Raw genomic sequence first — 40,416 nt, forward strand, 5'->3', positions numbered from 1 at the left:
AGGTGCGGGCGGGGTCAGGGCTGGTTCGGTGCTCGGCCGGGGCCCTCGGGGCCCTCGGAGGGGCCCCCGCCCTCGGTGCCCTCGGCGGGCCGCCGCGGCGGGCGGCCCCGGCGCGGGATCGGGCGCACCGCGCCGGGCAGCCGGCCCGCGTCCGCGAGCGCCTTGCGCAGCAGGAACTCGATCTGCGCGTTGGCGCTGCGCAGCTCGTCGTTGGCCCAGCGCGCGAGGGCGTCATGGATGGCCGGATCGAGCCGCAGCAGCATCTGCTTGCGCTGCCGCGGCTGTCGACCCTTCGGTCCGCTCTCGTCCGTCACTGGTACAGCGTGCCCGTGTTCAGAACGGGCTGCGGGGAGCGGTCTCCGCAGAGCACCACCATCAGATTGCTGACCATCGCGGCCTTGCGCTCCTCGTCCAGTGCCACGATCTCCTCCTCGGTGATCCGGGCCAGCGCCGCCTCGACCATGCCGACCGCGCCGTCCACGATCTGCCGGCGGGCGGCCACCACCGCGCCCGCCTGCTGGCGCTGGAGCATCGCGGAGGCGATCTCCGGGGCGTAGGCGAGGTGGGTGAAGCGCGATTCGATGATGCGGACTCCGGCCGCCTCGACCCGGGCGTGCAGTTCGATGGCGAGCTTCTCGGTGATCTCCTCGGCGTTGCCGCGCAGCGAGAGGGCGTCTTCGTCATGGGCGTCGTACGGGTACTCGATGGCGATGTGCCGCACCGCGGCCTCGGTCTGGGTGGAGACGAACTCCAGGAAGTCGTCCACCTCGAACATCGCCTGGGCGGTGTCCTCGACCCGCCAGACGACGACCGCGGCGAGCTCGATCGGGTTGCCGTAGGCGTCGTTGACCTTGAGGATCGCGGTCTCGTGGTTGCGCACCCGGGTGGAGATCTTCTCGCGGCTGGTGAGCGGGTTCACCCAGCGCAGCCCGTCGGTGCGGATGGTGCCGCGGTAGCGGCCGAAGAGCTGGACCACTCGCGCCTCACCGGGGGCGATGGTGTTGAGGCCGCACATGGTGAGGATCGCGGCGACGATCACCACGATGCCGGAGACGATCAGCAGAGTGGACCCGGCGCCCTTGTGGTCGGAGGCGACGGCGGCTCCCGCGAAGATCAGGCCGACGCCGCCCGCGAGTCCGGCCAGGCCCCCGAGCAGGGCCAGCCCGCCGCTGACGTTGTGCGCGGGCCGCTCCCGGACCTGCGGCTCCGGAAGGGCCGGTATGTCGGCCTGGTCGGTGATGCCCTCGGTGGAGGTGGCGTCGGACATGGGTGGATCCCCGTTTCCGTTCGGTGCTGCGGGTGCGTTCTTGCGTTCTAGCAAAGTGATAGCATATTACGCGCTCCTCGCAACCCTTGGCGCCCGTAAGCCGTCAGTTCCCTTGGAGTGGGTGCTTTTTGTCACCTTCGGAAAAAGCTAGATCGATGAGCATTTGAGGGTTGTTGCGGTGTTAGCTTCATGAGCTGACCTGGGGGGCTTATGGACTGGAGCGGCGGGAGCGATGGGTAGAGCGGAAGAGCGACGCGCGCGGCAGAAGGGCGCTCGCCGAGCCAAGCGGGCGGCGAAGTCGGGGGGCATACGCCGCTTCTTCACCTGGAAATGGGTGCTCGGCTACGTCCTGGGGTTCTGCGCGTTGCTCGTCGGGGCGTTCTTCGTCCTCTATCTGTGGGTCGATGTTCCGCCTGCCAACGCCGCGGCCAAGGCGGAGGCGAACATCTACAAGTACAGCGACGGCTCGATCATGGCGAAGACGGGCGACGTCAACCGTGAGTCCGTACCGCTGTCCAAGATCCCCAAGAAGGTGCAGCACACCTTTGTCGCCGCCGAGAACAAGGACTTCTTCAGCGACTCCGGCGTCTCGTTCACCGGCACCGCCCGCGGTCTCATCAACACCGCGCTGGGCCGGGGCAAGCAGGGTGGTTCGACCATCACCCAGCAGTACGTCAAGAACTACTACCTGAGCCAGGAACAGACCGTCAGCCGCAAGCTGAAGGAGCTGGTGATCTCGCTCAAGGTCGACCAGCAGAAGTCCAAGGACTACATCCTCGCGGGCTACATCAACACCAGCTACTACGGCCGCGGCGCCTACGGCATCCAGGCCGCCGCCCGCGCGTACTACGACAAGGACGTCGAGGACCTCAGCGTCGAGCAGGGCGCCTATCTCGCGTCGGTGCTCCAGGCGCCCAGCCAGTACGACTGGTCGGCGGCGGGGCCCAAGGGCAAGAAGCTGGTGAAGGCCCGCTGGAACTACGTCCTCGACAACATGGTCGAGAAGGACTGGCTGCCGAAGAGCGAGCGCGAGGGCATGAAGTTCGACGTGCCCATCGAGCCCCGCCCCATCCCCGGACGCGACGGCCAGGCCGGCTACCTCATCGACGCCGCCCAGAAGGAGCTGATCAAGGCTGGGGTCTCGGAGAACGAGATCGAGGCCGGTGGCTGGACGATCACGCTCAACATCGACAAGAAGAAGCAGAAGGCGTTGGAGAAGGCGGTCAGCACCGAGCTGACCGACAAGCTGGACCCGAAGAAGCGCAAGGTTGACGGCTACGCCCAAGTCGGCGCAACGTCGGTGGACCCGGAGACCGGCGGCATCGTGGCGATGTACGGCGGTACGGGCTACACCGACCACTTCTTCAACAATGCCACCCGCGAGGACTATCAGCCCGCCTCCACCTTCAAGCCGCTCATTCTGGCCTCGGCGCTGGAGAACGGCTCCGCCACGCAGGACGGCACCTCGGTCACCGCGAGCACCATCTACGACGGCACCAGCAAGCGGCCGGTCAAGGGCTCGCTCACCGGCTTCGCCCCGCCCAACGAGGACGACAAGTCGTACGGGCCCATCTCCGTCCAGAAGGCGATGAACAACTCCGTCAACTCCGTCTTCGCGCAGATGGCGGTGGACGTGGGCCTGGACAAGGTGAAGAACACCGCCATCGACCTCGGCATGAACAAGGACGCGGGCGGCTTCGATGTGCGCCCCGCGATGTCGCTGGGCGTGATGGGCGCCAGCCCCAAGGAGATGGCCGGGGTCTACGCGACCCTCGACAACCACGGCAAGACGGTCAAACCGGCGATCGTGAAGTCCGCCGAGAAGGGCGATGAGCGGCCCGAGTTGCCCGATCCGGTCAACGGCCAGTCGATCAGCCGCGGCGCCGCCGACTCCGTCACCTCCGTCCTCACCGGAGTGGTCGACGACGGCACCGGGCAGGCGGTGCGGCAGCAGGGCCAGGCGGTCGCGGGCAAGACCGGCACCTCGGACGACAACAAGTCGGCCTGGTTCTCCGGCTACACCCCCGACCTGGTGACCTCCGTCGGCATGTTTGGCGAGGGGAAGAAGAAGCAGGTCTCGCTCAAGGGCACCGCGGGCGGTGGCCGCGTCAACGGCGGTGACTTCCCGGCCCGGATCTGGGCCGCGTACACCCAGACCGCGCTGAACGGTAAGAAGGCCTCGAAGTTCGACCTGGACACCGACATGGGGGCTGCGGTCAAGCCGCCCCCGTCGCCGAGTTCGAGTGACACCTCGGAGTCGCCGTCGTCCAGCCCGTCGGCGAGCGAGTCCACCAGCGAGTCGCCGTCGTCCAGCCCGTCGGCCAGCGAGTCCACAAGCGAGTCGCCGTCGTCCAGCCCGTCGGGGTCGCCGTCCGGCGACACCTCCCCGAGCGCGCCCGACCCGTCGAGCTCGTCCTCGACCGAGGGCGGCTTCCTCCGCAGAGACCAATAGTGACGGCCCGGTGCGGGCGTGCCCCTTGGCACGCCCGCACCGGACCGCATGGCTGGAAGGCCCCGAGGGTCAGAAGTTCGCCTCGATCTGGCTCTTGAGCATCGCGAGGGCGAAGAAGCCGTAGAAGCCGATGGCCAGCAGCATCATGCCCAGCCGCGACCCCCGCAGCCGTACGGCGGCGGGCAGATCGCGGCGGTTGAGCCGGATCAGCAGCGCCGAGTAGACGAGGGTGACGACGGAGGCGGTGCAGGTGGAGATGGTCAGCAGCACGATCGGCTGGTTCACCCCGGACAGCAGGATCGCCGAGCCGATGCCCACCTCGGCCCATACGACCGCGAAATACAGCCGGCCCTCGGTCCAGAAGGCCGACTCTCGCAGGTAGTTGCGCTTGGCGAAGTCGCTGACCACCCGTCCGATGACGTCGAGCAGACCGATCGAGGCGGCCCAGAGCGAGACCGTGGCCACCGCGAAGAACACGATCTTGAGCCAGTCGCCCACCTGCTGCCCCAGCAGATCGCCCTGGATCCGCAGGAAGGTTGGGCTGTTCTCCACGTCGTCGCGTCCGAAGAGGGTTTCGTACGCGAGCATGCTCATCAGCCCGATCGTGACCAGGCAGACCACGAAGAACGACACGATGTGCTCGGTGTTGGCCCGGCGCCACCACACCCGCCAGCGGGCCAGATTCGCCTCGTCCTGCGGAAAGGCGTAGCGGTCGGCGCCCGACGCCTCCGACTGGCCGGTGATGGGGGAGACCAGCTTGGGGACGTGGGCGCCCATGCCGTAGCCCTTGTCCCGGATCCAGTTGCTGAGCACCAGATTGTGCACTCCGCCCGCCCCGGCGGCGCCGATCGCGCTGAGGATCATGGTGAAGGTGATGCCGTCCGGGATCCGGCCGACGCCGGTGACGGTCTTCTCGCCCGCCGTGCTCCAGGTGTGCCAGCCGATGACGGCGACCGCGACGACGGCGAGGAAGAACAGCGTCAGCACGACCTTGACCACCTCGACCTTCTCGATCGTGCGGTAGACCACCGGTGAGACGGTCAGCACCACTCCGAAGCCCACCAGCGAGCCCACGGTGATCCAGGTGACATCGCCGCCGCCGGTCAGATACGTGAGCACCGTCGAGCCGGAGGTGGCCCAGCCCGGCCAGACGTACTGGAACGCGCCGGCCAGGCAGATCAGGATGCCCCACGCCTTGGACCAGCGGGAGAAACCGGCGACCACGGTCTGTCCGGTGGCCAGGGTGTAGCGCTCGATCTCCAGATTGATCACGGTCTGGACGACCAGGGTCACCACCGCGAGCCACAGCAGCCCGAGCCCGCCGATCGAGGTCAGATACGGCCACAGGATGATCTCGCCCGCCGCCATGCCGATCCCGACGGCGACGACCCCCGGGCCGACCATCGTGCGCAGCGGCGGTGGATCGGGCAGATCGAGCAGATCGGGTGGCGCGTCGGCCGGGTGGGACGGGCGCCGGGTGGATGGTGACGGTGTCGACGACGCTGACGACATGGCGGCTCCTCGGGGGACGGCGAGGTCGTTACGGGGACGGGGAAAGGGGGTTGGCGGTGCTCAGGTGCTCAGGTGCTCAGGTGCTCAGGTGCTCAGGTGCTCAAGCCGGTACGGGCGTGCTGGGCGGCCAGGCGCACCGGGGCGTTGGCCGCGCCGTAGCCCTGGTAGCCGTCGATCCGCTGGACGATCTCGAAGAAGACCCGGCCGACGGTGGCCGTGTACAGATGCAGGAACGTGCCGCTGTCGTCCTGGTCGTAGAGCAGGCCGAGCTCGCGCAGGGTGCGATGGAGCCCGGGGTCGAGCTCATGGCGCGCTTCGAGGTCGTCGTAGTAGTTGTCGGGGATGGGCAACAGGGGTGCGCCGAGTTCCCGCAGTCGGCGCGCGGTGGCGAGGATGTCCCGGCTGTGCAGCGCGATGTGCTGCCACAGGGAGCCGGAGGGGCCCGAACCCGGCCGGACCTGGGCCAGGTTGAGCGCGAGGCGCACCGAGCCCTCGGCGTTGGACACGGCCCGGCTGCGCAGCAGCCCGTACGGATCGGCCAGCTCAAGGGACTCATGCGGCCGCAGCCCCAGGACGGCGCGGTAGAACAGCGACGCCTCGTCGAAGTGGTGCCGGGGCTGGGTGAGCGCCACATGGTCGATATGGGTGATACCGGCGGGGGAGGCCGCGTGGGCGCGCGGGGTGAAGTCGCCGGTCCAGCTCGGGTGGTCGGGGTGTTCGGTGCGGCAGAAGAAGAGCTCGGTGGAGTCGGGTGCGGCGACCGCGTCCAGTGGGGCGTCCGCCACGGCCCGGTGGCGGGGCAGGACGGGGGAGAGCAGGGCCCGCGCCCGGCCCGCGGACGCGGCCGGATCGGGGGTCTCCAGGCCGATGGCGGCGAGCGCGGGTTCGGGGTGCCCGGTGGCGGCGTCGAGGCCGGAGTTGAGGACGATCCGGGCTTCGCCCTGCTCCCACAGCTCCACGGGCTTGGAGTGGTGGCGGCCGGTGCGGGCGAAGCCGAGCCCGGTCAGCAGCACGGACAACTCGGCTCCGCCCGAGGCCAGTTCGGCGAAGGCGAAGCCGGTGGGGACGACGGGGGCGGGCAGATCGGTGCGGCCCGCGGCCTCCTCCAGAGCGATCAGCGAGCGCAGCGCGTCCACGGCGGTGCGGGCCGTATCGCCCTGCCGGAAGACGTCGTTGAAGACCTCCAGGGACAGTGGCCCGTCGTAGCCCGCCGCGAGGACGTGCTCCAGCAGCCCCGCCACGTCGAAGCCGCCCTGCCCGGGGAAGCAGCGGTAGTGGCGGCTCCACTGGAGGACGTCCATGGCCATCAGTGGGGCGTCGGCGAGCTGGAGGAAGAAGATCTTCTCGCCGGGGATCTCCTCGATGCCCTTGGGGTCCGAGCCGCGCGAGAGGATGTGGAAGCTGTCCAGGCAGGTGCCGAGCGCGGGGTGGCCGGCCTGCCGGACGATCCGCCAGGCGTGGTCGTAGGTGTTCACATGCCGCCCCCAGGCCAGCGCCTCGTAGGCGATGCGGATGCCGTGGGCGGCGGCCCGTTCGGCGAGCAGCCGGAGCTGTTCGGCGGCGAGGGCGTCGTCGTCGAGGGCGGCGGGGGAGACGCTGGAGCACACCAGCATCAGATCGGCCCCGAGCCGCTCCATGACCGCGAACTTCTTCTCGGCCCGGCGCAGATTGCGGGCCAGCAGGTCCTCGGGGACGGCCTCGAAGTCGCGGAAGGGCTGGAAGAGGTCGATGGCCAGGCCCAGTTCGGCGGCGCGGTCCCGGACCCGCTCGGGGGACAGGGGGCTGGCCAGCAGGTCGTTCTCGAAGATCTCGACCCCGTCGAAACCGGCGGCGGCGATGGCGGTGAGCTTTTCCTCGAGGGTGCCGCTGAGACACACGGTGGCGATGGACTTGCGCATGATCAGCCTCCGGCGGGGAGCTCGAGCAGGTCGGTGAGGTCGGCGAGCATCCGCTCGGCGTCGGGTTCGCGGCCGGTGAAGAGCCGGAAGGCGTCGGCGGCCTGGAAGACGGCCATGCCGCCGCCGTCCAGAGTGCGGCAGCCGGCCGCGCGGGCGGCGGTCAGCAGCGGGGTGACCAGCGGGCGGTAGACCACCTCGGCGACCCACAGCCCGGGCCGCAGCAGCCCGGCGGGCAGCGGCAGCCCGGGGTGGGCGGCCATCCCGGTGGGGGTGGCGTGCACCAGCCCGTCGGCGACCTCGACGGCCGCCGGGAGCCCGCCGTCGGACACGGTACGGACCCGGGTGGCGCCGAACCGTGTCGCCAGCGTCCCGGCGAGCCCGGCGGCCCGCGCCGGATCGGTGTCGGCCAGCGTCAGCCGGTCGGCGCCGACGGTCAGCAGCGCATGGGCGACGGCGGCGCCCGCCCCGCCCGCGCCGAGCAGCACGATCTCGCCGGTGGGCGCGTCGGGCAGACCGCGGGCGAAGGAGCGGGCGAACCCGGACCCGTCGGTGTTGTGGCCGATCGCCCGGCCGTCCTCGCCGAAGACCACCGTGTTGACCGCGCCGAGCAGCGCGGCGTCCTCCGACAGCCCGTCGAGATGCCCGATGACCGTCTGCTTGCAGGGATGGGTGATGTTCAGCCCGTCGAAGCCCAGCCGGGCGGCGGCCCGCACCAACTCGCCGACCCCGTCCGGGCCGAGCCCCAGCGGATCGATGTCGATCGTGCGGTAGAGATACCGCAGCCCGTGGCGGTCGGCCTCGCGCTGGTGCAGGGCGGGGGAGAGCGAGGGGCCCACGCCGGATCCGATCAGCCCCACCAGACAGGACTCCCGGCCCTGCCGCCCCTCCGGTGACTCCCGCGACTGGTGTGCACTGCCCCGCATACGGGTGACCTCCTGCGTTCCCGGCTAATGTACGAACTGGTTCGTTAGTAGCTGGGACAGTAAAACCCCAGGACGCCTTCTTGTGAACCCCCTGCACGTAGAGTGGGCCCAGCATGAGCGATCAGCCGCCGAAGAACAGCCGCCTCCGCGACGCCGTCCGCACCCAGGCCGAGATCCTGGACGTCGCGACCCGGGAATTCGCCGAGCGCGGCTACGCCGGGGCCCGCGTCGACGAGATAGCCGCACTCACCCGCACCACCAAGCGGATGATCTACTACTACTTCGGTGGCAAGGAGCAGCTCTACATCAAGGTCCTGGAGCGCGCCTACACCGGCATCCGCGAGGCCGAACAGGCCGTGGACGTCACCGGTCTGGACCCCGCCGAGGCCATCCGGCACCTGGCCGAGCTGACCTTCGACCACCACACCGCACACGCCGACTTCATCCGGCTGGTGTCGATCGAGAACATCCACCGGGCCGAGCACCTGGTCAAGTCCGAGACGCTGGCCAAGGCCGGTACCCCGGTGATCGACCTGATCTCCGGGATCCTCGCCCGCGGCCGTGAGCAGGGCGTCTTCCGCGACGACACCGACACCGACGCCGTCGACGTCCACATGATGATCAGCTCGTTCGCCGTCTTCCCGGTGGCCAACCAGTACACCTTCGGCACCCTCTTCGGCCGCGACCCCCTGGACCCGGAGCGCCGCGCCCACTACCGCCGGATGCTCGGCGACATGGTCGTGGCCTACCTCAGCGCGAGGTCCTGAACCGTACGGCCCCGCACCGGGCGGCCCGGGACCGTACGCCTCACGACCGTGCGCCTCACGGCATCGCGAGCTCGAACCAGACGACCTTGCCCGTGGACAGCCGGGTCGCGCCCCAGCGCCGCGCCATCCGGTTCACCAGATACAGCCCGCGGCCGCCCTCGTCGGACGGCCGGGCCTGGCGCAGCCGCGGTAGCTGGGGGACGTCGTCCCCGACCTCGCAGCGCAGGACGTCCGTGCGCAGCAGCCGCAGCGTGATCGGCCGCTCGGCGTACCGCACCGCGTTGGTCACCACCTCGCTGACCAGCAGCTCCACCGCGTCCGTCAGATCGTCCAGGTCCCAGCGGGCCAGTGCCCGGCGGGCCAGCCGGCGCGCCTGCCCGGCGGTCTGCGCCTTCGGGTCCAGGAACCAGTAGGCGACATCGCTGGGCGCGATGCCCTCGAAGCGGGCAGCGAGCAGCGCCACGTCGTCGTCGCGGTCGCCGGGGCCGAGCATGTCCAGCACCTCGTCGCACAGCGGCTCCAGCGGCGGCGGGTTGGGGCCGGTGAGCCGGGCGGTGGCGGTCAGCCGCTCCCGCAGCTGCTCGATCCCGGTCCACACATCGCGCATCCGCGATTCGACCAGCCCGTCGGTGTAGAGCATCAGGGTGGCCCCGGCCGGGGCGTCCAGCTCGACCGCCTCGAAGTCGACCCCGCCGACCCCGATCGGCGCCCCCGGCGGCACCCGCAGCACCTCGGCGCGGCCGCCCCGGTGCAGCAGAATGGGCGGTGGATGGCCCGCGTTGGCGACCACGATGCGGTGCGCGACCGGGTCGTAGACCGCGTACAGGCAGGTGGCCATGCGGTCGGTGCCCAGCCGCTGGGCCTGCTCGTCGAGGTGGTGCAGCACCTCCTGCGGCGGCAGATCGAGCCCGGCCAGGGTCTGCGCGGTGGTGCGGAGCTGGCCCATGATCGCGGCGGAGGTCATCGAATGGCCCATCACATCGCCGACCACCAGCGCCACCCGGTTGCCCGGCAGCGGGATCGCGTCGTACCAGTCGCCGCCGACCCGCGCGGTCTCGGCCGCGGGCAGATAGCGGCTGGCCAGCCGGACGCCGGTGGGCTGCGGCAGTGAGTCGGGCAGCATGGTGCGCTGCAGCTCGTCCGCGATGTACACCTCGCGCCCGTACAGCACCGCCTTGTCGACGCCGAGCGCGGTGTGGGTGGCGAGCTGCGCGGCCACCAGCAGATCGTCCGGTTCGAACGGCGGCCGGTCCGGGCGGCGTACGAACACGGCCGCGCCGATCACCCGGCGGCGCCCGCGCAGCGGCGCCAGCACGGTGCGCTGACCGGTCGCCACCGAGGGGCCCTCGCCGAGCAGTTCCGGCAGCGCGGCGCGGGCGGCCTGCGAGTCGCCGAACACCGGCCGCACCCCGCGCAGCACCTCGGCCAGCGGACCGCCCGCCTCCACCTCGCACAGCTCGGCGGCCGGGCCGCCGCCCACGGCGGGCGACAGATCCGGCTGGGAGGGCAGCAGCGACAGCCGGCCGCTGTCGGTGTCCGGGTCCAGCGGGATCCGGTCGGTGCGGCGCAGCCGCAGCACCACCGGGCCGACCGGGCGCTCGTCGCCGACCGGCAGCGGATCGCGCAGATACACCAGGATCGCGTCGGCGAAGGTGGGCACGGTGGCCCGGCACAGGCCCAGCACGATCTCGTCGAGGTCGATGCCGCGGGCGATCCGCCGGGTCGCGGCCCCCACGAACCGCAGCCGGTCGCCGCCCCGGTCCCGCGTGGCGGCCTCGGCGGCGGCGGTGCCGCCCGCGGACGGCACCGTGGGCACTCCGCCCTCCGGCGCGCTGTACGCCACCTCGCCCGCCGCGGCGGCCGCCGCGTGGGTGGTCTCGCCGGCCCGCTCCGGGTGCTCGCCCGCGCCGGCGCCCCGGCGCGCCGCTCCCCGGCCCCGGCCGCCGCTCTGGGCGGCTGGGGGCTGCTCATCGGGGCCGGTGCCGCCGCTCGGCCCTCCGGGCCGGCCCGACGCGCCTCTTGCGGCATTGCGATCCGCGTCCCACACAGGCTCGCCCTCCGGTGTGCCGTGCTCCGGCTGCGCCGGGTGCTCGCTCTCCGCCGTATTCCGGCGCTCCCTGCCTCCGCCACCGCGCGCCGCGGCGGCGCCTCCCCGCCCAGCGGCGCTGTCGGTGCCGGTGGCGCCGCTCCTGCCGCGGCCACGGCGCCCGCGGCCCGTCCGGTCGGCGCCGTCGCCGCGCTCGGGGGCGCCGCCGCGCTCTCTGGCGCGCGGCACGGGCTCCCCTTCGGGGCCCGGGGGTCCGTCATGGGCCGCCGGGCCCGCGGGGCCGGCGCCGACCGGACGGGGCTCGGCAGGACGCGGGCGGCCGCCGCCGGGCTCCTGGCCGGGGGCAGCCGTCTGCCGCACGGCGGTCCGCGGGTCCGGGACCGCGCCGTGCGCGTCGTCGGGCGCGGGCGCGCCCGGGGCGGCGGCAGAGGTGGCCGCCTGCCGCCTGTTGTGGGAGGTGGGGTGCTCCGTCACGCGTGGGTTTCCATCCGTCCGGGGCCGTGCGCCCGCAGGTCGTGGGCGCACCGAGTGTCAGGCACGTCGTCGGCAGTTCAGATAGAGCTGGATCTCGGGTGGTACGTCCGTGCTGGCCGGGGCGTACGCGTGTGAGTCCTCCCCGGCGATCTCGAAGCCCGCTTCGCGTACGACCTGGCGCAGCTCGTCCCGCAGATAACCGGATACCCGGACCGAGTTGCCGAGGAACGGGATGGGGAAGTCGTCGATGTCCGCCTCCACCATGCCCAGCCCCAGCAGCCCCTCGGGTCTGAGCACCGCGTGCAGGGTCCGCAGGGCGTACGGGATCTCCGGGCGGGGCAGCAGCAGCAGCGTGAAGTAGCCGGCGATGCCGTCGAAGGGGCCGAGCTCCCGGGGGCCTCCCGGGCCGTACCGGCCGCCCACCCGCAGGTCGACGATGTCCACCTGGTGGAAGGTGGCCTCCGGCACATTGTCCCGGGCCAGCTTGAGCATCCCCGCGGAGATGTCGATGCCGACCACCTCGTGCCCCGCGTCCACCAGCTGACGGGCCGTGGGCAGGCCCGTACCGCAGCCGACGTCGAGCACCCGGGAGCCGGGCGGCAGCGATTCGGCCAGCCACTGACCGGCCGCGATCTGGCCCTCTTTGTACGGAAAGGCCTCGTCATAGCGGTCGCCGATGGTGTCGAAGGCGTCCGCCTGACCGCTGCGGTCCAGTGCGAGGCGGTCGAAGTCCTCGTAGCCCTCGTAACCGTCCCTGCACGCGTCCTCACCGCTCACGACTCCGCCCCCTCCTGTGACAATACGTCAGATCTTGCGCATCGCCCGTGACTTGCGCCGGCATCTGGTGTCCCGCATGGGCAGTGTTCCGGACGACGATCCTACGTTTGAAACACTGGGACACGACAAGAGGTTCATGACCTCGAGTGTGCCGAGGTGTGCTTCTTGTCCGTACGGCCCCAGTCCGCCGGAAGGGCGGGCACGGACCATGCGGGGTCGGGCCGCCAGTCCTCCCACCCGTCCCGGAACGGCGCTCCCCAGGACTCGATGGCCGCCACGGCCGCCCGGCCCGCGGTCCGGACCCGCTCCGCCTGCTCGGGGCCCATCAGCCCGGCCCGCTGCGCCTGCGCGAACTCGTCCTCGTCCTTCCATTCCCAGCTGTGGTCGGGGTAGACCGCGATGTCCAGGAAGTGGTCCTCGGAGTCCACCCCGCGGGCCCGGCGGACCAGCGGCTCCTCCAGGTTCACGTACCAGTTCTTGAACTGCCAGCCCTGGTCCCAGAACAGCCACACCGACCACGGCTCACCGGGCCGGGCCAGCTTCAGCACCCCGGTGCCGAACCACTGGGACAGCGCGGTGGTCCGCGGCTTGGTGTAACGGGTGGACAGCGGCTCATGGTGCACCGAGGTGCCGTCGGTGAGCTGCGGTTTGACGCAGGCGGTGCCGGGGGCGAGCCAGACGGCGAGCAGCTCGGCGGTGTCCTCGACGACGGTCACGGGACGGCAGATGTGGATGAGCTCGGAGGCGTTGGCCCGATAGCGCCACAGGATATGGTCACCCGGTGCCCACCGGGTGATGTCCGCCGTCCCCGTCGTCTCCGCGATGTCCGCTGTCATGAGCAGATCTTAGGTGCGCCGGGGCCGCGATGCCGTGACCTATGCCGCAACCGGTGGCCAACGCCCGGCTAAGGATGCGTCATGCGCAGCACGTCGAGCGCCTCGTCGAGCTGCTCCACGGTCAGCAGCCCGCGCTCCACATAGCCGGACTCCAGCACCACCGCCCGGATGGTCTTGCGCTCGGCCAGCGACCGCTTGGCCACCTTCGCCGCCTCCTCGTAGCCGAGGTAGCGGTTGAGCGGGGTGACGACGGACGGCGAGGACTCCGCGTACTCCCGGGCCCGCTCGGCGTTGGCGGTGATCCCGTCGATCGTGCGGTCCGCGAGCAGCCGGGAGACATTGGTCAGCAGCCGGATCGACTCCAGCAGATTCTTGGCGATCACCGGAAGCATCACATTGAGCTCGAAGTTCCCGGCCGCCCCGGCCATGGCGACGGTGGTGTCATTGCCGGTGACCTGCGCCGCGACCATCAGCGTGGCCTCGGGGATCACCGGGTTGACCTTGCCCGGCATGATCGAGGAGCCGGGCTGCAGATCGGGCAGCGCGATCTCGGCGAGCCCGGTGCGGGGGCCCGACGCCATCCAGCGCAGATCGTTGGAGATCTTGGTGAGGCCGACCGCGATCGTCCGCAGCTGCCCGGACGTCTCGACCAGCCCGTCCCGCGCGCCCTGCGCCTCGAAGTGATCCCGGGCCTCGGTCAGCGGCAGCCCGGTGGCGCGGGCCAGCTCGGCGATGACGGCGGCGGCGAACCCGGGCGGGGTGTTGATCCCGGTGCCCACCGCCGTACCGCCCAGCGGCAGCTCGGCCAGCCGGGGGAGCGCGGCGCGCAGCCGCTCGATCCCGTACCGCACCTGGGCCGCGTAGCCGCCGAACTCCTGACCAAGGGTCACCGGAGTGGCGTCCATCAGATGGGTGCGCCCCGCCTTGACCACCTCCGCGAACTCGGCCGCCTTGTGCTCCAGCGCCTCCGCCAGATGGGCCAGGGCCGGGATCAGATCGCGGGTGACGGCCGCGGTGGCCGCGATGTGGATCGACGAGGGGAAGACGTCGTTGGAGGACTGGCTGGCGTTGACATGGTCGTTGGGGTGCACCGGGCGGCCCAGGCGCTCGCTCGCCAGGGTGGCCAGCACCTCATTGGTGTTCATATTGGACGAGGTGCCGGAGCCGGTCTGGAAGACGTCCACCGGGAAGTGATCGTCCCAGCGACCCTCGGCGACCTGGGCCGCCACCTGAGCGATCGCCCCCGCGATGTCCTTGTCCACCACGCCCAGATCCGCGTTGACCAGCGCGGCCGCGCCCTTGATCCGGGCCAGCGCCTCGATATGCGCCCGCTCCAGCCGCTGCCCGCTGACGGGAAAGTTCTCCACCGCCCGCTGGGTCTGGGCGCGCCACTTGGCGTGCGCCGGGACCCTGACCTCTCCCATCGAGTCGTGCTCGATGCGGTAGCCCTCCTGGGGGCTGTCGTCGCGGTGGCTCTCGTCGGTCATGGGGACACCTCCGTCCAGCACAGCGTCATCACGCCACCCCGTGTTCCCGCGCCCGCCCGCCCGAACAAGTGAGCCCGGTCACCGTACGGCCTCCGGCGCCCGCGGAGTGTCCACCTCGCCGGTGCGCTTGAGCTTCTGCCACGGCAGCAGGGCGCCGGTCGCCGCGGTGACACAGGAGTGCAGCAGCACCAGATACATCAACTGGCGGTAGGCGATCTGCTGCAGCGGCAGTACGGCCAGTGCCCGGTAGCCCTCCCGGTCCAGCCGGAACGCGTACGCCGCGCCCAGCAGCTGCACCAGCAGCAGCGCGCCCCAGGCCAGCAGCGAGCGCACCGGGTCCAGGAAGATCACCCCGTAGAGGGTGAAGAGGTCGATCAGCGGCGCGCACAGCGGGGTGAGGATCTGGAAGAGCACCACCAGCGGCATCCCCACCCGGCCGAACCGCCCCGAGGGCCCCCGGTCGATCAGCGAGCGGCGGTGCTTCCACAGCGCCTGCATGGTGCCGTAACTCCAGCGGTAGCGCTGCTTCCACAACTGGCCGAGGGAGCTGGGCGCCTCGGTCCAGGCGCGGGCGTGCTCCTGGTAGACCACCTGCCACCCGGCCCGGTGCAGGGCGATGGTGATGTCGGTGTCCTCGGCCAGGGTGTCCGCGCTCATGCCCCCGGCCTCCAGCAGCGCCCGGCGGCGGAAGGCCCCGATCGCGCCGGGGATGGTGGGCATGCAGCGCAGCAGGTCGTACATCCGCCGGTCGAGGTTGAAGCCCATCACATACTCGATGTGCTGCCAGGCGCCGATCAGCTTGCCCCGGTTGCCGACCTTGGCGTTGCCCGCGACCGCGCCCACCCGCGAGTCGGCGAACGGGCGGACCAGCTCACGGATGGTGGTGGGCTCGAAGACGGTGTCGCCGTCCATCATCACGATCAGCTCGTGGCTGGCGTGGGCGATGCCCCGGTTGAGCGCGGCGGGCTTGCCCGCGTTGACCTGACGCAGCACCCGTACGTTGGGCAGCCCCATCGCCTCGGCGATATCGGCCGTGCCGTCGGTGGAGCCGTCGTCCACGACCAGGATCTCGATCGGGTGGGTGGAGGCGGACAGCGACCTCAGGGTGTTGGCGATGCACTCCTTCTCGTTGTACGCGGGCACGATCACGCTCACCGGATCGGTCACCTCCTGCACCCGGCTCCAGCGACGCCGCTCCCGCGAGCGCCGGTGCCACCAGGCGAGGACCACCATCAGCAGCAGCCGCCCGATCACCGAGAAGCCCACCAGCCCCAGCAGCGCCATCAGCGCGGGCAGCGCGCTGTGGGTGAACGCGGCGGCCCAGATCAGCGCCCGGCCCTCCCAGACCGGCAGGGCGTGGGCCGGGTGGTTGGCGCTGTGGGCGCCGAGCGCGCCGGTGACGGTGGTGAAGGAGTAGCCCTTCTTCTGCATCCGCTCGATGTACAGCCCCAGGGCCGTCACGGTCCGCGCGCGGTTGCCGCCCGCGTCGTGGAAGAGCACGGACGCGCCCTTTTTGCCCTCGGGAGTGGCGTTCTGGACGATCTCCTTGACCGGGGGCCGCTGCCAGTCCTCGCTGTCGGTGTCCACGAACGCGCTGATGTAGCCCTTGGACCCGATGTGCTGCTGCACCGGCCAGGTGCGGTCGTCCAGCGCGCGGACCTTGGAGGCGTACGGCGCCCGGAAGAGCGAGCTGGTGATGCCCGCCGCACCGGCCAGGGCGAGTTGGGACTGAGCCAGTTCGCGGTCCATGCGCCCCTTGTCCTGGTACGACAGGTCGACATGGGAGAAGGTGTGCACCCCGACCTCATGGCCCGCGGCCCGCATCCGGCGGACCAGCTCCGGATGGCGGATCACCATCTGGCCCAGCACGAAGAAGGTGCCCCGCACCTTGTGGCGGCGCAGTACGTCGAGGATCTCCGGGGTCCAGCGGGGGTCCGGGCCGTCGTCGAAGGTCAGCGCGATGGTCTTGGACGGAATGGCGTGCTCGGTGGCCTTCCCCTTCCGGTCGAAGGTGATCACCGGCCCGCCCTTGCGCAGCCGGTCGGGGACGGTGCGCGAGGCGTGTGAGCGGTACACCCGGGCGTCGTTGCCGACCTCGGCGTGCAGATAGCCGTCCAGCAGCAGGGTGCACACCAGCGCGAGCAGGGTCGCGAGGGCGAGCACCATCCGGGTGCGGGTGCGGAGCCTTCGCAGCTTGACGGTACGGAGCTTGGGAGCGTGGCCGTCGGCTTTGGACAGCTTGGGGGTGCGGAGCCTGCCCGTGAGCCGGAGCCTGCCCATGACCCGGAGCCTGCCCGTGAGCCTCGCGGCGCGGCGCCCGGAGCCGGTCAGCCGGAACACCGTGCGGGGCGCGCCGTCCTGACGGGGCGCGGGGGGTCGGCGGCGCGGCCGGGGCAGCCTCGGCGGTCTGCCGCCGCTCATGACTCCTCGCCGTCGGCCTCGGGGGCGCCCGGCCCATCGGCCGGGGCGCCGCCTCCGGCGGGCCCCTGGGGGCCCTTCGGGGGCTTGGGCGGGTTGGCCTGCGGGGGCTTCTGGGTCTGGGGCTTCTGGGGGGACTTGGCGTGGCCGGGCTTCGTGGTGCGGCCGGGAGCCTGCGGGTGGCCGGATCCCTTGGCCGGTGGCTTGGCGGCGTCGGAGTGCTTCTTCGGCGGGGTGTGCGACGCGTCCGCGGGGTGCTTGGCGGGCGGGTGGGCGGCCGGATGCGAGGGCGCGTGGGCGTGCTTGCGGTGCCCCGCGGCCCGGTGTCCTTCGGCGGACTCGCGGGCGCCGGGGCGGGGGTGCGCGGAGGAATGCCGCGGCGCCGCGCGGTGGGCCTTGGGCGGGGCGGGCTGCGGGGGCGCGGGCCGCGGCCGGGTGGTGACGGGGGGAAGGGCGACGGGCTCCCGGGCGGACTGGGGCTCCGGGCGCTCGGAGTCGTGCCGGTGGCGCTGGTGCTGACGGTGGGTCGGCGCGTACTCGTACTCGTCGTCGCGCCGCTCATGCGATCCGGAGGGCCCCGAACGCCCCTCCGGGGTGTGCTTCGGTTCCCGGCCGAACGCCTCGGTGGCGACGGGATGCCCGGGGATCAGCGTCTGCGGCGCGAACGGCGTACCGCCCGCGTAGCCCAACCCCAGGACCGCCGAATAGCCGAGGCAGGCGGCCCCCGCGACTACGCCCACATGTCGTACGAGTCGGCCACGGCGCCCGGAGAGGTCCACGAACACGGGCCCCTTCCGGGCCACGTCAGCGCGGAGGGGACGCGAAGGCGCGCGCTCGGCCACATCTGACTGAGGATCCATACGGAAGAGGCTAATGCAGAAAATACGACATGCGACATATAAGTCAAACATGCGGTGTGTCATAGTTCAGTAGGCTTCACCGAATATGCGAGGTTTGGCGAGGAGAACGGCACGGGCGGCGCAGCCCCCGGCGCCTCGTACCGGACCGCAAGAAGGAGCCAGAGCCATGAGGGCCAGTCCCCGCATGAGCGGAATCGCCGTGGCCGGCGCGGTGGTCTGCGCCACCATCGCCGTATGGGCGGGACACCACGAGCAGTCGCCCGAGCCGCACGCCGCGCCCTCACAGCCGCAGGTGTCGCAGCCCCCCGCGGCACGGCCACCCGCCGAGTTCGTGCCGTACGTCAACGCCTGGTCGGACTCGGCGTACGACATGGCCGCCGCGGCCGCGCGCGGAGTCAAGGAGTTCACCCTGGGCTTCGTCGTCGCGGGCGACGGCTGCACCCCGGCGTGGGACGGCGGCACCTCGCTCGACGACCAGGGGCTGGAGGCCCGGGTCGAGGGCGTCCGCCGGGCGGGCGGCGACGTACGGATCTCCTTCGGCGGCGCCGAGGGCACCGAGCTCGCCACCGTCTGCACGGACGTCCCCGAACTCGCCTCCGCCTACGCCGAGGTGATCGAGCGATACCAGGCGCACCGGATCGACTTCGACCTCGAGGGCGAGGCGCTCGCCAACGCCGAGGCGGCGGCCCGCCGCGCCCAGGCGCTCGCGCTGATCCAGCGCACCCACGAGGGCCTGAACATCTCCTTCACCCTGCCCGCCATGCCCGACGGGCTGACCGCCGAGAGTGTCGCCCAGTTGGAGGCCGCCAAACAGGAGGGGGTCATCCTCTCGACCGTCAACATCATGGCGATGAACTACAGCGGGGACCATACGGGCGACATGGGCGACTATGCCGTCCAGGCGGCCACCGCCGCGCAGGCCCGGATCCGCGAGGTGCTCGGCATGTCCGACGCCGCCGCCTGGAAGGTGCTCGCCGTGACACCGATGATCGGGGTCAACGACGTCACCGGCGAGACCTTCACACTGGAGGACGCGTCCGGGCTGGCGCGGTTCGCCGCGGACATGGGGATCGGACGGCTGTCGATGTGGTCCGCGGAACGTGATCAGCCGTGCACCCCGGAAATGACCCAGTCCGCCACCCCCGCCACCCCCACGGCCGGTGCCGCGGGCCCCGAGACGGCCGAGAACGTCGTCCCGAACACCCGCTGCAGCGGTGTCATCCAGCGCCCCGGCGCCTTCGAGGCGGCACTGAGGGGCTGAACGGGCCTTTGAGGACAAGCCCCGCCCAGGCCCCTATCCCAGCCCAGGCCCGGCAAATCCAGCCCAGGCCCGGCAAATCCAGCCCAGGCCCGGCTAATCCAGCCCGTCCGGCGTTTGAGGACAAGGCCAGTCCTGGCCGGACGGGGGTCCGGGGGCGGAGCCGCCAATCCAGCCCGTCCGGCGTTTGAGGACAGGCTCGGTCCCGGGCCGGGCGGGGGCCAGGGGCCGAGACCCTGGGATGGGACGGGTAAGGGCGGCGGGGGCGCATCCACGCCCCCGCCGCCCCGTAGGCGTTACGCCACTCCCGGCCCCCGCACCGGAATACTCGTGAACGTCGGCTGCGGCGCCGGGTCCTGGAAGAAGTCGTTCCCCTTGTCGTCCACCACGATGAACGCGGGGAAGTCCTCGACCTCGATCCTCCAGACCGCCTCCATGCCCAGCTCCTCGTACTCCAGGACCTCGACCTTCTTGATGCAGTCCTGGGCCAGCCGCGCCGCCGGACCGCCGATCGAGCCCAGGTAGAAGCCGCCGTGCGCGGCACACGCGTCGGTGACCTGCTTCGAGCGGTTGCCCTTGGCCAGCATGACCTTCGAGCCGCCCGCCGCCTGGAACTGCTCGACGTACGCGTCCATCCGGCCCGCCGTCGTCGGGCCGAACGAACCGGAGGCGTAGCCCTCGGGGGTCTTGGCCGGGCCCGCGTAGTAGACCGGGTGGTTCTTCAGGTACTCGGGCATCTCCTCGCCCGCGTCCAGCCGCTCCTTGATCTTCGCGTGCGCGATGTCCCGGGCGACGACCAGCGTGCCGGTGAGCGAGAGCCGGGTCTTGACCGGGTGCCTGGTCAGCTCGGCCAGGACGTCGTCCATCGGCCGGTTGAGGTCGATGCCGACCGCGTCCAGGTCCGGGCCCGCGCCCTTGGTCAGCTCCTCGTCCGTCGTCTCCGGCAGGAAGCGCGCCGGGTCGGTCTCCAACTGCTCCAGGAAGACGCCCTCCGGCGTGATCTTGGCGAGTGCCTGGCGGTCGGCGGAGCACGAGACCGCGATCGCGACCGGGCAGGAGGCGCCGTGGCGCGGCAGCCGGACCACCCGGACGTCATGGCAGAAGTACTTGCCGCCGAACTGCGCGCCGATCCCGATCTTCTGCGTCAGCTCGAAGACCTTCTCCTCCAGCTCCTTGTCGCGGAAGCCGTGGCCGGTCGGGGAGCCCTCGGCGGGCAGCTCGTCCAGGTAGTGCGCGGAGGCGTACTTGGCGGTCTTGAGCGCGTACTCGGCGCTGGTGCCGCCGACCACGATCGCCAGGTGGTACGGCGGGCAGGCGGCCGTGCCCAGCGAGCGGATCTTCTCCTCCAGGAACTTCATCATCGATGCCTCGTTCAGCACCGCCTTCGTCTCCTGGTAGAGGAAGGACTTGTTGGCCGAGCCGCCGCCCTTGGCCATGAAGAGGAACTTGTAGGCGCCGCCGTCGGTCGCGTACAGCTCGATCTGCGCGGGCAGGTTGGAGCCGGTGTTCTTCTCGTCCCACATGGTCAGCGGGGCCATCTGGGAGTAACGCAGATTGAGCTTGGTGTACGCGTCGAAGACGCCCCGCGACAGGGCCTCCTCGTCGCCGCCTTCGGTCAGCACGTGCTGCCCGCGCTTGCCCATGACGATCGCGGTGCCGGTGTCCTGGCACATCGGGAGCACCCCGGCCGCCGCGATGTTGGCGTTCTTCAGCAGGTCCAGCGCCACGAAGCGGTCGTTGCCGCTGGCCTCCGGGTCGTCGAGGATGCGGCGCAGCTGGGCGAGATGGGCGGGGCGCAGATAGTGCGAGATGTCGTGCATCGCCTCGGCCGCGAGCCTGCGCAGCGCCTCCGGCTCGACCTTCAGGAAGGTGCGCCCATCGGCCTCGAAGGTGCTCACGCCCTCGGAGGTCACCAGGCGGTACGGCGTGGTGTCGGCTCCCAAGGGCAGCAGGTCCGAATAGGCAAACTCTGGCATCGCGGCCGTTCCTCACTCGACAGGGCTTCGGCTGACTTCGTCGACAGCGCGTTCATAAGCGTAGAACGGGGCAGCGGAACGGAACCTGTGAGGTAAGGCTCAGTAGCAGACGCGAGGACCGGTAGGGGAAGGATCAGGGAGACGTCAGGGATCGTCCCCTAGTCGCGATCTATCGCGACTGGATACGCTGAGTCCGTGGATGAGCAGCAGCCCGTGCCCCTGACCAAATCCGCCCCCGCACCCGCCCCGGCGGCCCCCGCACCCGCCTCGGCGCCGGCCCCGGCTCCGGCGTCCGCGCCCGTCGCGGAGGCGGAGCTTCGCGCGTCCGACGCGGACCGCGACCGGATCGCGGACATCCTGCGGGAGGCCCTCGCCGAGGGGCGGCTCCAGCCCGAGGAGCACGCCGAGCGGATCGACGCGGTCTATCGCGCCAAGACCCTCGGCGAGCTGGAGCCCCTGGTGCGCGATCTGCCCGTCGCCCCGGCCCGCGGCGCCGGCTCGGCGCCGGCGCCCGATGCGGAGACGGACTGGGCGCGCTCCGTGCCCGAGTCGGAGAACCTGGTGGCGGTCTTCGGCGGTTCGACGCGCAAGGGCCGCTGGCGGGTCAGGCGCCGTACGAACGTCCTGGCGGTCTTCGGCGGCGTCGAAATCGATCTGACCGAGGCGGTGTTCGAGCACCGGGAGATCGTCATCAATGTCGTGGCCGCCTTCGGCGGGGTGGACATCAAGGTCCCGGAGAACGTCTCGCTGCGCGGCTCGGGCGCGGGCATCCTCGGCGGCTTCGACGTCAGGACGTACGAGGCACAGGACCCCGACGCACCGGTGATCCACGTCACCGGGTTCGCGGTCTTCGGCGGTGTCGAGGCCAAGCCCAAGCGAGGAAAGCGGCTGAAGAACCTGCGGGCATAAGCCCTGAAGAACGAGCATGCGCGGGGGAAGTTCCGGGCGGGACAACGGTGTGCATAAGCGCGCGCACAGCGGGTAAGGCTTGGTGCATCGTCTCTCGTACGGCTGATGGGGGTGCTCACGGGGCCGTACACCTCGAGGCGGGCAAGGGTGACCACCGGAGCCGTCGTCAGGAGTAGACCGTGCTGCAACCGCATCAGCCCCTGCTGGAAGCCGCCGTGCCCCCGCAGCGCGTCCCCGCGCGCGATCAGGCCGGCCCCTGGCACTCGGAGGCGGTGTGCCGACGGGACGAGGCCGGGCTGTTCTTCGCCCCTTCCAAGGAGCCCACGGCTGCCAGGCTGTCGCGGGAAGAGGCCGCCAAGCGCGTCTGTGCGCGCTGCCCGGTCATGGTCGAGTGCCGGGAGCACGCACTGCTGCAGCCCGAGCCGTACGGCGTGTGGGGCGGGCTGACCGCGGCCGAGCGCCGGGTCGTGCTGGCCCGCCGCCGGCGCCGGGAGGCGGAGCTGCAGCGCGCGGTGCAGGTCGCCGCCGCGGGCTGAACTCTTCGGGACCTGGGCCGGGCCCCGCCGGGAGGCGGGACCCGGCCCTTGTCATGTGCCGTCTGCGCTATGTGCCGTCCGCGTCGGGCGCCGTCCGCGTTACGTGCCGTCTGCGTTACGTGCCGTCGCGCGCTCAGCTGGGCCGTTCGAAGTCGACGGCGGCGTAGGCGCGCAGCTTGGCCAGCCGGTGGGTGGAGTCGATCTGCCGGATGGTCCCCGACTTGGACCGCATGACCAGCGACTGGGTGGTGGCGGTCTCCGCGCGGTACCGCACCCCGCGCAGCAGATCCCCGTCCGTGATGCCGGTCGCGACGAAGAACACATTGTCGCCGCTGACCAGGTCGTTGGTCTCGAGAACCTGGTCGAGGTCGTGCCCCGCGTCGAGGGCGCGCTGCCGCTCCTCGTCGTCCTTGGGCCACAGCTTGGCCTGGATGGTGCCGCCGAGGCACTTGATCGCGCAGGCCGCGATGATGCCCTCCGGCGTACCGCCCACGCCCAGCAGGAGGTCCACACCGGTGCTCTCGCGCGCGGCCATGATCGCGCCGGCCACATCGCCGTCGGAGATGAACTTGATCCGGGCGCCCGCCTCCCGGATCTCCTTGACGATGCCCTCGTGGCGGGGCCGGTCGAGGACCACGACGGTGACGTCCTCGGGGCTGGACTTCTTGGCCTTGGCGATCCGGCGGATGTTCACGCCGGGGGGCGCCGTGATGTCGACGAACTCGGCGGCTTCGGGGCCGGTGACCAGCTTGTCCATGTAGAAGACGGCCGACGGGTCGAACATGGTGCCGCGCTCGGCGACCGCGAGCACGGAGACGGCGTTGGCCATGCCCTTCGCGGTGAGCGTGGTGCCGTCCACGGGGTCCACGGCCACATCGCACTCCGGGCCGGTGCCATCGCCCACGCGCTCACCGTTGAAGAGCATCGGCGCCTCGTCCTTCTCCCCCTCTCCGATGACGACGACGCCGTTCATCGAGACGGTGTGCACGAGGGAGCGCATGGCCTTCACGGCGGCGCCGTCGGCGCCGTTCTTGTCGCCGCGGCCCACCCAGCGGCCGGAGGCCATGGCACCCGCCTCGGTGACCCGGACGAGTTCCAGGGCGAGGTTGCGATCGGGAGCCTCGGGGCTGACCTCGAGCTGGGAGGGGAGATGATGCTCGGTCATCGGAGCGCACCTTTCTGTACGGCGACGGACCGGAGGTCCCTCCTTCCCGCAGGGGGCTAGGAGGGTGAGGGTGTTCATGACCTTATCCGCTGATTGGCTAAGTGAGCAGACAGCCCCACGCATGAGCACGGCCCTGTTGCAAGGCGCGGCGACCGGATGAGGGACGATAGGTGGCGTGGCAGGTATGCGTGGCAAAGAGACGGTCCGGGACATGGTGCTGTCGCTGGCGGCGATCGGCGTCGTCGCGGCGGCCATCTACCTCTTCGGCATCCCGCACGACGAGGGCGCCAAGGGCTCCGGGGTGAAGACGGTGGACTACCGCGTGGAGCTGGACACGGCCCGCCGCGCCGCCCCCTACCCGGTGGCCGCCCCCGAGCCCGGGAGCCTGCCCAAGGGCTGGCGCGCGACGTCGGTGACCTACCGCCCGGCCGCCGAGCCGGACGGCGCGCTCTGGCACCTCGGCTTCCTCGACCAGGACGAGGAATACGTCGCGGTCGAGCAGAGCGACGGCAAGCCCGTGCCGTTCGTGGAAGAGGTCACACAGCAGGCGCGGGAGACGAAGCGCACACAGCGGATCGACGGCGAGGAGTGGGTCCGCTACGAGGGCGACAAGTACGACGCGCTGGTGCGCCAGGAGCCGGGCGTGACCACGGTGGTCACCGGGACGGCGTCGTACGGGCAACTGACGAAGATGGCCGCCGCGCTCACCGAGAAGAAGGGCTGAGCGCGACGGCCGAAGGGCGTGGCCCGGACCAGCGGTCCGGACCACGCCCTTCGGTTTGTGGCTTGTGCTCTGTGGTCTGTGCTCTGTGTCTGCGGCCTGTGGCCGATCAGACCGTGGTGATGACCTGGTCGTAGTCCAGGCGCGGGCCACGGGGGAACCAGGCGTCCTCGCCCGGCTTGCCGATGTTGATGACCACCAGCGGGGTGTGGTCCTCGTCCAGGAACTCCTTCTGGATCCCGGCGGCGTCGAAACCGGTCATCGGGCCGGCGGCGAGACCGGCGGCGCGGATGCCCAGGATGAAGTAACCGGCCTGCAGCGAGGCGTTCAGCCCGGCGGCCTGCTCACGGGCGGCGCGCTCGGAGAAGAAGACGTCCTTGGCCTGCGGGAAGTGCGGGAAGAGCGCGGGCAGCTCCTCGTGGAACTCGTTGTCCGCGGCGAGGATCGCCACCAGCGGGGCGGTGGAGGTCTTGGCCTGGTTGCCTTCGGCCATGTGCTGGACCAGGCGCTCACGGGCCTCGGGGGAACGGACCAGCACGACGCGCAGCGGCGACTGGTTGAACGCGGTCGGCGCGTACTTGATCAGGTCGTAGATCGCCTGCACCTGCTCCTCGGTCACCGGCTCGTCGGTGAAGGTGTTCGCGGTGCGGGCCTCACGGAAGAGAAGGTCCTGAGCGGCGGGGTCGAGTACGAGTGCCATGGAAGAAACCTCTGCATAAGCGGGGATATCGCTGACGGCTTCTACTGTACGGCGCTTAGATTAATGTTCAACTAAAAAGTTGGCGCAGTGTGCGGAAGGTGCTCTGAATCACACAGTGCGCAGTGCGCCAAGACCGGCGCGGCCGGTCGAGAGTGGGGGATCGCGTGCAGCCGATCGACGGCGTCCGGTGGGCGGTCGACGGCGGGTGATCGACAACCGCCGGTGGACGGCGGCCGACGAGGGCGGCTGATCGAGGGCGGCGGTCGGCGGCGGGTGATCGACGACCCCCGGCGGACGGCGGCTGGTCGACGGCGGTCGACCGACGGCCGGCCCGCCGGTCAGCCCTCCGTGGCGCCCGCGCCCCCGTCGCCCTCCGCGCCCCCGTCGTCGTCCCCGTCTGCGTCCGTCTCGTCCGCCAGCGCCGCGTCCAGCCGCGCCCGTGCGCCCTCCAGCCAGCGGCGGCAGACCTTCGCCAGCTCCTCGCCCCGCTCCCACAGCGCGAGCGACTCCTCCAGACTGGTGCCGCCCGCCTCCAGGCGGCGGACCACCTCGACCAGCTCGTCCCGCGCCTGCTCATAGCCGAGCGTGGTCTCCGCCCGCGGTGCGCTCTGCTCGGCCTGCTGGGCCTGCTCGTCCGTCTTCGCCATGCCCCTCACCCTATTCAGCCGGACCGACAGCGACGCGCGCCCGGAACTCGCCCTCGGCGACCCGCGCCCGCAGCTCCTCGCCCTCCGTGACCTCGTCGGCCGCCCGCACCACCGAGCCGTCGGGGTGCTGCAGCACCGCATAGCCTCGCCGCAGCGTCGCGGCGGGGGAGAGGGCCACCACCCGCGCCTGGGTGTGGGCCAGCTCGGAGTCGGCCCGGTCCAGCAGATGGCCCAGGCAGCGGCGGGCGCGCTCCAGCACCGCCGTGATCCGCTCCGCGCGCTCGTCCACCATGCGGTGCGGCTCCCGCATGCACGGCCGGGCCAGCGCGGCGGCCAGCCCCCGCTCCTCCCGGTCCAGCAGCCCGTGCACACCGCGCAGCGCGCGCTCCCGAAGCTGCTGGACGCGCATCAGCTCCTCGCCCACATCCGGCACGATCTTCTTCGCCGCGTCGGTGGGCGTGGAGGCGCGCAGATCGGCGACCAGGTCGAGCAGCGGTGAGTCCGGCTCATGGCCGATCGCGGAGACCACCGGCGTACGGCACGCGGCCACCGCCCGCACCAGCTGCTCATCGGAGAACGGCAGCAGATCCTCCACACTGCCGCCGCCGCGCGCCACCACGATCACATCCACTTCCGGCAGCGCGTCGAGCTCCTTGACCGCCTCGATCACCTGCGGCACCGCGTGCACCCCCTGCACGGCCACATTGCGCACCTCGAAGCGGACGGCGGGCCAGCGCAGCCGTGCGTTCTCCAGCACATCGCGCTCGGCGGCCGAGGCGCGCCCGCAGACCAGCCCTATCAGCTGCGGCAGAAAGGGCAGCGGCTTCTTACGGTCGGCCGCGAACAGCCCCTCCGCCGCCAGTGCCTTCTTCAACTGCTCGAGCCGCGCGAGCAGTTCGCCGACCCCCACCGGGCGGATCTCGGCGGCCCGCAGGGAGAGCTGGCCCCGCGGCGCGTACCACTCCGGCTTGGCGTGCACCACGACCCGCGCGCCCTCGGTGACCGTGTCCGCGATTCTGTCGAAGACGGCGCGGAAGCAGGTGACGGTCAGCGAGATGTCGTAACTGGGGTCGCGCAGGGTCAGAAACACCACACCGGCGCCCGGGCGCCGGGACAGTTGGGTGATCTGCCCCTCGACCCACACCGCGCCGAGCCGGTCGATCCAGCTCCCGATCAGCCGGGACACCTCGCCGACCGGGATCGGCGCCTCCGCGGACGTGTTGACAGCCATGACCGCGAGGGTATCGGTCACCACCGACAGACCCCGGGGTCATCGCCCCTACCATGGGGGACATGACTGCAACCTCCGCCCGCCGGGTCCTGCTCGCGGCCCCCCGTGGCTACTGTGCCGGTGTCGACCGTGCCGTGATCGCCGTCGAGAAGGCCCTGGAGCAGTACGGCGCGCCGATCTATGTGCGCAAGGAGATCGTCCACAACAAGTACGTCGTCCGGACCCTGGAGAAAAAGGGCGCCATCTTCGTCGACGAGACGGAGGAGGTGCCCGAGGGCTCCATCGTGATCTTCTCGGCGCACGGTGTCGCGCCGGTGGTCCACGAGGAGGCCGCCGAGCGCAAGCTGGCCACCATCGACGCCACCTGTCCCCTGGTGACCAAGGTCCACAAGGAAGCAGTCCGGTTCGCCAAGGAGGACTACGACATCCTCCTGATCGGTCATGAGGGCCATGAGGAGGTCATCGGCACCAGCGGTGAGGCCCCGGACCACATCACCCTGGTCGACGGCCCCGACGATGTGAAGAACGTCGACGTGCGCGACGAGTCCAAGGTCGTCTGGCTCTCCCAGACCACCCTCTCGGTCGACGAGACCATGGAGACCGTGGACGCGCTCAAGGAGCGCTTCCCGCAGCTCATCAGCCCGCCCAGCGACGACATCTGCTACGCCACCCAGAACCGCCAGATCGCCATCAAGCAGGTGGCCGCCGAGTCCGACCTGGTCATCGTGGTCGGCTCCAAGAACTCCTCCAACTCGGTGCGGCTGGTGGAGGTCGCCATCGGCGCGGGCGCCAAGGACGGCCATCTGGTCGACTACGCGAGCGAGATCGACGAGGCATGGCTGGAGGGCGTCACCACGGTCGGCGTGACCTCGGGCGCCTCCGTGCCGGACGTGCTCGTCGAGGGCGTCCTGGAGTGGCTGGCCGAGCGCGGCTTCGGCGATGTCGAGGTCGTCCAGCCGATGCAGGAGTCCCTGACCTTCTCGCTCCCCAAGGAACTGCGCCGGGATCTGCGGGCGGAGGCGGCAGCGGCCGCGACGTCCGTTGGTGCGCCGGAGGCCGCGACGTCCGCCGGTGAGCCGGAGGCCGCGGCGGTCGCCGCTGAGGCGGAGGGATCCCAGCGGTGACGCAGGACCAGGGGGCCACGGGGGCATCCGCGGCGAAGGTGTTCGGCATCGACATCGGCGGTTCGGGCATCAAGGGCGCCCCGGTGGACCTGGACCGGGGTGAGCTCGCGGAGGAGCGCCATAAGGTGCTCACCCCGCAGCCGTCCACGCCCGAGGCGGTCCTGGACGGTGTGGTGGAGGTCGTCCGGCATTTCGACTTCTCCGGGCGGCCGGTCGGGGTGACCTTCCCGGGCGTGGTGAAGAACGGTGTCACCCTTACCGCCGCGAATGTCGACAAGAGCTGGATCGGCACCGATCTGGCGTCACAGCTCGGCGAGCGGCTGGACTGCCCCGTCACAGTGCTGAACGACGCGGACGCGGCCGGGGTCGCGGAGGTGGCCTTCGGCGCCGCCCGCGGCGTCAAGGGCACCGTGATCGTGCTCACCCTCGGCACCGGCATCGGCAGCGCGCTCTTCACCGACGGCCATCTGCTCACCAACACCGAGCTGGGCCATCTGGAGCTGGACGGTCACGAGGCGGAGAAGCGGGCCTCGACCAAGGTCAAGGACGATCACGAACTCAGCTGGTCGCACTGGGCGCGCCGGGTGCAGAAGTACCTCCATCACCTGGAGATGCTTTTCTCACCGGAGCTCTTCGTGCTGGGCGGCGGAGTGAGCCGTAAGGCGGACAAGTTCCTGCCGCTGATCGAGGGCGTCAGGGCCGAGATCGTGCCTGCGCAGCTGCAGAATAATGCGGGGATCGTGGGTGCCGCGATGGCCGCGGCCGCTGCTGCCGACGACGCCGGGTGACCAGCACGGCCCGCCGTACGAGCACGATCACCACGGTCAGCAGCGTCCCCGCGTAGAGCCAGCCGGCCTGCAGCGACAGCGCGGTGAACACCCCCACCGCCTGTCCGCTGAACCCGGCTGAACCGTCGTTGATCGGCAGCAGCCCGACCGTATAGGCCAGCGGCGCCGTCACCGGCGCCGCCAGCAGATCGGCGGGGCGCACCCACAGCCCGCAGGCCGCGCAGGCAGGCAGGAAGAGCACGCTGTACACGGTGGGTGAGCTGGAGAACAGCAGCGCGTCCAGGCAGCCGATGCCCAGCATCGTGAGCGCGGTCAGCAGCCCCGCGCCCAGCCCGGTCAGCCGGGGGTCCGGGAAGGACAGCCCCCGGGCCCGCCGCAGCGCGGCGGGCAGCGCCGCGGCCGGACCGGACGGCCCCGTCCGGCGCGCGGGCGGCCGGGCATCCCGGACCGGGCCGCCGGGCCGCCCACGGCCCTGACCCGCGCCTCGGCTCCGGCCGGAATACGTGTCGTCCGCGGCCGGGCGGGGCGGCGGGGCCGCCGCGCGGCGCGGCGTACGCGTGCTGTATTGCTCCACCCGACCAACGTAGGCGGCCGGAGGGCGGGAATCCGGTCTTGGACACGCCCTTCGCAGGACCTTGGCAGTGTGTTCGACCGATTGTCAGCCCGGCCGGGTGATCGGCCGGGCGATCGGGGGCGGCCCCGTAGACTGGTGGACCGGCCCCGCCGGGGTCCGTCCTCTGTCCTCACATCCCGACCACGGGAAGTTACGGGAAGTCGCCAACGTGTCGCTCACGATCGGAATCGTCGGTCTGCCGAATGTCGGCAAGTCGACCCTTTTCAACGCCCTGACCAAGAACGACGTGCTGGCGGCCAACTACCCGTTCGCCACCATCGAGCCCAACGTCGGCGTGGTCGGCGTCCCCGACCCCCGCCTGGACAAGCTCGCCGAGATCTTCGGCTCGGCCCGCAAGCTCCCCGCCACCGTCGACTTCGTCGATATCGCGGGCATCGTCAAGGGCGCCTCGGAGGGCGAGGGACTGGGCAACAAGTTCCTGGCGAACATCCGTGAGTCCGACGCCATCTGCCAGGTCATCCGCGCCTTCAAGGACGAGAACGTCGTCCACGTCGACGGCAAGATCTCGCCGAAGAGCGACATCGAGACGATCAACACCGAGCTGATCCTCGCCGACCTCCAGACCATCGAGAAGGTGCTGCCGCGCCTGGTCAAGGAGTCCCGGATCAAGAAGGACAAGCAGCCCCAGGTCAAGGCCGTCGAGGAGGCCAAGGCCATTCTCGACGAGGGCCGCACCCTCTTCTCCGCCGGCATCGTCCAGGGCAGCGAGCGCGCCGCCCTCCTCCACGAGCTGCACCTGCTCACCACCAAGCCCTTCCTCTACGTCTTCAACGTCGACGAGGACGAGCTCACCGACGAGTCCTTCAAGGCCGAGCAGCGCGCCCTCGTCGCCCCCGCCGAGGCGATCTTCCTCAACGCCAAGCTGGAGGCCGACCTCGCCGAGCTGGACGAGGCCGAGGCCCTCGAGCTCCTCCAGTCCGTAGGCCAGGAAGAACCCGGCCTCGCCACCCTCGCCCACGTCGGCTTCGACACCCTGGGCCTGCAGACCTACCTCACCGCCGGCCCCAAGGAATCCCGCGCCTGGACCATCAAGAAGGGCGCCACGGCCCCCGAGGCGGCCGGTGTGATCCACACCGACTTCCAGAAGGGCTTCATCAAGGCCGAGGTCATCTCCTACCAGGACCTCGTCGGCACCGGCTCGGTAGCCGAGGCCCGCTCGGCGGGCAAGGCCCGTATGGAGGGCAAGGACTACGTGATGCAGGACGGGGACGTGGTGGAGTTCCGCTTCAACGTTTAGTGGCGGTCTTGGCATCGACGTGGCGATCTAGCAAACGCGCAGGTCAAACGGGGTCGGCCCCATGCGAGGCCGACCCCGTTGCCGTATCCGTTGCTGGATCCGTGCTGGATTACCTGACGCATCGTCATCTGTCGTCATCCCTGGTTATCTGTACCACTGCTGGATCCGTGCTGGATGGAGCCGGCGAAGACGTCAGCCGGGTGTGGGGGTGCCCGGCTGCGGTTTCTGTCGCCAGGGGGGACGGGGGCGGGGGTTCGGTGGCGGCTAGCGCCGTCCCGCGGCGGAACGCCGGTCATGGGCCCGCGCGGGCGCGTGACGGGGGCTGCGTTACGGGGACATCGGGCGGGTGGCACGGGGCTTGGCCGCAGGGTCGAGTCCCCGGCGGGGCACCAGACAGATGGGAATGGCGGCGCGTGGTGGTCGCTGGGATCACGCCTCACTATCGAGTCGACGCTGCACCTATGAATCAGCGCGGCCGTTGGCCGCAGGTTCGAGTGCTGGGCAGGGCGCCACACAGAAGGATGGCGGCCCTCACCTGGAAGTGGAAGGACGTCCGCCGACGGTTCACCGACCACACCGGTCGGTGGCAAAAGCCCTCGGCAGACGGGATCGAACTGTTCGACGTCCAAGCGGTGACGGTCACCCGCTACCGTTACAGAGGCAACGCGACCTCGAACCCCTGGCCCCCCAACCCCGCGCGAACGGCAGAGTCCGTGGAGAGCCCGGTACTCGGAGACGGGTACGCCGCGTTCGGCGAGCGGCACGGAGGAACGGACCGGCGGCAACACCGGCACCGCGCTCCGTGCCGACTCAACAGGCACCCCCCGCTCCGACGAGAACGCGGAAAAAGATTCCGCGGTGAGGCAACGGTCTCGGCCTCTCATGGCCTCTTTTGAACATCTAGGAGGTGCTCATGGGGGTTCGAAAACAGGCCGGGGACAGAGAGTTCCAGGCCTTCGTCGTCGGCCGCTGGCCGCGGCTGATGCGCACGGCATTCCTGCTCACGGGGGAGCAGCACGCCGCGGAGGATCTGGTCCAGTCGACGCTGGAACAGGTCTATGTGGCCTGGCACAGGGTCGCCTCGGCCGACGACCCAGAGGCGTATGTACGACGAGTGATGATCAACGCGCATGCCCGCAGATACCGCAGGAAACTGCGGGAGTTCCTGGTGCCCAGGAGCGAGGACGCGGGCCTGACACACGAGGTGGCCGACACCGGTGACCGGATCGCCCAGGCCGACGACCGCCACACGCTGCTGAAGGAGCTGGCCGAACTGCCGACACGGCAGCGGGAAGCAGTGGTCCTGCGCTACTGGGAGGACCTCACCGAGACACAGACGGCCGAGGCGATGGGCTGTTCGGTCGGCACGGTGAAGAGCAACGCAGCCAAGGGGATCGCGAAGCTGCGCGCCATATCGGGACTGGCGGAGACAGTGACGCAGGGAGGACGAAAGTGAAAAGCGCGGACTGGGAGACGAGCCACAACATGACACAGCACGACATCGCACTCCTGCTGGCCGACGCGGCCGACGAGGTGAAGATCGGCATAGCCCCCGCCCAGGCGCTGATTCGCGGCGGTCGCCGCCGCAAGGCCCGTCGCTGGGCGGTCGTGGCGACCACCACCCTGGTCGTGGCCGGCTCCACGGGGGCTCTGGCGCTGACGGGGCTGTCCGGTGACGGGGACCGGGGGGTGTCGCCGGCGAGCCGGCCGGTCGCCAGCGCGGAGGCGTCCGAGCCGCACATGCGGACGACCCTGGCGAGCGGCACCGACGCGGGAGTGCCGTGGAGGGTGTACATCGACGTGTGGAAGGCTCCGGCGGACACGGCGGAGGCCCAGGCCACCCTGGCGGCGATGGCGAAGTTTGGCGAGCACCCGGAGGACGTCTCCACGGCCTCCGAACTGGTGGGCAAGGTCGCGCACTTCGTGCACCGGGTCACCGGTAAAGAGGCGAGGACCACCCAGATCGCGGACATGGCGCTACCTGAGGACGACGTCCTGTCCGGCGGCGAGTACGGGACCGTCTCGCTCCCGCTGCTCCCCGGGAACGGCACGGCCCCGCGCCTGGTGACTGGCCAGGTCGCCAAGACCGCCCGGGAGGTCACCTGCACCTGGAAGGACGGCACGTCTACCAAGGTCGGCCGTGCGTCCGCGGCCACCGAGGCGAACGCCGCCGTTCCGGTCATCCACAGCCCCAAGCACTCGCCCTACGACTGGTTCGTCTGCCTGGCGCCGAAGTCCACCGCGTTCGAGGGGATCAAGGTGACGAAGTAGACGAAGCGGGAGACCGAGTGCGGGGAGCCGAGGCCGGACGACGGTTCGCGACGCCCGGCGGCCCCCGGAGCCCCGTCCGGGCCGGGCCGGGGCTCCGGAAGACGCCCGCGGCACCGGGGGCAGGGGGAGGCTCTCCCTTCCCCTCCCTGGCGGGGTGACACGAGCCCCCCACAGCTCCCCGCCCGCACCGGGCGACGGGGGAAACCCCGCCGCACCGGGTCCCCGTCGGGGTACCCGCTACGGTCCGTCTTCACACGGATCTTGCCCAGAGCAGGAGTGATGCGAGTGTGACCGCCCGCTTCGTAGGAGGTGGCGGTCTTTTCGTATCTTGTGGCGATGCCGCGGAAGCCCTTGAGGCGGTTGGAACAGCGTTCGACGGTGTTGCGTCGGTGGTATGCCTCCCGGTCGAACCCTGGCGGCCGCCCGCCGCGGCTTTCGCGGTTGTGACGGTGCCTCTGCTGGTCCGTCTTCTCTGGGATGGTGTGTGCGATGCCGCGTCTGCGCAGACACCACACGACTTTAAGTTGTCAAGCCGCGGCGGCGAGTTCGGTAGGGAAGGCGGTGCGTTCGTCGAACAGCTCACGCTTCTTCAGGCAGTGGTAGAGCTGTCCGATCATTCGGTTGAAGAGGTTCCGCTGGGCGGCTGCGTGCCAGTCTCCGTGCTCGTCACGCCGCCGGTAGTGGGCCATGGCTCCGGGGGAGGTCTTCAGGGCGGAGAACGCCCACAGGTAGCCGACGTGGTTCAGGCGGTCGTTCTTCACCCACCTGCGGGTGATGCTCGACTTCTTCCCGGAGGCTCGGGTGATGGGCGAGGAACCCGCGTACGCCTTCAGGCTGCGGGCGTCGGCGAAGCGCTCGCGGTCGTCCCCGATCTCGACGAGCACCCGCGCGCCGAGCTGGATGCTCAGTCCGGGGAAGCAGCAGATGATGTCAGCGTCTGGGTGCTGAGGGAAAGTCTCTTCCACCGCCTGGGCGAGGTCGTCGGCAGCGGTGCAGGCGGTATCGAGCTGGGCGAGCGTCTGCTGGCCCAGCGCATCTTCGACCAGGGGTGGCTGGTGGGCCCAGTAGGCGCGGAAGACCGCGCAGAGTCCTTCGGCCTCGGCCTCGATTCCCCGCTGACGGCCGGCGCTTGAGCGCCGCGCCGATCCTGCGCGGGTCAGCCGGGCGGTCCTGGCCGGGGTAGGGGCGGCCTTGAGGAGTTCGCGGGCCTCCGGGCGGCACAGGCCGTTCTTCCGTGGCTCGAAGGCCGCCAGGGCGTCCGGGTAGTACTCGTATAGCGGGGACCGGAGCTGATTGGAAGATCTGCTGGCGGTTTTCCAGGTGGCGTCCTGCTGGACGCGGCCAAGGACAGCGATAGCGCGGGCCAGGTCGACGTCGTTGGGCAGCCGCACTGGCTACATGTCCTCGTCACTTCGCCCCCTGCGCAGCGCTCCTGCGAGAGCTGTCCTTATCGACGCGACGTACCCGCAGGGATCTGGGCCAGTGAGGAATACGCGAAGCTCCGGCGCTACGACGCCGAAACTCCAGACCAGCCCGCAGGGCTGTTCCAGTGCCATCAGGCCGATGCCGACAGTGCTGTCCGGCGTGTTTGTGCTGGCTGGGCTGGATGCCACGAGGGTGAGGAACTACTCGCCCTGCGGTTGGCGGTGCTCGACGGTTGCATCGACGCCGCCACGTACAGGACTGTGGTCGAGTACGTGTCGCCGGTGCCCCTGTTCCCTTCAGGCAGCGAAGCCGCTGTTCACGGTGAGGCGCGCATCGCTGCGCCAGTCAAGGAGGCCCGCCGCCTGATCAACAAGATTGCTCGGACACGCAACGACCTGGTGTAGTAACGGTTCTTGGTCATGAGCGGGGCCAGATGAGGAGCGCGGCGACCGTCACGGTGCCGAGGAGGACGTATCCGCGCTTGTCATAGCGGGTGGCGACGGCTCGGAACTGTTTGATCTTGTTGATCGCTCGCTCGACGGTGTTCCTGGCTTTGTATCGGGTCTTGTCGAAGCCGGGCGGTCGGCCACCGTCAGAACCCCTGTGCCAGCGGGCGGCCTTGGAGTCGTTCCTCTCGGGGATCACGTGTCGGATGCCGCGGCGATGCAGGTAGGAGCGGATGAGGCTGTTGCTGTATGCCTTGTCGGCGCCGACGCTGTCTGGAAGGCACCGTGGCCGGCCCACGCCGAGCCGGGGAACGCGGATCTTGTCCATGACGGGCTCGAACTGCGTGCAGTCCGCCCGCCGGCCGGGCGTGACGACCAGGGAGAGCGGGCGGCATCTACCGTCCGCACTCAGGTGGATCTTCGTGGTCAGTCCGCCGCGGGAGCGGCCGAGAGCTTCGCCTGCCGTTCCGCCTCCGCCAGAAATAAGCGTAGGCGCATGTGCGCGCGCATGTGAACTGATCTTTGCGAGGCCCCTTTTGAAGCACCCAGAGGTGCTGATGGCGGAGCTGTCGGCGCGCCAGCGGCGTGCTGGTGGGCCCGGATTGAGGTGGAGTCGACGTTGATGTTCCAGTCGATGTCACCCGATGCGTCAGCGACGGCTTGGACGTGCTGGAGCAGTCGTTCCCAGGTGCCGTCGACCGACCACAGGGCATGGCGTTTATGGATGGTCTGCCACGGGCCGAAGCGTTCGGGCAGCTTGCGCCACTGACAGCCGGTGCTGAGCCGGTGGATGATCCCGTTGATCACCTGTCGGTGATCCCGCCACCGGCCGCACCGGTTGTTACCCCTGGGCAACAGTGGTTCGAGCACCGCCCACTCGGCGTCCGTGAGATCCCCCTGCTGAGCATGACCAGAACAACGAGTCACTGATCGAAGAGACACCCCCTAGCCGGCGTGCTCCGGAGACTGCTCCCCGCGCCCGCGGGGATGGTCCCGGAACGCAGACGCTGTACCGGATCGGGGGCCGCTGCTCCCCGCACGCGCGGGGATGCTCCCTCACAGCCTGGGAGAGGGGCAGAGCCACCACAGCCCGGCCTGGCATGCCTGGACGTCATCAGGTCATATCCGCTGAAGTGGTGTATCAACAGCCATTCGACGGTCTGTTTTTAGGGCTATATGGCGATTTCGGTGGTGAGGCTGGGGGTTTGTTTGTTTCTGACTCGACCGGTGGAGGTGGGCGGACGGCAGTGATCGGCTTGTTCGAAGACAGTCCGCAGCAAGGTGTCGACTCAGGGCTGGGAAAATCTGAGGACCTGCGATAGCAGGGTACGGGCGTAGTGGGTGCGACACCGACCGAATGCGTCCCACCCGCAGTAGGTCCCCCGTACGCCTCGGAAGACGCCTATGCCCGATGCCCGGCGGTGGCCCCGCATTCTGGCACGTAGTCAGCTCCAAAGCGCACCGCGAAGACTGCGAGACCCGCTTCATCCCGCTCAAGCACCGGGCCGAGGGGGCGTACCGGGACGTCCCCTCGGCCCGACTTCCTCGCCCAGGAGATTGACGCGCACCTGCGCGACTGGGGCACGGTGACCGCGTCGGGCCAGGAGGTGTTGTTCGCGCCGCGTGACCGGGCCAAGGGCACCATGCCCACAGCTACGACCTATGCCTACCACTTCCGGAAGACGCTCAAGGACGCGGGCATCATCAAGCCAGACGGAAGCCCGAAGTACACACCGCACTGCCTGCGTCAGATCTTCGCCTCGACCGCCCTCGCCCATGGCATCCCGATCCACGAGGTCTCCCGCTGGCTCGGTCACAGATCGATCAAGACCACGGTCGATGTCTACGGGCATCTCGTACCCGCCTCCTGGGGCCGCTGCCGGACTGTCATGCAGACCGCCCTGCGCCCCGGCGCACCCACGTCGTAGCAGGACCAGGCGGTTGCCCGGCTGCTTCCGGATAACCACTCGCCCGGAATCGTACCCACGACTTTGAGGCCGGCACCGCCATACGAGCGGGGCGTTCTTCTGGAGCCTTCAGATCGAGGCGTCCCAGGGGCCGCCGGGCTCTCCACGCTGGTGCAACTCGTCGGCGGCGGGCTCGGGGTGACGCTGCTGCCGCGTACCGCGCTAAGGGTCGAGACCGGCCGTAACGAGGACCTGGCCACCGGCGACTTCGCCGACCCGGCCCCCGCCCGCCGCATCGCCCTGGCCACCACGCTCCGGGATGCGGTGCGACCGCTGCCGGTGCGGGTCGCGCGCTGACGCGGGCCGCGCGCCGACGCGCCGTCGCGGCGGGGGTCCCTCCCCGCCGCGACGGCGCGTGTTCTGCCAGTAGGGGGCTACTCGGTGCGCAGGCCCTCCGGGCGCATCATGCGCCACAGCGGCGGCAGGCTGGCCAGGGTCACCACCAGGATGACGCCCGCGCCGATGCCGGTCATCGCGGCGAGTCCGGCCCAGTCCACGGCGATCCCCTCGCCGACCATCTTCAGCAGCAGGACGCCCAGCGCCAGCCCGCCCGCGATCGACAGTGCGAGGCCCAGCACCACCGGGACCGCGGTCTGCCACAGGATCGACCAGCTCAGCGTGGAGCGCCGGGTGCCGAAGGCGACCAGGACCGAGAGCAGCCGCTTGCGGTCCCGCAGTTGCTCCAGGGTGGTCACGATCATGCTGGCCCCGATGAGCAGCAGGGTCGAGGTGGCGCCGATGAACAGGACGTTGCGGATCGTCTGGAACTCGGACGACTGCGACGAGCTGGTGATTTGCGTCACGTCCAGCGTCGGGGCGATCGTCACGCTGGCGTTGCGTACGTACTCGTCGGCGTCCGGCACCTTCGGGTCCAGCCTGAGCATCGCCACCGCCTGCGGGTTGGCCAGGTCCGAGACGTCGAAGGCGCCGGGGGTGGCGAAGATGCCGGAGTGCAGGGCGCCGTTCGGGTCCTCCCTGGACTCCACCTTCTTGGCCGAGCGGGGGACCGTCCACAGCTTCTGCTTGCCGGGCGTGGGCATGCCCTCGTCGTCGAAGGCCACATTGACCTGCGCGCCGGGCTTCGCGAAGGCGTTGTCGGGGCCCGTGTACTCCGGGTCTCGGGTGACGATGAAGGCATCGCCGTCCCGGCAGCTCGTGATGTGGGCCAGCTCGCGCAGCGCCGGGCAGCCGGCGACGGTGAGGGAGTTGGTCGGGATGTCGGCCGGGTCCTTCGCCTTGCTGTGCGCGTCGGAGATGGAGCCCTCGGTGATCTCGAGCACGCTGCGCACGCCCTTGGCCGCGCCGAGCCGGTCGAAGGCGTCGCGGGCCTGGGCGCCGTTGTCCACCTTCATGTTCATCATCAGCTGGGCGCGGTTCGGGTCCTGGTTCGTCTCCTCGGTGCTCTGGCCCTCCACGCTCGCGAAGAGCATCTGGAGCGCGATGGCCCCGGCGACCGCCACCGTGATGCCGCTGACCGCGCGAGCCGCGGTGCCGCTGCTGAGCTGGAGCCGCCGGGTGGCGAGCAGCCAGGGCACCGGGCCCTTGCCGAAGCGCTCCACGACGGACTCGACCAGCCACGGCAGCAGCGCGGTGGTGCCGATGAGGAGCAGCACGGCACCGGCCGCGGCCTGGTACGACTGGAAGTCGCCGCCCGAACTGCCCACCCCGAAACCGCCCGCGAGCGGAGCCAGCAGCCCGATGCCGAGGAGCGGCAGCAGCAGCCGCCACCACAGCCGCCGCCGCTTGGGGGTGGCGTTCCGTACGACGCCCAGCGGTTCGATGGCGATGGCGCGCAGGGCGATGAGCGTGACGGCGACGGCCGAGGCGGGCACGGTCAGCACGATCGCCAGGGCGAGCGGGAAGGAGGGCGTGATGTCGGAGGTGAAGAAGCTCAGGCCCATCATCGAGGCACCGCCGACGGCCTCCCGCAGCAGCAGGAAGAGCGTGGCGCCGACCGCGAGCCCGAGGAGGGAGCCGAAGAGCGACTCGCCCGCGGCGATCCGCCGGGTCATGTGGATATCGGCGCCGACCAGCCGCAGCGCGGCCAGTCTCCGGTCGCGCCGCTCGCCGCCGAAGCGGGCGGCGGTGGCGATGAAGATGAGCACCGGCAGCAGCAGCACCACACAGCCCATGACGACCAGCAGCACCAGCGCGGGGTCCAGCTCGTCCCCGCTGGTGTCCTGGGCACCCCAGCTGTCGAGGTGGTAGCTGGAGGGGACGCTGTCGAACTGCTTCGGGGTGATCCCCGCGTAGTAGCGCAGCTCGGTGGGGCCGGACAGTCCGCTGTCGCCGATCACCCCGGCGACGCGGTACGGGAAGCGGTCCCGGAGTAGCTTGCCCTCGTCGGAGTCGAGCAGCTTCTTCAGCGCGGGGGAGACATACATCTCCCCGGCGGCCGGAACGCCGCTGATGCCCGGCGGATGGGGCGGACGGTCGCCATCGGGCGCCAGCACCATGCCCGAGATGTCCATGTCGCGGAAGTCGGTGTCCGCCTGGGCGACGTGGACCGTGCCGGGGCCGGGCTCCGGCTCCTCCCCGAAGCCGAAGGCGGCGATGGCGTTGGACCGCTCGGTGCGCGCGGAGTCCATGGTGGGGACGGAGGCGGCGAACAGCAGCAGCGTGACGCCGAGGCCGACCCCGACCGCCGTCATGATCGTCCTGGCCCAGCTCTCCCGTCCGCCGGTGACCGCGAACCGCCCGCCCATGGTGAGGTCCGCGGCCCAGCGGGTGATGCCGGGGCGCTGCGGGGGCTCCTCGGGGGCCGGGGGCCGGGGCGGTACGGCCGCCAGGGTCGCCTGGCCGGTGCGGCCGCTCGTACCGGTGTGGCCGTCGTCGGGGCCGGCGTGGCCGTCGTCCGGGCCGCTCATCGGGCGCCCGCCATGTCCCGCGCCTTGCCGTCGCGCACGACGACCTCGCGGTCGGAGTACGCGGCGACCCGCGCCTCATGGGTGACCAGGACGACGGCGGTACGGGACTCGCGGGCGGCCTCGGTCAGCAGCTCCATGACCCGCTCGCCGTTGAGCGAGTCCAGCGCGCCGGTCGGCTCGTCGGCGAACAGCACCCGCGGCGCGGTGACCAGCGACCGGGCGACGGCGACCCGCTGCCCCTGGCCGCCGGAGACCTCGCCGGGCCGCTTGTGGGCCACGTCCGCGACCTCCAGCCGCTCCATCCAGGACAGCGACCGGGCCTCCGCCTCCTTGCGCTTGACCCCGTTGAGCCGCAGCGGCAGCGCGACGTTCTCCACACAGGTCAGCTCGGGGACGAGCTGGCCGAACTGGAAGACGAAGCCGAACTCGCCACGGCGCAGGCTGCTGCGCTCGCTGTCCGACATGGCGGACAGCTCGCGCCCGCCGTAGTGCACCGAGCCGGAGTCCGGCCGGACGATCCCGGCCAGGCAGTGCAGCAGGGTCGACTTGCCGGAGCCGGAGGGGCCCATGACGGCGACGACCTCGCCGGGGTGGATGGAGAACTCCGCGCCGTCCAGCGCGGGCGTAGGGCCGTACGACTTGTGCAGGTCGTCGGCCATCAGCAGGGATCCTGCCGGGGTCATGAACGCACCGCCTTGGCGAGTTGGCCGAGGCGGGCGGCGGTGAGTTCCAGCCAGCGCAGATCGGCCTCGAGATGGAAGAGGGCGTGGTCGCAGATGAGTTGGTCGCTGAGGTC

At 70.8% G+C, this 40,416-nt stretch carries 32 protein-coding genes and 4 pseudogenes; 14 read left to right on the plus strand and 22 right to left on the minus strand.

Features of this window, described 5'->3' with window-relative positions; all coding sequences use genetic code 11:
* Positions 1–14 precede the first annotated feature (14 nt).
* Positions 15–314 carry a hypothetical protein gene (locus J5X86_RS46750; RefSeq protein WP_208522705.1) on the minus strand — a complete coding sequence of 100 codons (300 nt, stop codon included), beginning with the start codon at positions 312–314 and terminating at the stop codon, positions 15–17.
* The gene (locus J5X86_RS46755) at positions 311–1,267 is read right to left on the minus strand and encodes an SPFH domain-containing protein (RefSeq protein WP_208522706.1); all 957 of its coding nucleotides are present in this window, start codon (positions 1,265–1,267) and stop codon (positions 311–313) included. Before J5X86_RS46755 ends, J5X86_RS46750 begins: the two co-directional genes overlap by 4 nt.
* A 232-nt stretch (positions 1,268–1,499) precedes the next feature.
* Between J5X86_RS46755 and J5X86_RS46760 the strand changes: the two genes are divergently transcribed.
* The gene (locus J5X86_RS46760; RefSeq protein ID WP_208522707.1) at positions 1,500–3,719 is read left to right on the plus strand and encodes a transglycosylase domain-containing protein; all 2,220 of its coding nucleotides are present in this window, start codon (positions 1,500–1,502) and stop codon (positions 3,717–3,719) included.
* 69 nt (positions 3,720–3,788) lie between these two features.
* Here the strand turns inward: J5X86_RS46760 and J5X86_RS46765 are convergent, their stop codons facing one another.
* From J5X86_RS46765 to J5X86_RS46775, 3 genes are all read right to left on the minus strand, one after another.
* Positions 3,789–5,231: an Nramp family divalent metal transporter gene (locus J5X86_RS46765; protein WP_208522708.1), complete on the minus strand. Its 1,443-nt coding sequence runs from the start codon at positions 5,229–5,231 to the stop codon at positions 3,789–3,791.
* Positions 5,232–5,323: 92 nt separating this feature from the next.
* Positions 5,324–7,129: a bifunctional sugar phosphate isomerase/epimerase/4-hydroxyphenylpyruvate dioxygenase family protein gene (locus J5X86_RS46770; protein ID WP_208522709.1), complete on the minus strand. Its 1,806-nt coding sequence runs from the start codon at positions 7,127–7,129 to the stop codon at positions 5,324–5,326.
* Positions 7,130–7,131: 2 nt separating this feature from the next.
* Complete coding sequence (locus J5X86_RS46775; RefSeq protein ID WP_208522710.1) at positions 7,132–8,052, minus strand: shikimate dehydrogenase; 921 nt, start codon at positions 8,050–8,052, stop codon at positions 7,132–7,134.
* A 113-nt stretch (positions 8,053–8,165) separates the two neighbouring features.
* Between J5X86_RS46775 and J5X86_RS46780 the strand changes: the two genes are divergently transcribed.
* A complete protein-coding gene (locus tag J5X86_RS46780; protein WP_119991309.1) occupies positions 8,166–8,819 on the plus strand; it encodes a TetR/AcrR family transcriptional regulator in 654 nt (217 codons plus the stop codon).
* 55 nt (positions 8,820–8,874) lie between these two features.
* Here J5X86_RS46780 and J5X86_RS46785 read toward each other — a convergent pair whose 3' ends face one another.
* From J5X86_RS46785 to J5X86_RS46810, 6 genes are all read right to left on the minus strand, one after another.
* Positions 8,875–11,340: a SpoIIE family protein phosphatase gene (locus J5X86_RS46785; RefSeq protein ID WP_208522711.1), complete on the minus strand. Its 2,466-nt coding sequence runs from the start codon at positions 11,338–11,340 to the stop codon at positions 8,875–8,877.
* Between the two features lie 57 nt (positions 11,341–11,397).
* Entirely contained in the window at positions 11,398–12,117 is a 720-nt protein-coding gene (locus J5X86_RS46790) for a class I SAM-dependent methyltransferase (RefSeq protein WP_208522712.1), read from the minus strand.
* A gap of 134 nt (positions 12,118–12,251) precedes the next feature.
* Positions 12,252–12,953, minus strand: a complete 702-nt coding sequence (locus tag J5X86_RS46795; protein WP_208522713.1) for a DUF402 domain-containing protein — start codon at positions 12,951–12,953, stop codon at positions 12,252–12,254.
* A 68-nt stretch (positions 12,954–13,021) separates the two neighbouring features.
* Positions 13,022–14,440: an aspartate ammonia-lyase gene (locus tag J5X86_RS46800; protein ID WP_208522714.1), complete on the minus strand. Its 1,419-nt coding sequence runs from the start codon at positions 14,438–14,440 to the stop codon at positions 13,022–13,024.
* A 78-nt stretch (positions 14,441–14,518) separates the two neighbouring features.
* Complete coding sequence (locus J5X86_RS46805) at positions 14,519–16,861, minus strand: bifunctional polysaccharide deacetylase/glycosyltransferase family 2 protein (protein ID WP_208522715.1); 2,343 nt, start codon at positions 16,859–16,861, stop codon at positions 14,519–14,521.
* Positions 16,858–17,718 carry a hypothetical protein gene (locus J5X86_RS46810; protein ID WP_208522716.1) on the minus strand — a complete coding sequence of 287 codons (861 nt, stop codon included), beginning with the start codon at positions 17,716–17,718 and terminating at the stop codon, positions 16,858–16,860. The genes J5X86_RS46805 and J5X86_RS46810 overlap by 4 nt, the downstream gene beginning before the upstream one ends.
* Before the next feature lie 166 nt (positions 17,719–17,884).
* Here J5X86_RS46810 and J5X86_RS46815 point away from each other — a divergent pair, with 166 nt between their 5' ends.
* The gene (locus J5X86_RS46815) at positions 17,885–18,979 is read left to right on the plus strand and encodes a chitinase (protein ID WP_208522717.1); all 1,095 of its coding nucleotides are present in this window, start codon (positions 17,885–17,887) and stop codon (positions 18,977–18,979) included.
* Positions 18,980–19,272: 293 nt separating this feature from the next.
* Here J5X86_RS46815 and J5X86_RS46820 read toward each other — a convergent pair whose 3' ends face one another.
* On the minus strand, positions 19,273–20,952 hold the full coding sequence (locus J5X86_RS46820) for a fumarate hydratase (RefSeq protein WP_208522718.1): 1,680 nt from the start codon (positions 20,950–20,952) through the stop codon (positions 19,273–19,275).
* A 195-nt stretch (positions 20,953–21,147) separates the two neighbouring features.
* Here J5X86_RS46820 and J5X86_RS46825 point away from each other — a divergent pair, with 195 nt between their 5' ends.
* Positions 21,148–21,861 carry a DUF1707 domain-containing protein gene (locus tag J5X86_RS46825; RefSeq protein WP_208522719.1) on the plus strand — a complete coding sequence of 238 codons (714 nt, stop codon included), beginning with the start codon at positions 21,148–21,150 and terminating at the stop codon, positions 21,859–21,861.
* 179 nt (positions 21,862–22,040) lie between these two features.
* On the plus strand, positions 22,041–22,397 hold the full coding sequence (locus J5X86_RS46830) for a WhiB family transcriptional regulator (RefSeq protein ID WP_014054622.1): 357 nt from the start codon (positions 22,041–22,043) through the stop codon (positions 22,395–22,397).
* Positions 22,398–22,530: 133 nt separating this feature from the next.
* On the opposite strand, the gene glpX is transcribed toward J5X86_RS46830, so the two are convergent.
* Positions 22,531–23,562, minus strand: coding sequence for a class II fructose-bisphosphatase (glpX, locus tag J5X86_RS46835; protein ID WP_208522720.1), 1,032 nt, complete (start codon positions 23,560–23,562; stop codon positions 22,531–22,533).
* Between the two features lie 184 nt (positions 23,563–23,746).
* Between glpX and J5X86_RS46840 the strand changes: the two genes are divergently transcribed.
* On the plus strand, positions 23,747–24,286 hold the full coding sequence (locus J5X86_RS46840; protein ID WP_208522732.1) for a DUF4245 domain-containing protein: 540 nt from the start codon (positions 23,747–23,749) through the stop codon (positions 24,284–24,286).
* A gap of 106 nt (positions 24,287–24,392) precedes the next feature.
* On the opposite strand, the gene J5X86_RS46845 is transcribed toward J5X86_RS46840, so the two are convergent.
* The 3 genes from J5X86_RS46845 to xseA form a co-directional block, all read right to left on the minus strand.
* Entirely contained in the window at positions 24,393–24,983 is a 591-nt protein-coding gene (locus J5X86_RS46845; RefSeq protein WP_093464367.1) for a malonic semialdehyde reductase, read from the minus strand.
* 338 nt (positions 24,984–25,321) lie between these two features.
* Positions 25,322–25,630 carry an exodeoxyribonuclease VII small subunit gene (locus J5X86_RS46850; protein ID WP_208522721.1) on the minus strand — a complete coding sequence of 103 codons (309 nt, stop codon included), beginning with the start codon at positions 25,628–25,630 and terminating at the stop codon, positions 25,322–25,324.
* Positions 25,631–25,640: 10 nt separating this feature from the next.
* Positions 25,641–26,861 carry an exodeoxyribonuclease VII large subunit gene (gene xseA, locus J5X86_RS46855; protein WP_208522722.1) on the minus strand — a complete coding sequence of 407 codons (1,221 nt, stop codon included), beginning with the start codon at positions 26,859–26,861 and terminating at the stop codon, positions 25,641–25,643.
* A gap of 53 nt (positions 26,862–26,914) precedes the next feature.
* On the opposite strand from xseA, the gene J5X86_RS46860 reads away from it, so the two are divergent.
* Entirely contained in the window at positions 26,915–27,985 is a 1,071-nt protein-coding gene (locus J5X86_RS46860; protein ID WP_208522723.1) for a 4-hydroxy-3-methylbut-2-enyl diphosphate reductase, read from the plus strand.
* Entirely contained in the window at positions 27,982–28,773 is a 792-nt protein-coding gene (ppgK, locus tag J5X86_RS46865; RefSeq protein WP_208522724.1) for a polyphosphate--glucose phosphotransferase, read from the plus strand. Before J5X86_RS46860 ends, ppgK begins: the two co-directional genes overlap by 4 nt.
* Here the strand turns inward: ppgK and J5X86_RS46870 are convergent.
* Complete coding sequence (locus tag J5X86_RS46870) at positions 28,679–29,347, minus strand: DUF6542 domain-containing protein (protein WP_208522725.1); 669 nt, start codon at positions 29,345–29,347, stop codon at positions 28,679–28,681. The genes ppgK and J5X86_RS46870 overlap by 95 nt on opposite strands.
* Before the next feature lie 208 nt (positions 29,348–29,555).
* Here J5X86_RS46870 and ychF point away from each other — a divergent pair, with 208 nt between their 5' ends.
* The 3 genes from ychF to J5X86_RS46885 all read left to right on the plus strand — a co-directional run bounded on the left by ychF (position 29,556) and on the right by J5X86_RS46885 (position 32,915).
* Positions 29,556–30,644: a redox-regulated ATPase YchF gene (gene ychF, locus J5X86_RS46875; RefSeq protein WP_208522726.1), complete on the plus strand. Its 1,089-nt coding sequence runs from the start codon at positions 29,556–29,558 to the stop codon at positions 30,642–30,644.
* Positions 30,645–31,557: 913 nt separating this feature from the next.
* Entirely contained in the window at positions 31,558–32,100 is a 543-nt protein-coding gene (locus J5X86_RS46880; protein ID WP_208522727.1) for a SigE family RNA polymerase sigma factor, read from the plus strand.
* Positions 32,097–32,915, plus strand: a complete 819-nt coding sequence (locus J5X86_RS46885) for a hypothetical protein (protein WP_308124955.1) — start codon at positions 32,097–32,099, stop codon at positions 32,913–32,915. Before J5X86_RS46880 ends, J5X86_RS46885 begins: the two co-directional genes overlap by 4 nt.
* A gap of 527 nt (positions 32,916–33,442) precedes the next feature.
* Here the strand turns inward: J5X86_RS46885 and J5X86_RS46895 are convergent.
* Positions 33,443–34,300, minus strand: a pseudogene (locus J5X86_RS46895) (transposase); the annotation flags it as partial.
* Here J5X86_RS46895 and J5X86_RS51600 point away from each other — a divergent pair.
* Positions 34,247–34,744: a DUF6283 family protein gene (locus J5X86_RS51600; RefSeq protein WP_243983208.1), complete on the plus strand. Its 498-nt coding sequence runs from the start codon at positions 34,247–34,249 to the stop codon at positions 34,742–34,744. The pseudogene J5X86_RS46895 and the gene J5X86_RS51600 overlap by 54 nt on opposite strands.
* A 13-nt stretch (positions 34,745–34,757) precedes the next feature.
* On the opposite strand, the pseudogene J5X86_RS46905 reads toward J5X86_RS51600, so the two are convergent.
* Positions 34,758–35,713: pseudogene (locus J5X86_RS46905) on the minus strand (IS5 family transposase).
* A 659-nt stretch (positions 35,714–36,372) separates the two neighbouring features.
* Here J5X86_RS46905 and J5X86_RS51605 point away from each other — a divergent pair.
* Together J5X86_RS51605 and J5X86_RS46915 are read left to right on the plus strand one after the other, a co-directional pair.
* Positions 36,373–36,714 carry a tyrosine-type recombinase/integrase gene (locus J5X86_RS51605; protein WP_308124957.1) on the plus strand — a complete coding sequence of 114 codons (342 nt, stop codon included), beginning with the start codon at positions 36,373–36,375 and terminating at the stop codon, positions 36,712–36,714.
* 129 nt (positions 36,715–36,843) lie between these two features.
* Positions 36,844–37,050 (plus strand): annotated as a pseudogene (locus J5X86_RS46915) (hydrogen peroxide-inducible genes activator); the annotation flags it as partial.
* Positions 37,051–37,127: 77 nt separating this feature from the next.
* On the opposite strand, the gene J5X86_RS46920 reads toward J5X86_RS46915, so the two are convergent.
* The 3 genes and pseudogenes from J5X86_RS46920 to J5X86_RS46930 all read right to left on the minus strand — a co-directional run.
* A complete protein-coding gene (locus J5X86_RS46920) occupies positions 37,128–39,620 on the minus strand; it encodes an ABC transporter permease (RefSeq protein WP_208522730.1) in 2,493 nt (830 codons plus the stop codon).
* Positions 39,617–40,303: an ABC transporter ATP-binding protein gene (locus J5X86_RS46925; protein ID WP_208522731.1), complete on the minus strand. Its 687-nt coding sequence runs from the start codon at positions 40,301–40,303 to the stop codon at positions 39,617–39,619. Before J5X86_RS46925 ends, J5X86_RS46920 begins: the two co-directional genes overlap by 4 nt.
* A pseudogene (locus J5X86_RS46930) lies at positions 40,300–40,416 on the minus strand (PadR family transcriptional regulator); the annotation flags it as partial. The gene J5X86_RS46925 and the pseudogene J5X86_RS46930, both read right to left, overlap by 4 nt.

This window comes from Streptomyces sp. NEAU-YJ-81 (assembly GCF_017592595.1).
Lineage (GTDB): Bacteria > Actinomycetota > Actinomycetes > Streptomycetales > Streptomycetaceae > Streptomyces > Streptomyces hygroscopicus_B.

Excerpts from the sequence above, each read along its gene's own strand:
- J5X86_RS46755 (WP_208522706.1), bottom strand. The coding sequence starts at position 1,267 with ATGTCCGACGCCACCTCCACCGAGGGCATCACCGACCAGGCCGACATA.
- J5X86_RS46760 (WP_208522707.1), top strand. The coding sequence starts at position 1,500 with ATGGGTAGAGCGGAAGAGCGACGCGCGCGGCAGAAGGGCGCTCGCCGA.
- J5X86_RS46765 (WP_208522708.1), bottom strand. The coding sequence starts at position 5,231 with ATGTCGTCAGCGTCGTCGACACCGTCACCATCCACCCGGCGCCCGTCC.
- J5X86_RS46770 (WP_208522709.1), bottom strand. The coding sequence starts at position 7,129 with ATGCGCAAGTCCATCGCCACCGTGTGTCTCAGCGGCACCCTCGAGGAA.
- J5X86_RS46775 (WP_208522710.1), bottom strand. The coding sequence starts at position 8,052 with ATGCGGGGCAGTGCACACCAGTCGCGGGAGTCACCGGAGGGGCGGCAG.
- J5X86_RS46780 (WP_119991309.1), top strand. The coding sequence starts at position 8,166 with ATGAGCGATCAGCCGCCGAAGAACAGCCGCCTCCGCGACGCCGTCCGC.
- J5X86_RS46795 (WP_208522713.1), bottom strand. The coding sequence starts at position 12,953 with ATGACAGCGGACATCGCGGAGACGACGGGGACGGCGGACATCACCCGG.
- J5X86_RS46800 (WP_208522714.1), bottom strand. The coding sequence starts at position 14,440 with ATGACCGACGAGAGCCACCGCGACGACAGCCCCCAGGAGGGCTACCGC.
- J5X86_RS46805 (WP_208522715.1), bottom strand. The coding sequence starts at position 16,861 with ATGAGCGGCGGCAGACCGCCGAGGCTGCCCCGGCCGCGCCGCCGACCC.
- J5X86_RS46810 (WP_208522716.1), bottom strand. The coding sequence starts at position 17,718 with ATGGATCCTCAGTCAGATGTGGCCGAGCGCGCGCCTTCGCGTCCCCTC.
- J5X86_RS46815 (WP_208522717.1), top strand. The coding sequence starts at position 17,885 with ATGAGGGCCAGTCCCCGCATGAGCGGAATCGCCGTGGCCGGCGCGGTG.
- J5X86_RS46820 (WP_208522718.1), bottom strand. The coding sequence starts at position 20,952 with ATGCCAGAGTTTGCCTATTCGGACCTGCTGCCCTTGGGAGCCGACACC.
- glpX (WP_208522720.1), bottom strand. The coding sequence starts at position 23,562 with ATGACCGAGCATCATCTCCCCTCCCAGCTCGAGGTCAGCCCCGAGGCT.
- J5X86_RS46840 (WP_208522732.1), top strand. The coding sequence starts at position 23,747 with ATGCGTGGCAAAGAGACGGTCCGGGACATGGTGCTGTCGCTGGCGGCG.
- J5X86_RS46845 (WP_093464367.1), bottom strand. The coding sequence starts at position 24,983 with ATGGCACTCGTACTCGACCCCGCCGCTCAGGACCTTCTCTTCCGTGAG.
- J5X86_RS46850 (WP_208522721.1), bottom strand. The coding sequence starts at position 25,630 with ATGGCGAAGACGGACGAGCAGGCCCAGCAGGCCGAGCAGAGCGCACCG.
- xseA (WP_208522722.1), bottom strand. The coding sequence starts at position 26,861 with ATGGCTGTCAACACGTCCGCGGAGGCGCCGATCCCGGTCGGCGAGGTG.
- J5X86_RS46860 (WP_208522723.1), top strand. The coding sequence starts at position 26,915 with ATGGGGGACATGACTGCAACCTCCGCCCGCCGGGTCCTGCTCGCGGCC.
- J5X86_RS46880 (WP_208522727.1), top strand. The coding sequence starts at position 31,558 with ATGGGGGTTCGAAAACAGGCCGGGGACAGAGAGTTCCAGGCCTTCGTC.
- J5X86_RS46920 (WP_208522730.1), bottom strand. The coding sequence starts at position 39,620 with ATGAGCGGCCCGGACGACGGCCACGCCGGCCCCGACGACGGCCACACC.
- J5X86_RS46925 (WP_208522731.1), bottom strand. The coding sequence starts at position 40,303 with ATGACCCCGGCAGGATCCCTGCTGATGGCCGACGACCTGCACAAGTCG.